58 protein-coding genes and 2 pseudogenes (1 of these 60 running past the window's edge) are annotated in these 57,671 nt (G+C 69.1%); 39 read left to right on the top strand and 21 right to left on the bottom strand.

Going from position 1 to position 57,671, the window contains the following annotated elements; translation table 11 throughout:
* Window positions 1-39 precede the first annotated feature (39 nt).
* The 5 genes from ACIP6N_RS01230 (at window position 40) to ACIP6N_RS01210 (ending at window position 3,921) form a co-directional block, all read left to right on the top strand.
* On the top strand, window positions 40-276 hold the full coding sequence (locus tag ACIP6N_RS01230; RefSeq protein WP_401811858.1) for a hypothetical protein: 237 nt from the start codon (window positions 40-42) through the stop codon (window positions 274-276).
* On the top strand, window positions 273-899 hold the full coding sequence (locus ACIP6N_RS01225; protein WP_401811856.1) for a plasmid mobilization protein: 627 nt from the start codon (window positions 273-275) through the stop codon (window positions 897-899). Before ACIP6N_RS01230 ends, ACIP6N_RS01225 begins: the two co-directional genes overlap by 4 nt.
* Window positions 896-2,617 carry a relaxase/mobilization nuclease domain-containing protein gene (locus tag ACIP6N_RS01220; protein WP_401811854.1) on the top strand — a complete coding sequence of 574 codons (1,722 nt, stop codon included), beginning with the start codon at window positions 896-898 and terminating at the stop codon, window positions 2,615-2,617. Before ACIP6N_RS01225 ends, ACIP6N_RS01220 begins: the two co-directional genes overlap by 4 nt.
* Before the next feature lie 82 nt (window positions 2,618-2,699).
* The gene (locus ACIP6N_RS01215) at window positions 2,700-3,146 is read left to right on the top strand and encodes a hypothetical protein (protein ID WP_401812601.1); all 447 of its coding nucleotides are present in this window, start codon (window positions 2,700-2,702) and stop codon (window positions 3,144-3,146) included.
* Between the two features lie 76 nt (window positions 3,147-3,222).
* Window positions 3,223-3,921, top strand: a complete 699-nt coding sequence (locus tag ACIP6N_RS01210; RefSeq protein ID WP_401811853.1) for a hypothetical protein — start codon at window positions 3,223-3,225, stop codon at window positions 3,919-3,921.
* Window positions 3,922-4,101: 180 nt separating this feature from the next.
* On the opposite strand, the pseudogene ACIP6N_RS01205 reads toward ACIP6N_RS01210, so the two are convergent.
* Window positions 4,102-4,692: pseudogene (locus ACIP6N_RS01205) on the bottom strand (IS5 family transposase); the annotation flags it as partial.
* 498 nt (window positions 4,693-5,190) lie between these two features.
* On the bottom strand, window positions 5,191-9,516 hold the full coding sequence (locus ACIP6N_RS01200; protein ID WP_401811851.1) for an RHS repeat-associated core domain-containing protein: 4,326 nt from the start codon (window positions 9,514-9,516) through the stop codon (window positions 5,191-5,193).
* Between the two features lie 496 nt (window positions 9,517-10,012).
* On the opposite strand from ACIP6N_RS01200, the pseudogene ACIP6N_RS01195 reads away from it, so the two are divergent.
* A pseudogene (locus ACIP6N_RS01195) lies at window positions 10,013-10,459 on the top strand (IS5 family transposase); the annotation flags it as partial.
* Between the two features lie 19 nt (window positions 10,460-10,478).
* On the opposite strand, the gene ACIP6N_RS01190 reads toward ACIP6N_RS01195, so the two are convergent.
* From ACIP6N_RS01190 to ACIP6N_RS01180, 3 genes are all read right to left on the bottom strand, one after another.
* Window positions 10,479-11,300 (bottom strand): DUF317 domain-containing protein, encoded by an 822-nt coding sequence (locus tag ACIP6N_RS01190; protein ID WP_401811850.1) that lies wholly within the window; start codon window positions 11,298-11,300, stop codon window positions 10,479-10,481.
* Window positions 11,301-11,315: 15 nt separating this feature from the next.
* On the bottom strand, window positions 11,316-11,606 hold the full coding sequence (locus ACIP6N_RS01185; protein ID WP_401811849.1) for a hypothetical protein: 291 nt from the start codon (window positions 11,604-11,606) through the stop codon (window positions 11,316-11,318).
* Between the two features lie 105 nt (window positions 11,607-11,711).
* Window positions 11,712-12,068: a DUF317 domain-containing protein gene (locus tag ACIP6N_RS01180; RefSeq protein ID WP_401811847.1), complete on the bottom strand. Its 357-nt coding sequence runs from the start codon at window positions 12,066-12,068 to the stop codon at window positions 11,712-11,714.
* A 283-nt stretch (window positions 12,069-12,351) separates the two neighbouring features.
* On the opposite strand from ACIP6N_RS01180, the gene ACIP6N_RS01175 reads away from it, so the two are divergent.
* Both ACIP6N_RS01175 and ACIP6N_RS01170 read left to right on the top strand, forming a co-directional pair.
* A complete protein-coding gene (locus ACIP6N_RS01175; protein WP_401811845.1) occupies window positions 12,352-13,518 on the top strand; it encodes a hypothetical protein in 1,167 nt (388 codons plus the stop codon).
* Window positions 13,519-13,666: 148 nt separating this feature from the next.
* Window positions 13,667-13,918: a DUF6233 domain-containing protein gene (locus tag ACIP6N_RS01170; protein WP_401811844.1), complete on the top strand. Its 252-nt coding sequence runs from the start codon at window positions 13,667-13,669 to the stop codon at window positions 13,916-13,918.
* Between the two features lie 559 nt (window positions 13,919-14,477).
* On the opposite strand, the gene ACIP6N_RS01165 is transcribed toward ACIP6N_RS01170, so the two are convergent.
* The 16 genes from ACIP6N_RS01165 to ACIP6N_RS01090 form a co-directional block, all read right to left on the bottom strand.
* On the bottom strand, window positions 14,478-15,560 hold the full coding sequence (locus ACIP6N_RS01165; RefSeq protein WP_401811843.1) for a SpaA isopeptide-forming pilin-related protein: 1,083 nt from the start codon (window positions 15,558-15,560) through the stop codon (window positions 14,478-14,480).
* The gene (locus tag ACIP6N_RS01160) at window positions 15,557-16,054 is read right to left on the bottom strand and encodes a hypothetical protein (RefSeq protein WP_401811842.1); all 498 of its coding nucleotides are present in this window, start codon (window positions 16,052-16,054) and stop codon (window positions 15,557-15,559) included. Before ACIP6N_RS01160 ends, ACIP6N_RS01165 begins: the two co-directional genes overlap by 4 nt.
* A 30-nt stretch (window positions 16,055-16,084) precedes the next feature.
* Window positions 16,085-16,957, bottom strand: coding sequence for a DUF317 domain-containing protein (locus tag ACIP6N_RS01155; RefSeq protein WP_401811840.1), 873 nt, complete (start codon window positions 16,955-16,957; stop codon window positions 16,085-16,087).
* A complete protein-coding gene (locus tag ACIP6N_RS01150; RefSeq protein WP_401811839.1) occupies window positions 16,954-18,183 on the bottom strand; it encodes an ATP-grasp domain-containing protein in 1,230 nt (409 codons plus the stop codon). Before ACIP6N_RS01150 ends, ACIP6N_RS01155 begins: the two co-directional genes overlap by 4 nt.
* A gap of 47 nt (window positions 18,184-18,230) precedes the next feature.
* On the bottom strand, window positions 18,231-18,533 hold the full coding sequence (locus ACIP6N_RS01145) for a hypothetical protein (protein ID WP_401811838.1): 303 nt from the start codon (window positions 18,531-18,533) through the stop codon (window positions 18,231-18,233).
* Between the two features lie 33 nt (window positions 18,534-18,566).
* Window positions 18,567-19,802 carry an MFS transporter gene (locus tag ACIP6N_RS01140; RefSeq protein ID WP_401811837.1) on the bottom strand — a complete coding sequence of 412 codons (1,236 nt, stop codon included), beginning with the start codon at window positions 19,800-19,802 and terminating at the stop codon, window positions 18,567-18,569.
* Window positions 19,799-20,317 (bottom strand): hypothetical protein, encoded by a 519-nt coding sequence (locus tag ACIP6N_RS01135; protein WP_401811836.1) that lies wholly within the window; start codon window positions 20,315-20,317, stop codon window positions 19,799-19,801. Before ACIP6N_RS01135 ends, ACIP6N_RS01140 begins: the two co-directional genes overlap by 4 nt.
* Entirely contained in the window at window positions 20,314-21,159 is an 846-nt protein-coding gene (locus tag ACIP6N_RS01130; RefSeq protein ID WP_401811835.1) for a winged helix-turn-helix transcriptional regulator, read from the bottom strand. The genes ACIP6N_RS01135 and ACIP6N_RS01130 overlap by 4 nt, the downstream gene beginning before the upstream one ends.
* A 41-nt stretch (window positions 21,160-21,200) precedes the next feature.
* Window positions 21,201-21,620 carry a hypothetical protein gene (locus ACIP6N_RS01125; RefSeq protein WP_401811834.1) on the bottom strand — a complete coding sequence of 140 codons (420 nt, stop codon included), beginning with the start codon at window positions 21,618-21,620 and terminating at the stop codon, window positions 21,201-21,203.
* A 10-nt stretch (window positions 21,621-21,630) separates the two neighbouring features.
* On the bottom strand, window positions 21,631-22,050 hold the full coding sequence (locus tag ACIP6N_RS01120; RefSeq protein ID WP_401812599.1) for a hypothetical protein: 420 nt from the start codon (window positions 22,048-22,050) through the stop codon (window positions 21,631-21,633).
* A gap of 23 nt (window positions 22,051-22,073) precedes the next feature.
* Window positions 22,074-22,562 (bottom strand): hypothetical protein, encoded by a 489-nt coding sequence (locus ACIP6N_RS01115; RefSeq protein ID WP_401811832.1) that lies wholly within the window; start codon window positions 22,560-22,562, stop codon window positions 22,074-22,076.
* 198 nt (window positions 22,563-22,760) lie between these two features.
* Complete coding sequence (locus ACIP6N_RS01110) at window positions 22,761-23,480, bottom strand: hypothetical protein (RefSeq protein WP_401811830.1); 720 nt, start codon at window positions 23,478-23,480, stop codon at window positions 22,761-22,763.
* A gap of 197 nt (window positions 23,481-23,677) precedes the next feature.
* A complete protein-coding gene (locus ACIP6N_RS01105) occupies window positions 23,678-23,893 on the bottom strand; it encodes a hypothetical protein (RefSeq protein ID WP_401811828.1) in 216 nt (71 codons plus the stop codon).
* 182 nt (window positions 23,894-24,075) lie between these two features.
* Window positions 24,076-24,561: a hypothetical protein gene (locus ACIP6N_RS01100; RefSeq protein ID WP_401811827.1), complete on the bottom strand. Its 486-nt coding sequence runs from the start codon at window positions 24,559-24,561 to the stop codon at window positions 24,076-24,078.
* Complete coding sequence (locus ACIP6N_RS01095; RefSeq protein ID WP_401812598.1) at window positions 24,558-25,118, bottom strand: DUF4913 domain-containing protein; 561 nt, start codon at window positions 25,116-25,118, stop codon at window positions 24,558-24,560. The genes ACIP6N_RS01100 and ACIP6N_RS01095 overlap by 4 nt, the downstream gene beginning before the upstream one ends.
* 250 nt (window positions 25,119-25,368) lie before the next feature.
* Complete coding sequence (locus tag ACIP6N_RS01090) at window positions 25,369-26,124, bottom strand: DNA-methyltransferase (protein ID WP_401811826.1); 756 nt, start codon at window positions 26,122-26,124, stop codon at window positions 25,369-25,371.
* Window positions 26,125-26,638: 514 nt separating this feature from the next.
* Between ACIP6N_RS01090 and ACIP6N_RS01085 the strand changes: the two genes are divergently transcribed.
* From ACIP6N_RS01085 to ACIP6N_RS00935, 31 genes are all read left to right on the top strand, one after another.
* Window positions 26,639-27,766, top strand: a complete 1,128-nt coding sequence (locus tag ACIP6N_RS01085) for a C40 family peptidase (protein WP_401811825.1) — start codon at window positions 26,639-26,641, stop codon at window positions 27,764-27,766.
* A gap of 129 nt (window positions 27,767-27,895) precedes the next feature.
* A complete protein-coding gene (locus ACIP6N_RS01080; RefSeq protein WP_401811823.1) occupies window positions 27,896-28,210 on the top strand; it encodes a DUF6112 family protein in 315 nt (104 codons plus the stop codon).
* Entirely contained in the window at window positions 28,210-28,902 is a 693-nt protein-coding gene (locus ACIP6N_RS01075) for a hypothetical protein (protein WP_401811822.1), read from the top strand. Before ACIP6N_RS01080 ends, ACIP6N_RS01075 begins: the two co-directional genes overlap by 1 nt.
* Window positions 28,903-28,938: 36 nt before the next feature.
* Window positions 28,939-30,309, top strand: a complete 1,371-nt coding sequence (locus ACIP6N_RS01070; protein WP_401811820.1) for an ATP-binding protein — start codon at window positions 28,939-28,941, stop codon at window positions 30,307-30,309.
* A gap of 72 nt (window positions 30,310-30,381) precedes the next feature.
* A complete protein-coding gene (locus ACIP6N_RS01065; protein ID WP_401811818.1) occupies window positions 30,382-31,854 on the top strand; it encodes an SCO6880 family protein in 1,473 nt (490 codons plus the stop codon).
* Window positions 31,855-31,872: 18 nt separating this feature from the next.
* Window positions 31,873-32,367 carry a DUF4259 domain-containing protein gene (locus ACIP6N_RS01060; protein WP_401811817.1) on the top strand — a complete coding sequence of 165 codons (495 nt, stop codon included), beginning with the start codon at window positions 31,873-31,875 and terminating at the stop codon, window positions 32,365-32,367.
* 25 nt (window positions 32,368-32,392) lie between these two features.
* A complete protein-coding gene (locus ACIP6N_RS01055; protein ID WP_401811815.1) occupies window positions 32,393-32,836 on the top strand; it encodes a DUF6238 family protein in 444 nt (147 codons plus the stop codon).
* A 29-nt stretch (window positions 32,837-32,865) separates the two neighbouring features.
* Entirely contained in the window at window positions 32,866-34,377 is a 1,512-nt protein-coding gene (locus ACIP6N_RS01050) for a VirB4 family type IV secretion system protein (protein WP_401812596.1), read from the top strand.
* A 296-nt stretch (window positions 34,378-34,673) separates the two neighbouring features.
* Complete coding sequence (locus tag ACIP6N_RS01045; RefSeq protein ID WP_401811813.1) at window positions 34,674-35,708, top strand: hypothetical protein; 1,035 nt, start codon at window positions 34,674-34,676, stop codon at window positions 35,706-35,708.
* A gap of 26 nt (window positions 35,709-35,734) precedes the next feature.
* Window positions 35,735-36,529, top strand: a complete 795-nt coding sequence (locus ACIP6N_RS01040; RefSeq protein WP_401811812.1) for a hypothetical protein — start codon at window positions 35,735-35,737, stop codon at window positions 36,527-36,529.
* Between the two features lie 320 nt (window positions 36,530-36,849).
* Window positions 36,850-37,626, top strand: a complete 777-nt coding sequence (locus ACIP6N_RS01035; protein ID WP_401811810.1) for a hypothetical protein — start codon at window positions 36,850-36,852, stop codon at window positions 37,624-37,626.
* A gap of 173 nt (window positions 37,627-37,799) precedes the next feature.
* Entirely contained in the window at window positions 37,800-38,021 is a 222-nt protein-coding gene (locus ACIP6N_RS01030) for a hypothetical protein (RefSeq protein ID WP_401812594.1), read from the top strand.
* Between the two features lie 193 nt (window positions 38,022-38,214).
* Window positions 38,215-39,357, top strand: coding sequence for an AAA family ATPase (locus ACIP6N_RS01025; protein WP_401812593.1), 1,143 nt, complete (start codon window positions 38,215-38,217; stop codon window positions 39,355-39,357).
* The gene (locus ACIP6N_RS01020; RefSeq protein WP_401811809.1) at window positions 39,354-41,153 is read left to right on the top strand and encodes a hypothetical protein; all 1,800 of its coding nucleotides are present in this window, start codon (window positions 39,354-39,356) and stop codon (window positions 41,151-41,153) included. Before ACIP6N_RS01025 ends, ACIP6N_RS01020 begins: the two co-directional genes overlap by 4 nt.
* Before the next feature lie 145 nt (window positions 41,154-41,298).
* The gene (locus tag ACIP6N_RS01015; protein WP_401811808.1) at window positions 41,299-41,853 is read left to right on the top strand and encodes a hypothetical protein; all 555 of its coding nucleotides are present in this window, start codon (window positions 41,299-41,301) and stop codon (window positions 41,851-41,853) included.
* A 1,344-nt stretch (window positions 41,854-43,197) separates the two neighbouring features.
* Window positions 43,198-43,635, top strand: a complete 438-nt coding sequence (locus tag ACIP6N_RS01010; protein ID WP_401811807.1) for a hypothetical protein — start codon at window positions 43,198-43,200, stop codon at window positions 43,633-43,635.
* Window positions 43,632-44,417: a hypothetical protein gene (locus ACIP6N_RS01005; RefSeq protein ID WP_401811806.1), complete on the top strand. Its 786-nt coding sequence runs from the start codon at window positions 43,632-43,634 to the stop codon at window positions 44,415-44,417. Before ACIP6N_RS01010 ends, ACIP6N_RS01005 begins: the two co-directional genes overlap by 4 nt.
* Window positions 44,414-45,256: a relaxase/mobilization nuclease gene (locus tag ACIP6N_RS01000; RefSeq protein ID WP_401811804.1), complete on the top strand. Its 843-nt coding sequence runs from the start codon at window positions 44,414-44,416 to the stop codon at window positions 45,254-45,256. Before ACIP6N_RS01005 ends, ACIP6N_RS01000 begins: the two co-directional genes overlap by 4 nt.
* Window positions 45,257-45,268: 12 nt before the next feature.
* A complete protein-coding gene (locus ACIP6N_RS00995) occupies window positions 45,269-45,964 on the top strand; it encodes a hypothetical protein (RefSeq protein ID WP_401811803.1) in 696 nt (231 codons plus the stop codon).
* Window positions 45,965-45,994: 30 nt separating this feature from the next.
* Window positions 45,995-46,741: a hypothetical protein gene (locus tag ACIP6N_RS00990; RefSeq protein WP_401811802.1), complete on the top strand. Its 747-nt coding sequence runs from the start codon at window positions 45,995-45,997 to the stop codon at window positions 46,739-46,741.
* A 239-nt stretch (window positions 46,742-46,980) separates the two neighbouring features.
* On the top strand, window positions 46,981-47,385 hold the full coding sequence (locus tag ACIP6N_RS00985; protein ID WP_401811801.1) for a hypothetical protein: 405 nt from the start codon (window positions 46,981-46,983) through the stop codon (window positions 47,383-47,385).
* A gap of 225 nt (window positions 47,386-47,610) precedes the next feature.
* The gene (locus tag ACIP6N_RS00980; RefSeq protein ID WP_401811800.1) at window positions 47,611-48,414 is read left to right on the top strand and encodes a DUF317 domain-containing protein; all 804 of its coding nucleotides are present in this window, start codon (window positions 47,611-47,613) and stop codon (window positions 48,412-48,414) included.
* Window positions 48,392-48,799, top strand: a complete 408-nt coding sequence (locus ACIP6N_RS00975) for a hypothetical protein (RefSeq protein ID WP_401811798.1) — start codon at window positions 48,392-48,394, stop codon at window positions 48,797-48,799. Before ACIP6N_RS00980 ends, ACIP6N_RS00975 begins: the two co-directional genes overlap by 23 nt.
* The gene (locus ACIP6N_RS00970; RefSeq protein ID WP_401811797.1) at window positions 48,790-49,617 is read left to right on the top strand and encodes a DUF317 domain-containing protein; all 828 of its coding nucleotides are present in this window, start codon (window positions 48,790-48,792) and stop codon (window positions 49,615-49,617) included. Before ACIP6N_RS00975 ends, ACIP6N_RS00970 begins: the two co-directional genes overlap by 10 nt.
* Window positions 49,618-50,344: 727 nt before the next feature.
* Entirely contained in the window at window positions 50,345-50,992 is a 648-nt protein-coding gene (locus ACIP6N_RS00965) for a DUF317 domain-containing protein (RefSeq protein WP_401811795.1), read from the top strand.
* Between the two features lie 30 nt (window positions 50,993-51,022).
* Window positions 51,023-52,813: a type IV secretory system conjugative DNA transfer family protein gene (locus ACIP6N_RS00960; protein WP_401811793.1), complete on the top strand. Its 1,791-nt coding sequence runs from the start codon at window positions 51,023-51,025 to the stop codon at window positions 52,811-52,813.
* Window positions 52,814-53,015: 202 nt separating this feature from the next.
* Window positions 53,016-53,615: a hypothetical protein gene (locus ACIP6N_RS00955; RefSeq protein ID WP_401811792.1), complete on the top strand. Its 600-nt coding sequence runs from the start codon at window positions 53,016-53,018 to the stop codon at window positions 53,613-53,615.
* A 123-nt stretch (window positions 53,616-53,738) separates the two neighbouring features.
* On the top strand, window positions 53,739-54,221 hold the full coding sequence (locus ACIP6N_RS00950; RefSeq protein WP_401811790.1) for a hypothetical protein: 483 nt from the start codon (window positions 53,739-53,741) through the stop codon (window positions 54,219-54,221).
* A gap of 194 nt (window positions 54,222-54,415) precedes the next feature.
* Window positions 54,416-55,306: a hypothetical protein gene (locus tag ACIP6N_RS00945; RefSeq protein WP_401812592.1), complete on the top strand. Its 891-nt coding sequence runs from the start codon at window positions 54,416-54,418 to the stop codon at window positions 55,304-55,306.
* Window positions 55,252-56,574, top strand: coding sequence for a DNA cytosine methyltransferase (locus tag ACIP6N_RS00940; protein ID WP_401811788.1), 1,323 nt, complete (start codon window positions 55,252-55,254; stop codon window positions 56,572-56,574). The genes ACIP6N_RS00945 and ACIP6N_RS00940 overlap by 55 nt, the downstream gene beginning before the upstream one ends.
* Window positions 56,574-57,671 carry the 5' portion of a DnaB-like helicase N-terminal domain-containing protein gene (locus ACIP6N_RS00935; protein ID WP_401811787.1) on the top strand. Its footprint extends 15 nt past the window's final position, so the window shows 1,098 of its 1,113 coding nt (coding positions 1-1,098); it begins with the start codon at window positions 56,574-56,576; the stop codon falls past the right edge of the window. Before ACIP6N_RS00940 ends, ACIP6N_RS00935 begins: the two co-directional genes overlap by 1 nt.

Genomic DNA, 57,671 nt, shown 5'->3' with positions numbered 1-57,671 from the left:
CTCCGCGCCAGGCCACCAACCCGCTCCAGGAGGCACGCCGTGATCCCGCGTCCCACTCGCTCATCCGAGTCCACCACCGCCGAGGCCGACGCATGGGCGGACGTCCTGGTCCGCCGACGGCTTCTCAACGCGGCACTTCGCACCCCGACCGGCCAATGGCTCGTCCAGCACAAGCCCGACGGACCCGTACGCGTCCTCACTGGATCGGCCGATGTCGTCGAACTGGCCGCCACCATCCAGCACCGCATCCGCTCGACGAGGCCCGATTCCCGATGACGAAGCCGCCCCAGAACGACAACACCCCGGAACCTGCCCGTGACATCAACTCGGTCTCGGGGCGAGCAAGTTGGGGCGGAAGCGTAGCTTCCGCCGAACCCGCCCCCGAAGGGGCGGGAGAGGACCTGCACCGGGGGGCGCAGGTCCTGGTGGCTTCGACCGAGGGCGGATCGAAGCCGGGGCAGGAGGAGAAGCCGACCGAGCGCCGCACCCGCCGCGAGCGCCCTGTCCGCGCCCGTCAGCGTCCTCGTCAGCCGCCCGAGAAGAAACGCACGCACCAGCCCAACACGCGTTTCAACGAAGACGAGTTCGCTCTGATCAAGTCCGCCGCCGCCCGGTGCAACCTGTCCGTCGCCGGGTTCCTCGCCCGCTCCGCGCTCGCCGCCGCCCGCGACCTCGACCGCACCAGCGCCGAGATCGCCGACGAACGCGCAGTGATCACAACCCTGTTCGACAGCCGCCGCCGACTCGGCTGGGCCGGCAGCAACCTCAACCAGGCAGTCAAGGCCCTCAACTCCGGCGCAGACGCTCCGCAGCTCGAAGCAGCGGTCGCCGCTGTCCGGCGTGCCGCCGACACCGCGCATGAAGCCGCGGCACAACTGATCGAGCACCGCGGCTCATGATCCCCAGCGTCAACGACTCCGGCTCCCGGACCATCGGTCTCCTCGCCTACCTCTACGGTCCGGGCAAGCACGAGGAACACACCGACCCTCACCTCGTGGCCTCCTTCGACAGCATGTCCCCCGACCCCGGCCGCGACCCGAACGCCACCCTCAAGGACCTCCAACAGCTCCTGGACCAAACCGTGATGGCCCTCGCCGAGCACGCCCGACCGGCCAGGCACGTATGGCACACCTCCGTGCGCGCCGACCCGGGCGACCGGATCCTGTCCGACGAGGAGTGGGCCGGCATCGCCCGCCGTATCGTCGCGGCCACCGGCATCGACCCCGGCGAAGGACAGCCCGGCTGCCGCTGGGCGGCCGTACGGCACGCGGACGACCACATCCACATCGTCGCCACGCTCGTGACCGAGGACGGTCACCGCCCCGACGACTACCGCTCCGGCGCCCGTGCTCAGGCCGAAGCCCGGCTCATCGAGAAGGAACTCGGCCTCCGCCAGGTCGCGCCCGGCGACGGCACCGCTGCCCAGCGGCCCACCAGCGCCGAACGCCACAAGGCAGAGCGCCAGGGCCGCGAGCGCACCGCCCGCGAGGAACTGCGAGAGACGGTAAGGCGCGCGGTGACCGGCGCGACGAGCGACGAGGAGTTCTTCGACCGACTCGCTGCCGCCGGCCTCCTGATCCGCAAGCGCGTCGCGCCCTCCGGAGATCTCCTCGGATACAAGGTCGCTCTGCCCGACGACCTGAACAAGGACGGCGAGCCGGTCTTCTACCCCGGCGCGCGCCTCGCCCCCGACCTCTCGCTGCCCCGCATCCAGGAGCGCTGGTCCGGCGAATCCCAGGACAACTCGGCTGCCCGGCAGGAGGACGCACCGCGTACGGGGCCCGGCACTCCGGCCTCCGCTCGCCGCAGGACGGCATCGGCCGCGTGGCAGGCCGTGCTCATCGTCGAGCACGGCGACGACGCTGTCGCCGCCGCCCACATCGCCGCGGCCGGTGAGGTCCTGGACGCGCTCGCGAAGACGTCCGCCCTCCACACCCGGCGCGAACTGCAGGACGCGGCTACCGCGTTCGAGCGGGCCTCGCGCTCCCACGTCCGCGCTGAGCGCGGCCACGACCGCGCCCTGCGGCAGGCTGCCCGCGCCCTTGTCCACAGCGGTCCCGCGCTCGGCCGAGGCGAAGACGGAGCGACGACCGCGATGGCCATCGACATGCTGTTCTTCCTGATCACCGCCACCATGCACTGGCACGCGAAGAAGGGGCACGCGCAGCAGGCCGCCGCCGCCCATCAGGCCGCCGGACACCTGCGTGCCGCCTACGAGACGGCCGCCGCCCAGCCTCTCGGCGCCCTCTATCAGCGCGGTCGACGCCTCGGCCGAGCAGTGGCCGAGCGGCAGACGAGTGTGCTGCGCGAAGCGTTGCCGCAGCTGGCCGAGCAGATCCTCGCCGAACCGGGTTGGTACGCGCTCGCCGCGACCCTCGCCGACGTCGAAGCCGCAGGCCACGACCCGGCCGTACTTCTGAGCGACGCCACAGCGCGGCGGGAACTCAATACGGCCGAGTCCGTCTCCGACGTCCTCGTGTGGCGGCTGCGCCGGACCGCGGGCCTGCCCGCCGACAACAACGACAGGGTGACCAGCAGCCCCGCATCAGAGCCCTCGGCACGCGAAGTGGGACGGCGGGCACCGGAGCAGCCCGGGCCCCGTCCCCGGCGGCCGTGACTGTGGACTTTGTGAATTGAAGCAGGTCGGAGAGTTAGGGCACGATCATGACGCGCAGGACGAGACGAGGGAGGACGCCGGGGTGTTCGAACGAATACGCCGCCGCTGTGCGGCGGAGCCCAGCGAGACGCAGCGCCGGCATTTCGAGATGTGGGCGCGGCTGGAGGGCCAAGTACCGCCGGAGATCGAGCAGATGCGGGCCGAAGTAAAGCCCGCCGAGCCGGCCGCGCTGGTGGACGACTTCCTCCCAGCAGAGCTGCGCGTCCCGAGCCCTGACCAGGTTGACGGCCGGATGATGCCCTGGCCGTGGCCGATCGTCCTGGACGACGAGATGGTCGCCTGTGCCGAGTGCGGGGCGTACCGGGACTGGCTCGTCCTCTCCACCCGCGACCAGGTCTGGCTGCGCTGCCGGACAGGCCACCAGCAGCACGAGAGGCGCCTCGACACCGCCTGGTACAACCGACACGCCGGCCCCGCGGACGCGACGCACGCGACGTTTGAGGACTGCCTCCGGCACCTCGGCCACTGACCCCATTCCTCCGACCCACCGGGCCCACGGGCCCGTACTGACCACCCGTCGTCCAGCACCAAGGGGTCAGTCCACCATGCGCGTTCGCGTCGCCACCGCCCTCTCACTCACGGCCGTCACCGTCCTCGCCCTGCCCGCCTGCTCTACCGACACCACCGGGACCAAGACCGGCACCGCCTCCTCCGTCCATGCCGGGAAGTCGGCCCGTGCCGACCAGAACGCCGCTCCGCTGCCGTCGGCCGCACTGGAGACGCGTCTGCTCAGCGAGAGCGACCTCGGCAACGGCTACCTGCGCAAGCCGGAGCGTCCCTCCCAGCACGACGACATCGCCGTCGTCGGCTGCCCCGCCCTCAACGCGCTGGGCGGCAACGCGGCGACCGGCGGCTCGCTCGCATTCCCGCGTCAGGCGAAGGCCACCTTCACCTACGCCGGCGGCAGCAAGTCGGAGATCTCCGAGGAGCTCTACAGCGACAGCGCCGGCAAGCTGTCCGACGGCATCGGCCGAATCTTCGACGCCATGACCGGGTGCCCCACTTATCAGGTCGTCGCGGGCGACTCCGCGATCGACGTAACCTCGCAGACGCTGACCGCACGCCACCAGCTCGGCGACGAGCAGTGGAGTCAGCTCCTGACGTTCTCCACCGGTGGACAGAACAGCGTGGTGAAGCAGACCGCGATCCGTGACGGCAGCCTGCTGCTGATCGTCTCCGGCTCCCCCGCCCTCGTCGACCGTCACCTCGACAGGGCCCTCGCCAAGGCGACAGCAGCCAACTGACCCTCTCCCGACATACTGCTGCCCCCGACCGCCACGACGGTCGGGGGCAGCAGCGCGTTGCGCGCACGAGCGTGCGCGGCAGAGAAGCGAGAAGCCCGGCCTCCCCCTTCGGGAAAGACCGGGCTGCGTACGTCGGATCGAAAGGGACCGCTGAACGCTAGGGCGCGTATTGGGTTGTGATCACTGAGTGGTTCGGGTGAGGTCCTTGATCCAGATCATGGAGGCTCGGAGGTGGAGTCCGGCTTGGTAGCTCGGGCGTCTTGTCGTAACGGGTGGCGATGCCGCGCCACGCCTTGAGCTTGTTGATCAGGCGCTCGACCGTGTTCTGTTCCTTGTAGAGGTCGGTGTCGTGGGTGAGGGGACGGCCGCCCCGGCGGCCCTTCTTCTTCCGGTTGGCGGTCTGGTCCTTCTTCTCCGGGATGACGGCCTTGATGTTTCGTCTGCGCGGGTGGGCGCGGTTGCGGCAGGAGGAGTACGCCTTGTCGCCGGCGATGGCGTCGGGCCGGGTGCCGGGCCGGCCGGCCGGGCCGCGGACTCGCGGCTTGTCCAGAACCGGGATGAACTGTGGGCTGTCGGCGGCCTGTCCCGCGGTCAGAGTCAGTACGAGCGGGCGAGGCGGTCGCAGGCGATGTGGACCTTGCTGGTCTGTCCGCCCCGGGAGCGTCCGAGCAGGGCGGCCTTCAGCCGGAGCTCGCGGCGCCGCCGCAGACGTCTTCGCTCGGCGAGGCCTTCGGTGCCCGGCCCGGTTTGTTCTTCTTCCGTGCCCCCTTTGACCGGGCTCTAGGTAGAGGCCGTCCCAGCGGTTTTGCTTTACGCCGGAGTTGTCGACGAGGACGGACGAGGCGCCCTGGTTGTTGGGGACAGTCCAGAAACGAAGAACAAGCCAGCCCGCTCCGCTGGATGAGATCCAGCGGAGCGAAATTGACCACACGGGCAGTATTGCTTGCGTTGGGGTCAGCGCCGCCGGGAAATCACTATTGCGAGGGCTGCGAGGAACACCAAAGCAACCAGCCCCAAAGCCCAGCCGGGGAGACTTGCTGTGGAGGAAGGCATGAGTATCGCGATTTTCATTTTTTCCCTTGCTTGGTGATGACGAACCAAAATCCGCCAAGACTTATGAACAAGCCGATCACCATGGGCAATACCGCGAGGGTCTGCCCTCTTGCGGCATTACTGACAGCCATTATGAGCAGGAGTAGCCCGCAACAGATGGCTACTGATGCACTCACCACTACGACGATTCGTCTCACTTGTCGCGCCCTTCATTCATCAGGGATTGGCGGCGGCCGTGACTCCGCCGGCGAGCGTCCCGGCCACTACTGAACAACCCGTCAAACCGGCTCCGACGGAGACGCCGAGTGTTGCTGGCGCCCCAGCTGCGGCACCGGCGAGGCAAAGGGCTTCTATTCCCGCACCCGTGAGGATGCCCATTTTGGTCGCATTCGCACTCTGCGTGTCTCCTGTCAACGTGTCCTTGAGCAAGCTGGCCGCGTCACCAATGCCGGAGAGGGTCCCGTAACTGAGCAAGCCCTCCGGGTCGATGTGGTTGATGGGGTCGGCGGCGGCGTAGAGGTAGGGGTTGGTTTCTCTTCCGGAGGGATCGGGCTGAGTGAAGCGCCCCAGAGTCTGGTCGTAGTACCGAGCACCCATTTTGTACAGCCCGGAGGGGTCGAGGTACGCGCCGGCGTAGCCGAAGGGTTCGGCGACTGGGGTGGTGGTTTCCGGGCGGGCGTTGCCGGTGGGGCCGTAGTCCCAGCGGTTTTGCTTTACGCCGGTGTTGTCGACGAGGACGGACGGGGCGCCCTGGTTGTTGGTGACGTAGTAGTAGGGGTTGCCGCCGCTTGTCATACCGATCAGAGTTCCCGCCGGATCCCGTACGAATCCCGTGTTTTGCCCGTCTGTGGTCGTGCTGGAGATGCCTTCGGGGCCCTGGTCGATGCGGGTTTCGTCGGCGGTGAGGCGGTTGGAGCTGTCGGTGCCCGCGTAGGTGTAGTGGCTCGTGGTGCCGCCGGTGGTGATCGCGGTGAGCTGGTTGAAGTCGTTGTACGTTTCGCCGGTGCGGGGGAGTTGGCCTGCGGCGGAGAGTTCGTTGCCGTTCTTGTCGTAGGACCAGCCGGTGGTGTTGCCGTTCATGCCGGTGATCTCGTTGGCCGTGTTGTAGGAGTACGTCGTCAGGCCGGAGGTGGCCGAGCAGGCTGACGCGGAGCCGGAGGTGGCGGTGACGTTGCCGGCCTTGTCGTAGCAGTACAGCCAGGACGCGTTGCGGGTGGAGCCCGCGTTCTCCTGCGCGTAGCTCAGGCGGGACTGGCTGTCGTAGGTGTAGGAGATGGTTTTGCCCGCGCCGGGGTCGGTGCGGGTCTGGATCTGGTCCGTGTCGGTACCGTCGGCGAGCTTGTAGGCGTAGTTGTAGGTGACCAGGGTGCCGGTCGGGTTGGTGGCCTTCATCTGGGTGGGTCGGCCGGAGCTGTCCCAGGTCGCGGTCTGCGTGGTGCCGCCGGGGAGCTTGGTGGCGGTGCGGTTGCCGTCGTTGTCGTAGGTGAACGTGGTGCTCGCGCCGGTCGGGTCCTTCAGTGACGTGAGTTCGTTCGCGTCGTCGTAGCCGTAGGTCGTGGTGCCGCTGTGGTCGGTCAATGTCTTCAGGTTGCCGGCCGGGTCGTAGCCCTGGGTGTAGGTGGCGCCGTTGGCGAGTGTGCGGGTGGCCTCGCGGCCCAGCGCGTCGTAGGTGTAGGTGAGGGTGCCGGAGGCGTCGGTCTGGGTGCGCAGGTTGCCGTCGTGGTCGTAGGTGTAGCCGACGGTCAGGTTTCCGCTGCCGCCCGAGGTCGCCACCTTCGTCACCCTGTCATGGGTGTCGTAGGTGTACGTCGTGGTGACGCCACGCCCGTCCGTCACCGTTGCTGGACGGCCGAGGTTGTCGTAGGTGTAGCTCGTGGCGCCCAGCGGTGACGGGGGCGTGGTCTTGGTCAGGTTGCCCTGGGCGTCGTAGCTGTAGGTGGTCTTGTTGTTGTTGGCGTCGGTGGAGGTGCAGCGCTGGCCGTTGAAGCCGCCGCAGTCCGCGACACCGTCGTCCCCCTGGTAGCCGTAGGAAAGTTTCGCTCCGTCGGATACGCCCGTGCTCGTGTCCTGTGACGACATCAGGTTGCCGGACGTGTCGTAGGTGTAGGAGGTCTTCTTGCCCGACGGGTTGGTCAGGCTGGAGGGCAGGCTGGCGCCGGAGTGTGTGCTGTAGGCGCCGAGTGCGGTGGTTGCGCCGGTGGGCAGCTTTGCCGAGGTCAGGTTGTCGCCGGCGTCCCAGCCGAAGGTCGTCGTGTTCTCCGCGCCTGCGCCGAGGGCGTTGACGGCCGTCATCTGGTTGTGGTTCGCGTCGTACGACGCCGACCGGGTGTGGTTGAGAGCGTCGACGACCTTCGTCACCTGGCCGGAGCCGTCCACTGTGTAAACCGTCTTGTGGCCGTTGGGGTCGGTAACCGTGGTGGTGCCGGCCGTGGCCCGGGTGGCCGCTGAATAGGCGTACGTCCACGTGTCCGTGCCGGTCGGCGCGACGCGCTGCATCGAGGTGAGACGGTCCTGGGAGTCGTAGCCGAACTTCGTCACCCGCGCCTCCGGCGTGGTGACCTGACTGATCCGCCCCGATGTGTCGTACGCGTAGACCGTCGTGCCGCCCGTGACGTCGGTGACGGTCATCTTCGCGGTACCCGCAGAGGTGGTTCCCGACGTCGCATACGTCACCGTGCGGCCGGAGTTGTCGGTGGCGGTGTAGTGCTGAGCGTCCGCGCCCCGTGTCAGGGACAGCCAACGCCCCGAGCGACTGTCGGTGGCCTTGAATCCGCCCACCGCACCCGAGGTGAGCGTCTGCGTGACGGTGATCTTGTCGCCGTTGCGGTCGGTGACAGCCGTCAGGTTCCCGGACGCGTTGTAGGTGTCCTTCTTCCCGGACTGGGTGTGGGTGAGGGTGTAGGTGCCGTCGCTGTTCTTGACCAGCTTGGCGTGGTAGCCCGCGGCGTTCTTGTACGTGCCGTCGCTGTTCTGGTTGAAGACCAGGGCTTCGCCACCCGGCCCGTACGCGGTGACCTTGCTGGAGGCGGCCGTGTCCAGAGTGCGGTCGTAGCCGGCGAACCACTGCGAGCCCAGCGAGCCGGTAGGCATCGGGAACGAGGACGCCGAACGCGTCAGCTGCAACGACTGACCGACCGCGTTCAGGTCCAGGTCGGTGGCGTTGAGAACCAGGTCACCCGTGGACATGTTCGCCGAGGCGACCAGCGAGTCGTCCAGGCGGACCGAACCGTACTGCTCCCAAGGGATGTTGCCCTGCTCGTGCGGCGTGGGGGCGTAGTTGATGGTCAGGGTCGGGTCGGTGGACATGCGCTTGAACTGGAGCCGGTCCGTTTCGCTGTGCCCGGCAACCCGCAGAGTCAGGGTGCCGTCCCCGTCCGTGGCGACCGCCGGGGTCACGTCGGTGGTGAATGCCACCGGCCCGTCACAGCCAGCCCCATTCGCCCCGCCGACCTGCGCCGACGCGGTCTGGCTGAACAGTGCGGGCTGCGCGTTCCACGTCGTGGCCGAGCTGATGTGATCGGCGTTTTGCACATCGACCTGGTACTTCGTGCACGCGTTGTTCGACGAGTACACCTCGGACGCGTTCAACGTCGCCGAGTGGATGTCGGTGTGCAGGACGTTCTTGACGTTGAACTGGTAGAAGGCCCGCTCGATCCCGGTCGGCGACGACCAGCCCTGGAAACCCACACCGAGCTGCGCACCCGACTCGTTCCAGTGCGACGTGTTCGGATACGCCTGTTGCACGTACGTGAACGACGGGCTCGACTCCGTCACTGGCTGCCACGACGGATCCACATACACCGGGAAACGCGTCGCCGACGACGCCAGCATCTCCGCATCCGGCGTCAACTGGACCGAACCGTCACTGCCTACCGTCGCCTTGACCGGGGCAGTTGTCGCACCCGAAGCCGGCTGCGAGCCATCTCCCGGAGAATCGGCCGGAGGCGAAGTCCGCTTCGATGCGTTCGCCTTGCCTCGCTGCGCGGAAGCCGTGGGCGTGTCCCACATGACCGGGGCGGGCGCGTGGAAGACCACGGTCCCCGACGCGTCGGTCGCCGACAGGTTGCCCGCTCCATCCGCGGTCAGCGACACCCCGGATGTCCGCGTCGCCAGCGTCAACGTCGCCAGCGCCGGATTCGCCGCCGCCTGGGCCGACTTGATGACCAGGACCTCAGAAAAACCGCCCTGACCGTTCGCCGTCACCACCAGATCAACATCCGGCAGCACATTCGCATACGTCGCTGTCGCACCCGAGACGACCGGTGCGGGCAGACTCGTCGGCCACGACACGGACACCGTGCGGCCGCCTTCGTCCAACAACGCCAGCGGACCCGAACCCCCGCCCGACAAGGCCAGCTTCGACGGCGTCATCTTCGGCGTGTACGAACCGTCCGCCGCCTTGACCAGCGTCGCGTCCACGTCCGCCCACGAACCGTCCGCCCGCTCGACCCGCACCGGCAAGGGCGAGAGCGTCTCCGTGAACGTACCGTCCGGCTCCGCGCTCGTCGTCGACGTCGCCGTCGTCTCCGAAGCGACCGTCACCGCCTTCCCCGTCGCACGCGCCTGCGCCGACGCCCCTACGGCATCCGACGCCGAAACCTGCGACACGGACGCCTTCGTCACCCCCGCAGGCACCACCGGAGCGGACGGCCGCGCGGCCTCGACCGCCGTCGCAGCCGACGCCCCACCCAGCGGTACCAACGCTCCCAACACCACGATCGATGTGACCGCCGCAGTCTGCGGCAACAACCCGAGACGACGTCCGCGTCTCGGCCCACCCCTGTTGTCCGACACTCCGTGCCCCTCACTCAACGTGTCACTCCTGCATCTGTTTGCGCACGAGCCCGGCAACAATCGCAGGAGTCGTGAAGATTCACAGGAGAAAATGAGCGTGAGAAAACACACATGAATGACGCCCCAACTTATGGGCACGCGAGCTTATTTGACTGCCCAACAGCCATACGCTCAACCGTGGCAGTTCGATGCCGAACGACAGATGCCGGCGTCGGACGGGATCGCCGCGCGCTTGAGACCCTGCGACCGCCAGTGCCGACCGCTCGTACTGACTCTGACCGCGGGACAGGCCGCCGACAGCCCACAGTTCATCCCGGTTCTGGACAAGCCGCGAGTCCGCGGCCCGGCCGGCCGGCCCGGCACCCGGCCCGACGCCATCGCCGGCGACAAGGCGTACTCCTCCTGCCGCAACCGCGCCCACCCGCGCAGACGAAACATCAAGGCCGTCATCCCGGAGAAGAAGGACCAGACCGCCAACCGGAAGAAGAAGGGCCGCCGGGGCGGCCGTCCCCTCACCCACGACGCCGAGCTCTACAAGGACCGCAACACCGTCGAGCGCCTGATCAACAGGCTGAAGGCATGGCGCGGCATCGCCACCCGCTACGACAAGACCCCCGAGAGCTACCTCGCCGGACTCCATCTCCGCGCCTCCATGATCTGGATCAAGGACCTCGCCCAGACCATTCATTGATCGCGACTCGATACAGGCCCTAGCTCGCCGGCGCACGCAGGAGTCGCTCCCGGGTGCTCTCGGGCAGCACCCGGCGCAGGACCGGTGCGGTGGAGGTGAGCGCGTGGGCGAAGCACGCGACGAGGTCGTCGGGCACGCTGGGGCCGAAGGACGCGGCCCACAGGCATGGGGCGCCCAGCGCTGGCTCGGCCCACGCCTGCCACCCGCGCGGCCCCGCGTCATCGTCATGGGCCGTCAGGACGCGCAGGTCGGCGTCCTGGATGAGGGGCGGCACGTCGCCGAGGCTGATGTGCGAGGTGAAGGCCGGGTCCATCGCTCCCGCGTGGGGTTGGTCGACGTCGCGGAACCAACCGTGCCTGGTCACCGCGTCGAGGACCAACTCGGGTCCGCCCAGCGGGACACCGGGCTGATCGCGGGCATCGAGCGCGACGAGGAAGTCAGCCAGAACCTCCCCCGGGACGTCGGGGGTGAAGTAGGCAGACCATTGTGCGAGCGGGGTGCTCGTGTCCGCGCGGGCGGAGACCTGCCAGGCGATCGGCAGCTCCGCCAGGTGAAACGGCTCGTCCGCCAGAACCCACTGGGCCCAACGGAGACTGTCAGGGCTGATGTGCAGGACGGTGCTGCGCAGGACTTCGCGGTCCTCCGGCGCCTCGTCCGGCTCGTGCCGTCCGCGGACCATCGTCAGGCTCGCCCAGCCGAGGCCGGCGAGGGTGTCGGCGACAGCGTCGTAGAGGCATCCGTCGTCGCCGGCCAGGTGCCGGGGACCGACCCAGTACGCGGGCTGGGCACCGCGCGGGTCGGACGGATCGATCGGAAAATCGGGGTGCAGGGGCGCCTCCAAAGGTTCGGTGCGGTTCTACTTGCCGCCGGCGGTACGGCGGGGGCGAGGCGGGGGTGCCTGGATCGGAGGGTGCCAGGCCAGCGCGACGGCAACCTCGGGCGGCAGATGACCGAGCTGTGTGTCCGCGTCCCGCCCTTCAGCGAGGTAGACGACAGGGCGGCCCGTCTCGTCCGCCGCTTGGACGACCTGCGCGAGGCGGTGCGCCATCGGGAAGAACGGGTTCATCGCCTGCCGTACCGGAGCGCTTCGATCGCAGGCGGACAACAGGCCGATGAGATCGTCAACGGTCAACTCCGTGTGCGTCACGGACAGCCTCCTTGTATGAGGGAACTCGGTGAGTGGCGAGCTGTGATGCCGCCGGGATTCGGAGAGCGGCCACCGAGGGAGGACTTGCGACTCGAACCTCCGGTGTTACAAGCGACGGGACGTCGCCAACACGCGGGCCACGGCGGCGGCGACGATGTCGGCCGGTGTCTCACGGTCGAAGGATGCCTCGTAACCGCAGACGTTCGCGGTGCCGGTGACAGCGAGCTTCCATCCCTCGCCTTCCGACCCGGGACGGCCGTTGGGGTACCAGCCGAGGTAGAAACGCCCGTCCTTACTCGCGATATGCACGTCCCCGCGATCGTCCACCACGAAGTGGAAATCCTCGGCGGAGAAAAGATCGATCACATCTCTGGACTGGCCAGGGCCGAGCGACCACTCACGCAGTCGCAGAGCCTCAATCGTGGTGGAGAATCCGGGGCGGCTCGCAGAAGCCACAGTCACGGGCATCACCTCTCTGACCTGGGAGTTTTCCGGAAGATTGTCTACGTTGACATGCCCCTGCACACGTTGGCCAGTCTTTCCGCGATCTTTCCTGTCTGCCCCCGGCGAACTGGGAAATGAGGTCGCTTTACGGCCGTCTTCCACACTCCTCGAACACGCCTCTTCACCAGTAAGACAGGAGACTCAGCTGATCTGGCCTCAGCCTCTTCGTTGTCAGTGGAACTGCGTATGCTCCTGCCCTGTCCACATGACATAAGAGATGTTTCGACTTAACGGAGGCAACGTGGCAAAGATCGACCCCATCGCCCGCGCGGCGGAGATGTCCGCGCGCGGCCTGATCCTGAAAGCCCCCTACCCTGGTGCGGACAAACCCTGGCCAGCCATCTGCAAGACCTGCAAAAACCCCACGAGGTCCAGCTACAGCAGCGTCATCACCAAGGGGCAAGGCCCCTGCTTCACGTGCGGGCAACGCAAGAACTCCGCTGCAGCGGCCCTCAAACGTGCCGTGCCAGCCGACGTCGCGGAGGCGAAGATCCGTGAGGCAAACGTTGAACCGTTGGAGGAATTTCCCGGCACGCAGGGCACTTGGCGCTGCCTGTGCCTTATCTGCTTACACGAGATTGACTTGTGGTATTCCAGCGTCGTCTACGCCAGCAACGGAGCCTGCGACTACTGCTCTGGGAGCCGAGAGATACCCCACGCCGACGCCCGGGCAGAACTCGTCGCCCTCGGCCTCGAAGCCCTCGTCCCCTACCCGGGCTCGAACGTAAAGTGGCGCAGCCGCTGCACCGCGTGCAAAAAGATCGTCGACCCAACGTTGTGTAACGCCCGCAAGACGAAATTCCCCTGCCGGTACTGCGCCAAGCGCGCTACAGATCCCGACGTAGCCGTTGAGATCATGAAGGAGGCCGGCCTAAAACCGATCGTCCCCTTTCCCGGTAACGTCAAAGCCGTCTGGCAGGCAGAGCACATCGCCTGCGGCAAGCAGATCGACGCCGTGCTCGACAAGGTTATTCAGCGCCGCCGGGCTTCCTGCATCCACTGTGTCCGGTACGGCTTCAAGCCTGCCCTTCCCGCCTTCTTGTACTTGATGGTCCACATCGCGTTGGGTGCCGCGAAGGTCGGCATCGGCAACGTAAATAGTGGACGGATTCGAGATCACGAGCGCAACGGCTGGAAGCAGGTACTGACCAGACCGTTGCCTGGCTACCACGCCATGCGAGCCGAACAGCACGTCTTGGATCGATGGCTCCTGCTCGACCTTCCTCAGGGGGTCTCCCGCCTCGACATGCCGCAGGGCGGCTGGACAGAAACCGTCGCCCTCTGCGATCGCGTGTTGCCGGAGCTTCGCAAGGACTTCCACGCGGCGATCGATGCCACCATCGAGGTCTGCCTCGATGAGCTGGCCGAAGACTGCGGCAGCGACGAAGATTCCGGCTCCTTGTTCTGACCTGTACCCGGCTTCGCCGCCTGGAGGGAGGAATAGCGCGCTGATCGAGTACTGCCTCTTCACCAGTAGGACGGGGTCGAGGCGGCCGAGTACAAGGTATGGGTGACCGACCGGGAGCTAGCTCATTGAGGGCGTCGACCTGTCTGGCGTGCCGACCCGCCGTCTGCCTGGTTCTTCGCCCCCGCCGGCCCCCGGCTGGGTGGTGCGGCCGGCCCCCGAGCGCCGAGGGCGGACGGTCGTACACGACGCCGCCTGCCGACACGCCGGGTCCGGCGGGAAGGGGCTGGGCACGCTGGAGGCCCTCGATGCATTGATGCGGGCTGGGGCGCATGCCTGCACCGACTGCGACGCCTCGGCCGTCCTCATTTCGGCGCTCGAACTCGGTGAAGGCTACGGGTAACGGCCGAGGCTGGTGGTCTCGGCCGCACGAGGAACGTACGGCGGCCGAACAGGCTTCGACGGCCGCCCGGTGGCTCCGCCCTGGTTGCGGACGAGAGGTCCGGCAGCCGCCCCCCACGGCGGCCCAGATCACGATCCGGTGTGCGTCGGCGGAGGCCAAGCTCCCCGTCGAGATTCCAGTTGGGCGTCGTCCAGGACGACGTCGGCGTAGACCACCAGTGGGCCTGGTGGTCTACGCCGAGGGTGTACAGCGGGTCCTGGGGCGTCCTCGTGTTCCTGACCGGGACGCTGGCCCCGCGCACGGCGATCTTGAGAGCCTCCACGGCTCGGGGCTGGTCGTCGGGCCCACTTCCAGGAGTTCCTGGTGCCCCGGCTGCGCGGCAGTTCCTCGACCGACGGGGGCCGTCGACGAGACCCAGCCCACGTCGATCGGGCTACCGGGCGGAAACCTTCGACGTGCTCCATGCGGCAGGCGTGACTGCAGCCTGCGGCCCCAGGTATACGCGGCAGGCCCCAGGGAGGTTGTCCCGGGGGCCTGCTGGTCGAGGAGTGATTGTGGGCTAGCTTGTCTCGCCGTTTTCGTCCGGCGCGGGCTCGGCCGACGCGCGACGTCGTGCCGCGACGACGGTGGCGATGCCGACGGCGACGAGGAGTCCAGCTCCACCGATGATCCACGGCGTGGCGTCGGCCCCAGTGTGGGCGAGGGAGCCGGCCGGCGTCTTCGGCGTCGCTTCGTCGTCCGGGTCAGCCGCCGGGAGGGTCGAGGAGTCGGGGTCCGGCGTAACGGTGCCCGTCGGGACGGGCTTCGACCCGCTGGAGCTTTCCTCGCTCGGTTTGCCCCCGGGTGCGGAGGGGGTGTCAGTGGGCTTGTCCGTCGGCGTTCCCGACGGATCGGGCTTCGTGGTCGCGGTCTTGACATTGGCGATGGTCACGGTAACCGGGGCGCCGGGGCCGGCGGTGAACACCTTCGACGACTTGTAGAGGTCGTATCCGGTGGGGGCCTTGGTCTGCTTGACCCAGTACTCCGTCGTCCGGCGGGACACCGGCAGTTCGCCGGACGCCGTGCCCTTGGGACCGGTCGTGAGGGTGAGCAGGGTTTTGTCGCCGCTGCCGATGTTCACCGTGGAACCGGGCAGGAGCTTGCCGGTCTTGTCGTCTGTGGCCTTCAAGAGGACCTGTGCGGCCGTGAATGGGTCGGTAATCGTCAGGTGGGCCGTGGCACCGGGAGTGACGATGACGTCCTGGTCGGCGACGACGTCGTGCAGCGGGCTGCCGCTGGCGGTTTCCTTGAGCCGGTACACACCCGGGACGAGGTCGGAGAAGGTCAACTTCCCCTGGACGTCGGTCATCCCGCATCCGACCTCCTGGCCGGCGGTGTCCAGAAGGAGAAACGAAGCTCCTGCGAGCGGGGTACCGCCTGGATCCTTTTTGGTGATGGCGACACTGCCGGTGTCCGGCGCGGGGACCTCGGTGGAAGCTGTGGAGGCGGCGGGCGTCGGCACGGCCGACTGGGCCGTCGCGGTTGGCGCCCAGATAACGGTGCTGGTCACCGCGGCGGCAAGGGCAGCGGATCGGACGGCGCCACGGACGGTACGAGCGTGCACGGGAAGGAGGGCTCCTTGATCAGGGGGTGAGAAGGTCATCGGGTCCGGCCAGGGCCAGGCCCATGGCCTGCGGGGAGCGGGGCAGGAGCCTGGTGAGCGGTACGGCCCGCAGCGCGGCTCGGCGCGGACGCGGTCCAAGCACCGGGAAACCAGACGGCGGTGTACTGCTCGACGGCGGCGCGCAGCCCGGTGGTGACGGCGCCCTCCCACGGCGGCCGGCCGGGGCGGTGGTATTTGCCGAACGTGCCGTACTGCTTGGTGTTCGGCCGCGTGTTGTGGGCTTCGTCGCGGCGGTGGAAGGTGCCATGGTCTACGAAGCTGAGGGCCACCGCGTCGAGCTCGCCCCGGTCCGCGTGGACGACTGCCAGGCGTATGCCGCCGTACGTGTCCGCGTGGATGGTGCCGGTGAACTCGATCCGCAGCCTCAGCTGAGTTCCGGGGACGGGGGTGGCGAAGTACGTGTCGCCCACGACGGTGCGGTCGTGGAAGGGGAGGCACATTTCCGCGAAGAACTCAGCGGCCTGCAGGGACAAGAGGGGTCTCCGGTCGAAGTCGAGCGGGCTTTAGCGGCGCGGGCCGGGCAAGGCCGGTCGGCTGGTGGTGCTCCAGCGCGGGACGCTGGAAGCGGGGAGCGCGGCCGGGCGGCGGGAAGCGACGGCCCGTTGGACATCGAGGGGCGTGGGGGCCGGCGGCTCCGCCGGGAGGATGGGGGTGAGCCGGGCCATGCCCTCGATGTAACTGAACGTTTCCCCTCGCCACCGGGGAAGCGGGGCCGGGTCGGCGACGCACCGGGTGACGGCGGTGAGCAGGGCGACGGGGGTGTCGGTGCTGGCGGTCGCGTACCAGGCGGGCCGTTCGACGGAGTTACCGGCCCACAGCTGCCAGCGGGCGTCGCGAGTGGTCAGCTCGGCGGCCGGATCGAGGTCGCCGGTGGTGAACTCCATTGCGGCGAGCCCGTCCGGTGACTGGACCGCGAAGAGGCCCCAGCGAGGTCGGTCGAACTCCCAGCCCTGCTTGAGAAGCGGCACGACAGCGAGGAAGGGGTCGTGCTCGTCGATCCCGGAGACCGGCCTGGCCAGGTAGACATCCGGCCCCTGTTCGTACGCTGAGGCGAGAGCAGTGGTGAAGGCACGGACGAACTCAGTCGGTGTCGAGTCGTTGAAACAAACGCCCCAGGCCGGCGGACCGAATGGATCGAGATAGCCATTGATGCGCCAGAGCCCGTCGTCCTCGCCTTCGGGGAGGTAGCCCAGACGCACTCGCCGATCGGGGGCATTGACGTAGACGTTGCCGAGGTCGTCATGCTGGAGGTCCCAGCCCAGGCCGAGGAGCGGGGCAAGAGCAGGGTCGCCGGTCCCAGTGCTGCCGGCGAGGTAGCGCGGGGAGACGTAGACGTCCCCGTCGATGTCGTAGCGCGGATCGGGCTGGGCGCTCATCGGTCCGTCCGCGTGGTCACGGTGATCTCGGCGGCGGCCGTGTCGAGGCGCTCGTTGACCTCGGTGGTGTGGCGGCCGGTGACGATGTAGAACCCGGCCCGGGCGGTGAACAGGTCGCCGTCGGGGGGCAGAAGAAGCGGGTCGCCGACCTGCCGGATCCACTGCACTTGCCGCAGCCAGGGGGTGTGGGCAGCGAACGGCTGGTTGATCTGCCGTTCGGTGAGAATGCCAGAGGTGGCCGGGTAGAGCATGCGAATCCCCGCTGCGCCGCGCCGAGTTGGGGTGAGGTCCGGAGCACGGCCGCAGGCGAGGTCGGCGGCGGCCTCCGGCAGATCGATGCCGGTTGCGAGGCGGAGGAGGTGGCCGATCATGTCACCGCCGAGGCGTGCGTTGACCTCGATGAGCCGAGGCCGGCCGTCGACCACGCGCATCTCGACGTGCTGCACGCCGTCGGTGATCCCCAGTGCTTTGATGGCGGCTGCGGCCACCGGGGCGACTTGCGCGAGGAGCGGGTCGTTGGCGTCGACGGTGTGGCCGGTCTCGTCGAAATATGGTGCGGGTCCGAGGCTCTTGCGGGTCACGGCGACGGCGGTGGTCATGCCGCGGTGTGTGACGCACTCGACGGAGAGTTCCGGCCCGTCGAGGTATTCCTCGACCAGGACCGCGGTGTCGTCGCGGCTCCGGCTCGCTCCGGCAGAGGCGAACTCGAAGGCAGCGGGCAGTTCTTCGGGCCGGTCGACACGGATCACGCCGATGCTCGCGGCGAATGCGGTGGGCTTGATGACAGCGGGATAGCCGATGGTCATCGTCGCCAGTCCTGCCTCCAGCAGGGTCCGAGCCGTCATCGAGGCGGCCGACGGGACTCCGTGGCGGGCGAACAACGTCCGGGCGGTGGCCTTGTTGCGGCAGGCCCTCATCACCTCGACGGAGTTCGTGGGCAGACCGAGCGCGCGGGCGAGGCGTGCGGTGGGGACGAGGTACCACTCTTCCCAGGTGATGATGCCGGCGAGTTCGTGACGTGTTGCCAGGGCTCGGCCGGCGGCGAGCAGCTCGGTGTCGTCGTGGAGGTCGGCGACGGCGTGGTCGATGATGTACGGCTTCTCCCACGACGGCTCGGTGTCGGTCAGCAGGACGACGTCGTAGGCGGTGGCAATCTGCTCAAGGCAATAGCCGCGATACGTCTCGGCGCCAGGAGAAACGACGAGCACGAGGGGGCGGGGGGACAAAAAGGAGTTCTCCGAATCGGTGGACGGCAGGACGAGGGGAGGAGCTGTCAGTCGGCGCGTCGACGGCGCAGCTCGAACGCGCCGGCCCACTGGGGGTGTGCGGCGACCAGCTGTCGGGCGTAGAGGGCGGTGAAGTTGTTGTTCAGCCCGGCCACGCCGTAAGGGAGTTGTCGGCGCAGGTCTTCGAAGAGGTTCTTGAGGCCGACGCGCGTGGCGCCGGCGGCGAGCCGACGGGCGGTCATGCGTTCCAGGGCGTGGTAAACGTGCGGGTTCTGGGCGTCGAAGGCGTGGAATTGCTCGGTGATGGTGCGAGCGCGTGCACGGTTCGGCCCCGGACGGGAGGAGGGCATGGGCGAGTTCTCCACGAGGCGGGCAAGCAAGGGTCAGGTGCGCATGGCGGGGTCGGTGCGCAGGCGTGTGAAGGCGAGGGCCAGGCCAAGTCCCTGCAGGACGGCGCACGCCGTGATGATGTGGTCGAGCGCGTCGGGTGGCGTGAGTGCGGTGAGCACTCCGGCAACGGGGAAGGGCAACAAGAGGATGAGGATGGTCGCGGACAGGGTGCTGCCGAACCTGTCCGGCGGGATCAAACGGGAGCGCAGCGTGCGCAGGACGACGGTCATGCCGCCGTCTGCGGCCATCAGGACCGCGACCAGGACCAGGTAGGCAAGGTAGTCGGGTGCCTGGGCGACGGCGAGACAGGCGAGCGAGGCGAGAGCGGCGCAGGCGGCGCCGACCGGCCACAGGCCGAGGCGGTCGATCGTGAATCGGCAGACGGTGACGGCGACGAGCGTGGCTGCCGCTGCTGCAGACCAGACCAGACCGACGGCGGTGGTGGACTGCCCGTAGTGGTTGACGACGATCACCGGGCCCGCGGCCTGGAGGAAGCCGGTCGCGAGGTTGGAGAGAGTCAGTCCGGTGACGAGCCAGCCGAGTGCGGGCAGGGAGCGGATGGTGTGCCAGCCGGAGAGCAGCCCGGCGCTCGTGTTGTCCTTCGGTGCGCGGGCCGCGGTAACTGGCGACGGCGGTGTGCGCAGCGCGAGTGGTGCGGCGAGCAGGGAGAGCACCGTGATCACGGCGAGCATCTGAGGAGGGCCGACGAGCAGCAGCAGACCTGCCACCGCCGGACCCGTCAGGGTTGCGGTCTGGTCGATCCCGAGCAGACCGGCCTGGACGCGGTGCGCCCGCGCTCCTGCCCGGCGGCTGGCGGCGGCCCCCGCGGTCTCGGCCGCGATATAACTGAATTCGGTGAACACACCGGTGCTGGCCGCGAGCACCATCACCGTCGTGCTCGCCGTCGCGCCGGACGGATGGAGGAAGAGAACAACCGCGCCGCCGGCGACGACCAGCGCGCGGCCGAGGGAGGCGAGGAAGAAGACGACCGACGCCCCGCGCCGGTCGACGATCGCTCCCGCCCACCCGAACGCGGCCAACCTGGGTATCCACTCCAGGGCGAACGCCAGGCCCGTCAGCGCTGCGGAGCGGGTGGTGGCCAGGACCAGGAGCGGGATGCCGTAAGTGGACATGGCACACGCGAGGGCATCGACCGTGCGCGGCAGGTAGATGCTGCGCAGCAGTCCCGCAGTGTGAAGGGCGTGCCGGGGCGCGGTGTGTCCGGTCACGCGGCAAGTTCGGGCTCGGCGAGCCGAGCGGTCTGCGGGTACGCGTTCAGCCACTGGCGAAGCAGGTCGCGGGGGCGGGCCAGGTCGGTACCGGCCTGTGCACCGAGCGGGCGGTCGCCTGCCGAGCACCGGGGGTCGTCAACCGTGACGGGGACGAGAGGCTCCGCCAGGAGGCTGAGGGTGCGCTGGACGCGGCGGGTGAAGTCAGCGACCCCGGTCGGGTAGGCGTGGCGCCGGGCCCAACGGGCGGACTCGTCGTAGACGTCGGCCAGTTCTGAGCCGGCCGCGGTCAGTCCCAGCCCGACGCCGGGACGGGCAAGGACGAGACCGAGGGCGCGGGCCGCTTCGGTGCTCTGGCGGAGGTGATGCGTAGAGAGGTCGGCGAGCGTGCGTGCCAGACCCCGCAGCGGTATCGGGCCGTTGTCGTCGATCTCGGTGATCAGGCGGATCAAGGGAGGAGAAGACAACGTGGTGACGGCGTTTCGGAGTTCGGCCGCGGTGAAGGAGGCAGTCATCGGCGCGGTCCTCCCACCGGAAGCGCCGTCATCGGGCGAGCCGGGACCGCGTGGGAGAACAGGTCGCGGTTCTGCCACGTCGGGGGTGAGTTCTGCTCCGCTCGAACCGGCACTGGCACTGCTGTTGGGGTCTGCAGACGCGCTTGGTTGCTGACCCACTGGCTCGGCGCCGCGTCCGGGCGTCCCCAGACCGGGTGCCCGGCGGCCTGCGCAAGGGAGTGTCCGGCAGACCACGCGGAGAGCGCCCCGAAGACCGGCGCCAGACCGTCGCCCGCGTCGGACAGCCGGTAGGGCTGCCCGATGCCGTCGGTATCGACCAGGCCGTCAGCGACGAGCTGCCGCAGCGGCGGGTAAATAGAGGTCCAGTCGCTGCTGGGCATGACGATCCTGGCCAGTGCCCGGCCACTGGCCTCTCCGCGGGACTTCAGAACCCACAGGATGGCGGCGGCGTGCCGGCGGGTGAGCAGGGTGAGGCTGTCCTCGATCTGCTCGATCGCGGGCAGCGGTCGGTCCGCCTTCTCCAGATGTTCCTCGGCCCAGGTGACGATGAGTGGCAGGACCGGCAGCAGCGCCGCCCCTCGGTCGGTGTGGCCGTAGGTGACGTGACGTGGGGTGTGCTCGGTGCGCTGGATGAGGCCGGCATCGCACAGGGCCTGCAGCTTCGGATGGAGCTGGCCGCTCTGCAACCAGGACACGTTGCCCGCTATCTCGCTGTACCGCAGCGGCGGGCCGGAAACGGCCAGCATGATCCGCACGTTCCAGCGCGGAGTGATCATGGCGAGAGCCTCGGTGACCCGGGAGACGTCAGCGTTGGTTTCGGGAGGCAGACCGGTGGTGGCCAAGGGAGGAACTCCTGGGTGGGTGAAGTGGAGGACTGCGGAGATCAGCGGATCCGGGCAGCACTCGCGGCCGCGGCGGGAGGGGCGGCCACGGCGGGGGTGGCCGCCAGGGGATTCGAGGACGGCTGGGGCGTGGGGACGCGTCGGAGGCTTTGCAGAACGGCGGAGACCGCTTTGGCCTGGACGTCGCGGACGGCGACTGCTTCGGCGAGCCGGCGGGCGCAGTCGAGAACGTGCGACGCCTCGGTTCCGCCGATCTGCCGTTCGGAATGGACGAGTTGGGCGAGCCGGTCGCGGTGGAAGACGATGCTCCGCTCGGCGAGGGCGAGGTCGTGGTGCATGCCGAGCAAGGCGGAGAGCATGCCGGGCGGCCGATCTTGCGCGTGAGATTCGAGGTCGGCCAGCGGTGCGGCGTACAGGTCCTCGATGCGTCCGACTATCTCGGTGGACGTGAGGTGGGGCAATCGGGGGCTTTCACGGTCGGCGGGTCGGGGCTCCTCCGGCACCCTTCGGTACCGAGGCGGCGACGGTCGGGAGCAGGACGGCGGCCTTGTGCTGTGTTAGCTGGACAGGCCGGGACTGCTGGCCGGATGGCGGTCCGGTGCGCAGCAGGTCGTCGAGCGCGGCTCGGTAGCCGCTGCGGGCATCGAGTGCGGCATCCAGCCACTGCGCGTCGAATCGCAGCTTCTCTGCGGACAGTTCGCTCATGTCACGGTCGGGCGCCATGGTGTCGTGCACTCGGTCGCGGACGCGGGCGACCTGCTCTTCGGCCAGGGCTAGGAAGGAACGCAATTCAAGAGCGTGAGCCAACGCGGGGGAAGCATCGGGCCCGCTCGCCGCCGCATACAGGTCGGCGACCGGGGCGCCGAAGACCTCGTACAACTGGCCATCCATGGTGCTGGGCTTGAGTCGGACACTCACAGCGCGGCCCTTCCTGTTCGCGGCACCGACGGCGGCGCGGGTGCAACCGCAGGGCGGTTGGCAGCGCTGGTATGCACCGCCGGGCCCTTCCGAGCTCCAGGGCTGAGGCGTGCGAGGCGTTCGGCGGCAAGGTCCTTCTTCCCCGGAGTATCCGGGTCGAGAAGCCACCGCACGACCAGGGCCCGGCCGTCGCGTGTGCCGACGGCCGCGTTGACGCGGTGGGCGAGGCCCATCGTCGGGTCGTCGACTTCGCTGGGCTGTTTTTCCAGCGCGGCGAGGAGTTCGTCCTCCGCACGATCAAGGACCGTCTGGGAGTCGACGAGCAGCCGGTGCCACTTGACGACATCGGTGGCGTCAGGATTCGCGGTCGGTGCGACGGCGACTGCGGCCTTCAACTGGTCGATTTCCATTCCGAAGTGGCTTTCGATCTGTTCGGTGAGCACGCCCACGACATCCGCAGTGCTGTCAGATATGTCGTCGGACAAAGGGAACTCCTTTCCGGAAGGCGACGTCTGGTAATTCGGGTTGCGCGCATGCGGAAGAACCCTCCGCGCAGGCATGGGGATTGCGTGGAAAGGCCGCACGTGCGTGACCCGGCGACTGTTATAAGAGTCCGGAGAATCGCCGGTTTGGCTAACCGGCGATCGTCGGCTATGTTCCGCCGCGCCAGTCGGCTTCGATGCTCAACGCGATCGGCCGGGCGGGTGCAGACCAGGAGCCTTCGGCATGGCAGCCGGACGGGTGAATGACATTGCCGGGCGGACGGGCGGGAGAGGGCCGGCCGTGCCGCCGAGCCGGTCGTCGCACCATTGGAGTGCTTCTTCGACCGTGGCGAAACCTCCCTCACGCAAGGTGTGCGTCCACGCGTCAGTGTCAACTTCCTCGACCACGACGCGGAACGGCGACGGCGCTCGCTCATCCAGGGCACGCAGAGCCACAACGGTGACCCAGTCGTCCGGGTCATCGCTGGTGTAGGAGTACCCGTACGCGTAGTGGTCTCCGTCCCCCATGAGCCGCCGCTCCAGTGCACGGGTGGCCTCGTCGGCCGGCGTAGAGCCCAGCTCGGGGTTGAGGTCGATGGCGTCGGGAGGGCAGCCGCGGTGGATGAGCCAGGACTGTGCCATCGAAGGCAGGGGCAGCATCTTGAAAGCAAAGCTGAACGTCTTTGCCTTCAGGTCGCGTTGCAGCTGAAGCGCGACGATCTGAGGCTCTCCGGGGTGTCCCCAGGTGGCAGATCTGTCGTGCAGAACATAGAAGCTGTTCGCTCTGGAAGGACTGTGATGCTCGGCCAGCGGGGTGAGCTGGTCCTGGTTGATCTTGACCGCGTGCCAGAAGGACTGACCGGTCTGGTGGTCTGCGGCCTCGAAGTCGTCAAGGTGGAGTTCGAGTTCGGGTATGGGCATGGATCTCCTGGTAAGCGGCGAGGGCGAGTGGGAGAAGAGGGCCAGGCACCGGGCCGGAGGGCCGCCGGTGCCGCGGTCGGCCGGTGTCTGCGGCTGCTGGCCAGTGCGGTGCCCCCGGTGTCGGTCAGGCTGACCGACTGCCCCGTCTCCGAAGGATGGTTGGTATCCCTGGCGACGAGGCCGGCGACTTCGAGCCGCTACAGCTGGGCGTACGGAATCCTGGCGCCGGAGGCGGTGGATACGGACATCAGGCCGGTGAGCAGGTTCTCGTGCACCCTGGCGCCGCCCGCGATGGACAGCAGCGCCGCCTGGTCGTCCGGCTGACAGTCGTTCGTGTCCGTCCGGAGTTTCTCGCTGAGCCGTGGCCTCGATCGACTCCAACGCCGCCAACACCCGTCGCGCTGCGCTGTCACGCGCGGTGGCGGCCTCCTCCAGCTGGTCCACGGTGCGGTCGATGCGCTCGAACAGGGCGTTGTCGACCGGGAACTCGCAGCTGGCCAGGCGGCGGAGGAGTGTGCGGTAGAAGATCGCACCGGTCTCCGCAGAGGCCAGCTCGCGGTGCCGGTCGACCAGGTGGGCATGCGGCTCCGTGTGTTCAGCGGGCGTGATGGTGCGCGGGGCTCTGCGCAGGACGGGGAAGGCCCGGCAGCGCGGAGGGCGGCGGACCCGGCCGCGGTACGGTGCCGCGAGTCATGAGCTGCGGGGAACGGGAACGCGCAGCGTGGGTGCGGGCGCTCAGCGGCCGGCGGGTCATTCCCAGGCGGCGGCCGACCTCGTCGTAGACGTCGTTGCCCGCACGCGGCCGGACCGCGACGACATGGATTTCCCGCCGGTGCGTCGACTGTTCAGGCGCTGTGCGGACGCCGTAGACGACGCGCCAGTCCTTCCGGGCATCCACGAACAGCTTGTGGTAGCCCTCCAAGTCGCCCGTGAGCCGAAGCCCGAAGCGCTGCGCGTTCACCACTTCCTGCAGGTAGAGAAGAGTGAGATCGCGGATGTCACCGGGTGCCTGGAGGAGATCGGTCAGCGCACGGGGATCGAAGCTCAAACCGAAGGCCGGCTGCTGCTGCCCCCCGTTCATGACGTCGGCTCGTCCGGTTCAGCGGGCTCGGCAGCCTCCGCCGCGTTCGCCGTCGCCTTCTCCGTACGCTCTGACGGCGGCGGCCCGGGGAGGAGCCGGTGTGCGGGACGCTCCGGGGAGGTCATGCAGGCCGAGAGCGGACCGCCCGGCGCGCGGATCGCCGCAATGGCGTGGGTGAGAAAATCCCGGTGCCACACGAACAGTCCGGACAAGCCCGCCTCGGGGTCCTTGTGTTGCTGGTAGGCCAGCCACAGGGCGTGCAGCCACGCCACGACGTCGTCGTGCTCCTGCCACTGCAGGCACCAGGGCGCCGCCGTGGTGACCTCCGCTCCGTACACCGGGAGAAGGAAGTCGTCGACCCAGTCCGACAGGCCATCGAGCTCGTCCTCGCGCTGCTCCCCGTCCAGTTCCATGATCGGACGGGGCTCCGGCGGCGCAGCCGGAGGCGGTCCGCCGAGCCCCGGCATGCCGAACGCCGCGAACGGTGATCCGCCGGGGGTCGCCGGTGCCGAGGCGAGATGGTCGAGCTGCTGGGCCTGCTGCGCCGACTGCTCCATCAGTCTTCGGACGCTCGCCTCGATTCCCTCCAACTGAGGATCCGGAATACGAACCGGCTCCATTTCCGCGTCGTCCGAGGGTTCTATGGATTCAGGCATGAAAAGTGGAGCCTCCTACGAGCTGCGGAAAAGAGAAAACGGAAGCGGTGATGAGCGGGCCGGCCGATGGAACTACTGGCGAGCCATGGCGGGACGCTGCCCAGCGCTGGGAAACGCGCTAATTTCCGGCACAGGAAACGCTGTGGCGGCGTCAGACGGTGAGGACCATGTCGTCCTGCGTGAGGGTTTCGCGGATCGTCTCGGTGAGGCGATCGGCCGCGATGGAGGCGTACTGCGCGGTCTTCTCCACGCCGATGAAATCGCGGCCCTCCAGCAGGGCGGCGACGCCCGTGGAGCCGGATCCGGCGCAGAAGTCGAGCACCGTGCCGCCTTCGGGGCTGATCTTGACCAACTCGCGCATGACCTCGACGGGCTTCTGCGTGATGTGCTGGCGCTTCGCGCCCGAGGGCTGTGAGGCGCTATAGAGGCCAGGCAGGTAAACGGGGTTTCGGGAGCCGTCGATCGCACCCTTGGACGCCCACACGATGAACTCACAGTTCTGTGTGAACCGGCCCTTCTGGGGCCTGGCCTGCGGCTTGTGCCAGGCCACCACCCCGCGCCACAGCCAGCCGGCCGCCTGGATCGCGTCCGTCGTGACGGGCATCTGACGCCAGTCCGTGAACAGCAGCGCGGTGCCGCCCGTCTTGGTGAGCCGATGGGCCTCGGTCATGATCTGCGTCAGCCAGAACCCGTACGACCTCTGGTCCATGTTCTCGCCGGTGAAATCGGGCAGGGCGTGCTGGGCGTCGGCGGAGGTGTACTTCTGCTTCGCGGAGCGTGTCGTGCGCTCCTTGGCGGTCCTCCCGCCCGAGTTGTACGGCGGGTCGGTAATGACGCTGTCAACGCAGTCGTCCGGCAGGCCGGTGAGGACAGTGAGAGCGTCGCCCTGATGCAGGGAAAAAGGCAAAGAGAAACCCCGATTCGAGTGTGGAAGCGCGAAGGAAACTACCCGTCTCAACGCGTCCTCGTAAGGGGGAATTGGGCATGGAGAAGCCCGGGGCCGCCGATCGAGGAGGGAGAGGGGAGTCCAAAAACTGTAGAGGCGAATTCGCCGACGACCAAGAAGTCCGGTGTTGAAGGATCGGATTCCGACCCCTCACGCCCCGCTTTTTGGTCAACCGCCCATCCGGACCTACTGTTTTTGAACCGCCCGGCGCACACCGCCGCTGGCTACTCCCCACCACGCCTCGCGGAGGCTCCCCCTTCCCCGGCACGCCTCAGGCCCGGTCACGTGGAGCGAGCGGCAACTCGCCTGCGCCGGCTGCCCCTCGACCGCCCACCCACCCCGGCCGCCGCGTCCTTCCACCACGCCACACCACGCGCACGCGGCACGCCGGACACCGCATCCCGAAGGACACGTCCATGACGTCTCGCTATCCGCCCATGCCCGAAATCACTGACGCGCGAACGGTCCGCTCCGGTTGAAGGTTCTCGCCGCCGGCATCGGCGTCGTCTTCCTCTCCCCACTCCTGCTCGCCGGAACATCCATGACGCTGGCCTCCTCCGCCGATGCCGTGCAGAACGCCAGCTCCTTCAGCGGTTGCCTGACCGACATCGACGCCGACGAGATCGCCAAGCAGGTCACCAAGATCCTCGACGGGGCATCCGACAAGGACGTCCACATCAAGGACCTGGACCTGCCTACCGAGCAAGTCCCCAACGCCCAGACGATCATGGCCGTCGGCATCAGCCTCGACGTGCCCAAGAAGGGCCAGATCATCGCGCTCGCCACCGCGATGCAGGAATCACGGCTGCGCAACCTCAACTACGGAGACCGGGACTCGCTCGGCTTGTTCCAACAGCGCCCCTCCCAGGGCTGGGGCACGGCCCAGCAGATCCGCGACCCCGTCTACGCCTCCACGCAGTTCTACAAGCACCTGCTCATGACGGACGGCTGGCAGCACATGACCGTCACCCAGGCCGCCCAGGCTGTCCAGAAATCCGGCGTTCCAGACGCGTACGCACAGTGGGAGGCTCTGGCCACCGCGCTGCAGGTAGCCATCTCCAAGACGTTCCCGAGCACCGGCCAGGACGGCTGGGCGCCAGACGAGGTTGAGGACTCCGCGAACGGCACCACCGGCTGCGTTCCGGCCACGGACGGCTCCGGCTTCGGCCGCATCCCCGAGGGGAGTGTCCCGAAGGGATACAAGATCCCCGAAGATGCCGACCCCAAGGCCCGTAAGGCCCTGGACTGGGCGATGCATCAGCTCGGTACGCAGTACCAGTGGGGCGGTAGTTGCACCGACTCGCACGGCCCCGACCCGATGGGCCGCTGCGACTGCAGCTCGCTGACGCAGCAGGCGTACGCCCACGCCGGCGTCACGCTCACCCGCACCACGTACACGCAGGTCAACGAAGGCAAGGCGGTCTCGCCCAGCCAACTCCAGCCCGGTGACCTGATCTTCAGCCGTGGCACCGCGAGCCGACCCGAGCACGTCGGCATGTACATGGGCGAGGGCCTCGTGATCGAAGCCCCGCGCACATCAAAGCCGGTCCGGATCACTCCGATCAAGGACTGGGACATTCTCGCCGCCCGCCGCGTCCTCTGACGCCGCTCCGGGCGCGCCGCCGCCGCGGCCACTTCCCGCGCCGCGAGCGCCACCTCTCCCCCTCCCTCTTCTCCCCCTTCCCGCCGGCCGCCCGCCTGGCCTGCGCACGCAAGGAGCCCCGCCACCCCTATGCCCCTACCACTCGCAGACCGTGTCATCCAGCTCGCCTACGACCCGGGCATCTCGCCCAAAGGCGGCGGCTTGCCCGGCCTCGATGTCCTGAAGACCGTCGTCAATTCGATCAACTTGTTCGGGATCATCGCCGTCGTCGGTGCTCTCGCCGTCTCACTCGGTGTATGGGCCTGGGGGCACCACAGCGGCGGCCATCAGGCCGAAGCCAACGGCAAGAAGGGCGCCGTCGTCGCCGTGGGCGCCGCGCTCGGTCTCGGCGCCGCGAACGGAATCGTCCAGTTCTTCTCGACCCTCGGGGCGCAGGTCCACTGATGCTGAAACGATTCCCCTCCGTCTCGCTGTCCTCCTACGGCGTCGGCTGGTCAGCCAACAAGCGCATCGCGCTCGTCGCGCTGGTCGTCACTGTGCTGCTCGCCATCGCCGCCATCGTCGCCTGGCTGAGCGGAAGCGGCCAGCAGGACCAGGACCACGCCGCTCCTGCCCCGGCCCCGACGAACAGCCCTTCCTCCTCCGAGGCCGCCCCGAAGCCCGTCGCCGGATCAGGATCCGTGCTCAAGCCTCCGCAGATCGCCGAGCCGGTCGCCTACGCCAAGGCCGCGGCCCAAATGCTGTGGTCCTACGACACCCGCGACACCAGCCGCGACCAGCAACTCGTCGGCATGCGCGCATGGATGACCCAGGAGACCACGTACGCCGACTGGGCCTCGGTCTCCGGCCAGGTACCCGATCCGGTGCTCTGGTCGCGGATGGCCGACCAGGACCAGCACGCCACCGCCAACATCACCGAGGGCCACTTCCCCTCCGCGTTCAAGGCGGCCCTGGCCGACGATCCAACGGCGATCACCCAGGCATACATCTACGTCGTCACCGTCAACGGCAAGCAGCAGATCGCCTGGAAGAAGGGCGGCGGCGGAGCCGAAGAACGCGCCGTGACCCTCGCCGTGCAGTGCCGCCCCAACCACGACTGCTCCCTGGCCGCCATCGCTCCGAGCGTCACGCAGTGACCCGCGCCTGACACAAGAAAGGAAAAGTAACTCCTCTTGGGTTTCTGTGACTTCCCCCTGGCGGACACGCTGTGCACCGTCGGCGACGCGGTCGATTTCGCCTCCGACCCCGGCAAGGCCATCGGCGACTGGCTGGCCAAATCAGCAGGTGAACTGGCGGCGGCCGCAGCCGATTTGGCGGCCAAGGCGGTCAGTGCCACCACCACGGTCGACCTGAACGCGACGTGGTTCCGCGACAACTACGAGATGTTGCTGCCGCTGGGTCTGGTTCTTCTCGTCGCCTCGTTCTGCGCGCAACTCGTCAGGGCCGCCGTCAAACGCGACGGGCAGGCCCTCACACAGGCTTTCACCGGCACGATGGGCGGCGTTCTGTTCGCCTTCTGCGCCATCGCCCTGACCACGGTTGCCATCGAGGTGGTCGACGCCATCTCGGACGGGCTGTTCAAATCCGCGCACCTCACCATCGAGTCGGCCGTGCGCCGCATGGTGAAGATCGACCAGATCGGCGCCCTGTCCGCACTGGGCTGGCTCGTCCCGGTCGTCGCCGCTCTCGGCGCCGCCGTCGGCGCCTTCCTCTTTTGGTGCGTGATGATGGTCCGCAAGGTCGGCATCCTCGTCATGGTCACTTTGGCGATCTTCGCCGGAGCCGGCGGCGGCTGGGAGGCCGCACGCCGCTGGCGCAAGGGCTGGATCGAAGCCACCGCCACCCTCGTGGTCTCCAAGCTCCTGATGACCGTGATCTTCGTACTCGGCATCGCCGCCCTGGGCAGGACCGAGGCCAAGGACGGTATCGACGCACTCGCCGATGTCATGTCCGGCGTCGTGATCATGGTCCTGGTGCTGCTGTGCCCGTACGCGGTCTTTAAATTTGTCCACTGGGCAGCCGACGGCACGGACGGTGAGTCCATCCACCGCGCCGGCGGAGCTGGCGCCCAGCTCGCCAGGCAGCACGCCGAGCGCGCCGGGCGGAAGGCGGCCGCAGCCGTGGCTACCGGAGGAGTGGGCGGCGCCGCAGCCGGAAGCGGCGCGGGAGCCGCTCCGCAGGGGCCGGACTCCATCCCCGGCGGAGGCTTCCCCGGCGACGTCGCCCCCACCTCGTCCGGCGGAGACCAGGACGGTTCCCAGAGCGGAGGCTCGGGCCTCTCGCCCGGCGGTGACGCCGTCAAGTCCGGCCTGGAAAAGGCCGTCCAGCCGCCGCCGACCAGCGTCACCGACGACACCAGCGGCCAGATGGGCGGCAGCCCGGGAGCGAGTGGCCCCGGACAGGGCGCCGCAGCAGGCCAGACCGGCGGATGGCAGTCCGGCCCGCCGACCACGACGCCGCCCCAGGGCGCTCCGCCGTCCGGCACGCAGAACTTCGGCACGAGCGGGTCGGTCTCGCCGCCGCCCTCCCCGACCGGCCTCTGACCACCTGCCCGATTTCTGGGGGCGGGAGGTTTCTCACCTCCCGCCCCCAGCCCCGCACCCCAGGACCACCTCTTGTCCGATCTCGCCATCGCTCCCGTCACGGTGAAGTTCCCGCACAGGAGCCGCCGCGGCATCCTGCTCGGGCTCACCCTTCCCCAACTCGGCCTCGTCTCCTCGGCCCTGGCGTTGTTGCTGGTGACGGTCGTCTCCACCGGGCTGCTCGGCGCCCTCGCTCTGACTCCACTCTGGGCGGCGGTCGCCACCCTGGTCGCGGTCCGCCGACATGGGCGGTCCCTGATCGACTGGGCCCCGATCGTCGCCCGCTACGCACATCGCCGCCGCACCGGGCAGGCCCTGTGGCTCGCCAGGCCCGTCACCCGACCCCGGCAGGATGGCGTCCTCCACCTGCCCGGCACCGCCGCCTCCCTCAGGGTCGTCACCCCCGGCGACTCCGCCAGCCAGGCAGCGGCCGTCCACGACCCGCACCAGCAGACCCTCACCGCAATCGCCCGCGTCTCCGGCAGGGCCTTCGTCCTGCTCGACCCGGCCGCACAGAACCACAACGTGAACGGCTGGGGCCGTGCGCTCGCCGGCACCGCCCGCACGGGGCACGTCGCAACCGTGCAGGTCCTGGAGCGCACCGTTCCCGACTCCGGCGACACCCTCGCCCGGCACTGGTCCCAGCACGGGCACCCGGAAACACAGGTCGCCGGACAGGTCTACTCCGAACTCGTCGCCGCCGCCGGCCCTGCCGCAGCCCCCCACGAGACGTACATCGCGGTCTCCCTCGACCTCAAGGCGGCCCGACGCTTGATATCTCAGGCGGGCGGCGGGCTGCCCGGAGCCTTCACCGTCATGGAACAGACGACCGCCAGCGTCGCCCAGGCTGCCCGGAACGCCGGGCTGATGATCACCGGGTGGTTGAGTGCCCGGGAGATTGCCGCTGTCATCCGCACCGCCTACGACCCCAAGGCGCTCTCCGCCTTGCAGCAGTGGTCCGAGACCGGCCGTGCGGAAGCCGACCCTGCGGCCGCCGGGCCCGTGGTTCAGGTCGAAGAGCACGACCGGGTTGGCACGGACAGCGCGCGGCACGCGACCTACTGGGTGGAGAACTGGCCAAGGACCGAGATGGGTGCCGGGTTCCTGCACGGCCTCATGTTCACGGCCGGTGTCCGTCGCAGTCTCTCCCTTATATACGTGCCCCAGGGTCTTGAGTCCGCGCTGCGCGACGTCCAGCGCCGCAAGGCGGCGATCGTCTCGGATGCCAGCGAGCGCGCCCGGCGCGGCCAGGTCGACAACGAAGAGGACTCCGTCGAGTACGCCGACGTCAAACAGCGTGAACGCCAACTCATCGCCGGGCACGCCGATGTCTCTCTGACCGGGCTGGTCACCGTCACCGCCGAGACCGATGCCCTCCTCGACGCCGCCTGCGCACAGATCGAGACCGCCGCTGTCACCGCCGGCGTCGACCTGCGTCGCCTCATCTTCCAGCAGCCCGATGCCTTCACCGTCGCGGCGCTCCCCCTTGCTCGCACCACCCTGTAACGAAAGAAGGAGACCTTCATGGGTACGTGGGCCACCGGTCCCTTCAGCAACGACCGCGCAGCGGACTACGCCTTGCTCCTCGACCGGACGGCCCCCGAGGCACGCGAGGCCGTCCTCCGCCGCACCCTCTCCCGCCCCGCTGACGCCGTGATCGAAGACTGGGAAGAGACGGTGGCCGCCGCGGCGGTGGTCGCCGCGCAGTGCCGCGGCGGCAAGCCGCTCGACACCGGGTACAGCCCACAGTCGCCCGTGCCTCCGCTCCCCTCGGATCTACGCGAGTTGGCGACTGCGGCCCTCGTTGCCGTCCATGGTTCCCGATCCCTGGCCGAAAGCTGGGTCAGCCAGCTGAGCCTCAACCGTTGGCGCACAAATCTCACACAGTTGTACTCCGTACTGACCACGGCCTCGGCACGGCCGCCCCAGCAGCCTCCGGACGAGAATCCCGCTCTTCGCTCCCTGCAGAAGCCTCCCGGCCCGCCGGGTCCGCCGGCCACAGGCCCTCGCCACCGCTGAACTCACCGCTCCAGCAAGGACCTTCTTGACCTCACACGCTGCGCTCGAAGCGCACCCCTATCTGCGCGCCGCCACCGCTGGCATCCGTCACCACACCCGGAGCCTGTCCACCGAGGACCGGCCCGTCGACCGCGTCCACCTTGACGTGTTGCACGCCCACCTGACCGGGCTGCACCAGCTCCTCGACCAACTCGCCGAAGCCACCCGGCCCCCGCACCCCGCGGCCGGGCGGCATCTGGCCGCCGCACACACCCGGTTGTGGCAGACCACCACCGAGATCCACGCGGCCTTTCACCTCCTGCCGACGGCCTCGACCAGCTCCACCGAGTGTCGCCCCGAGCAGCTCCCCGAGGGACCGCCGGTTCTTACGATCTGCCAGCGCCACCTTGCCGCAGGACACATCGTCCGGCGCAAGACCACTCCCACCGATCTCAAGAGCCCGCCGCACATCACCGCATGCGTGCGATGAGCACCACCCGCCGAAACGAGAGCATCCGATTGAGCCACCGGCTCGCCCGCGGACGTCGCGCCTCCGCGTCCCCGCTGTTCACTCCTCACGGTACCGACCGGACCAGCCGCAAGGCCGCCCGCCGCCAGCTCGCCGAAGCCTCGGCCAAAGCCCGTGCCGAAGCAACCGCCCAGCCGGCGGGTACCGCACGGGCCGAACAGGAGACACCCGCGCCTCTCTACCCGTCCGGCGGACGGCCCGGGCCCAGCTCCGCACGCGGGAATCGCCTGAAGCTCCCCGCCCACCGCATGACGACCGCCGTCGCGGCCGGCGCGTACCCTTTCCTCGCCGAGGGCGGGCTTGGTGCCGACGGCATCTACATCGGCCGCGACGTCCACGCCGAAGCTTCCTTCGTCTTCGACCCGTTCGCCCTGTACGGCAAGATCGAGGGCTTCACCAACCCCAACGTCTTGCTGGCCGGCGTCATCGGACAGGGCAAGTCCGCGCTCGCGAAGGCAATCGCTTTGCGCTCCGTCGCCTTCGGGTATCGGGTCTACGTCCCGTGCGATCCCAAGGGCGAGTGGACCCCCGTGGCGCAGGCGCTGGGGGGCATGTCCGTGGCCCTCGGCCCCGGACTGCCCGGCAGGCTCAACCCGCTGGACGCCGCGCCACGTCCGGCGAGCGTCTCCGAGGCCGACTGGGTCAGCGAGATCCGCAAGAGGCGCCTTCTCCTTCTCGGCTCCCTGGCACGGACCGTCCTCGGCCGGGACCTGATGCCCATGGAGCACACCGCTCTGGACGTCGCCCTCGACTCGGTCGTCACCCGCGCCGCCGACACCGGCCGTACGCCTCTGCTCGGTGATGTCGCCGCCGCTCTCAACAACTACGAGCAGCTCGAAGAGGCCGCCGGGATGATGTCGGGACGGCTCGGAGAGGCGGCCCGCGACCTCGCCCACGCGATGCGCCGACTGGTCCACGGCGACTTGGCCGGCATGTTCGACGCGCCCTCCACCGTGCGCTTCGATCCCAGCGCGCCGATGCTCACGATCGACCTGTCCCGGCTCGGCGGCTCCGGGGACGACAGCGCGCTCGTCCTCGCCATGACCTGCGCCTCCGCCTGGATGGAGTCCGCCCTGACCGACCCACGGGGAGGTCGGCGGTGGATTGTGTACGACGAGGCGTGGCGCCTGATGCGCCACCCCGGCCTCCTGCGACGCATGCAGTCTCAGTGGAAGCTGAGCCGCGGCCTCGGCATCGCCAACCTCATGGTCATCCACCGGCTCAGCGACCTGCTCACCGCCGGCGACGCCGGATCACAGGGCCGCGCCCTCGCCGAGGGCCTCCTCGCCGACTGCTCCACCCGCATCATCTACCGCCAGGAGTCCGACCAACTCCACGCCGCAGCGTCTCTGTTGGGCCTGACCTCGGTGGAGACGGACGCCATATCCCACCTCAACCGCGGCAGAGGATTGTGGAAGGTCGCCAGCCGGTCGTTCATCGTGCAACACCAGCTCCACACAAGCGAATTGTCGCTGTTCGATACAGATGCCCGTATGCACTGAGAACCCCGTGAGTTCACGAACACCGACAGTTCTGATCCCACGAACCCAAGGAGTCCCCTGAAACGCCCCGCCCACTACAGCGACGCCGACTGGGCCGACTACCAGCAGTGCCAAGTCGAGCACGACGACCTCATGGACCAGGTCGCCGATCGAGAGGCCCAGCTGGAAAGCGGCCTGATCGACACGTATGACGAGTACGACTTTGACTTCAGCTCTCCTGTACACCCGGCGCAGCAACCCCGTCCGGGGGCCGGGCCCGCCGTCGTGTCTCGGCGCTGCCTCGCCCAGGCGCGGCCGTGGCCGCTGACGGCAAGAACGCCATGACTGCCTTCCACGACGGCACGCGCCACGCACCTGCCGACGCCGTGCCGATGGCACCGCTCCCCGACCACGGCAATGTGAACTCCACTTGGTGGCAGGCGCTATGGGACCGCCATGCGCACATCACCACGCCGCTGCGCCGGCGCGGGCTGCAGTGCGACATCGAGTTCGGTCTGAGCGCGTACATGGTGTGCGTCGCGCTCCCCGACGACAGCTACCTGATCGTTTCCCCGCCCCAGGAGCCACCTTCCAGCCGTCCGCCGGGGGACCCGGAGGGGTGGACCGTTACCCGCCAACACCCCTGCGACCACGAGCTGTTCGAGTTTATCTACGACTCGGTCCCTTCGGCCGACCCTGGCGCCCCCGAGCGGCCCGAAGTACGCAACGGCGGCAGTGCCTCACACCTGATCGAGGCCATTGATCAGCGGCTCGCCCAACTCGGGCTGCTCCACGTATCTCCTTCGCCTACCGGAAGCCCGCTGGTGTATACAGCCCCGCGGTCCCCCGCACCAGAGCCCCTGGACCTTTTCAACGTTGCCCAGGACGGCACACTGCACGACTCCGACATCATTGCCGCGAGCGAGACCGCAGGCCCGTCCGCTGGCTCCGCCGCCCGCACGGACCGCACCACCACGTACGTCTACGGCGATGCGCTGCTCGCCCTCACCGACCGGCTCAACGGAACCGAGTCGTACGCGGAGACTGCCGCGCTGCTGGGCCAGGTCCTGGAGCCGACCCACGGCCTGCTGGAGCGGCTCGGGGAGTTCTTCGAAGCGGCGGGCGAGAAAGCCAAGGAAGCCGAGCAGGACGAGGGTTTCGACCTGTCGTACGACCTCGCCGACGCGGCTGCCGAGATGCGAAATCTCGGGGAGGTGCTGCACGTGGCCGAGGACCGGATGCGAACTCTCACCGCACCCCCGCAGTCACACCGGCCAGCAGCGTCCCCGACTCACGCGTCACGTCTGCCCGTGCCCGCCCTTGCTCAAGCTCGCCCGCAGCACACACGCTGACACTGCCGGCACACCCACGGGAGCCCATGCCCACGCCACGCACCGACCTGTCCACCTTTGCCAGCGGCCTGGCCGACCGCCTGCCCGGCACCTGGACCAGTACGTACCATCGCCACGCCGCGTACAGGGACCAGTTCCCCACGGCCGGCCAGCTCTGGGATGTCGGCCACGTTCAGCACGTCGTCGGCACGTACGTCCTCCGCCACGACGCCGTCCTTCACGGCCCCAAAAGCCAGCGTCTCTACATCTGCGACCGGCCGCAGTACCCTCGCCAGTTCGTCGTCGCTCCGCTCGAACCTGCCGACGACAACATCAGACCCCACCACTTCGGCGGTGTCGAGGAACCCAACGGCATCGCGGTCCCCAACGGCCCCGTACGCGCCGCGGCCCACGTCATCCGCCGGCTACTTCCCCGCTACGAGCAAGCCCTGCACGAGGTGCGTCACAACGCGGCAGACCAGCCCGACCCCCCGCACCGGCCCGCCCCACCACAGGTCGACCAGGTCCTCACTCTGACCTATTACGCCGACGGAGCCCTCGGGGCGCCGTACGCGAGCGTGCCACCGGACGCCCGCGTGACGCTGTACGCCCACGGCTTTCAGTACCACCCCGATCAGGCAGCTTTCCTCCTGCACTCCGCGTACGGCGAGGGCGGCCGCGCGCTTCGCGTTCAAGCCGTGGCCCAGAAGCTCGCGACCCAGGGCATCGGTGTGAATCTCCGCCGCCACACCGCAGCGGGCGCCACTTCGCCTCCCACCACAACTGCGCGGCCGGCATCCCCCTCGCCCAGTAGCGCTTCCGTGGCCGCCCGCCACCGGTAGACCAACAGGCTTTCGCGACTTCGTCATCCCGTACAGCAAGAGGAGTCTTTATCCCTCCCGCTCGCCGCACCCTGCAACTGATCACCGCCACCCTCTGCATCGCTCTGGCCGCCACCGCCTGCACCAGAGACAGCGACAACCCCGACGCCGCCAGGAAGAAGCGCTCTCCCAGCACCGCTACACCGCCGAAGCCGACTCCGGCCCTCACTCCGGCAGAGGCCCGCGACGCCATCAGCCGCTACTCGAAGACAAACAACCTCGCGAACACCAAGCGGGACCGCGCACTCCTCGACACCATCGAAGGCGGACCGCGGTACGCGATGTCGCTGGCCGACCTCAAGGAGGACGAAGTCCAGCCGAAGGCGGACCGCGAGCCGTACCGACCGTGGTCATATGACCTGGCCGGGACAGACCTCTACATTCCCCGTTTGAAGGACGGGTCACAGCGGTGGTTCGCCGCCGTCACCCGAACCGGCAGCCAGGAGCAGCACGCCCGCATCCTGATCATGGCCGAGAACCCGAAGGCGAAGACGTGGGAGATGGTCTCCACTGTCGATGTCGACGAACCGGAGAAGCTCCCGAACGTCGTGCTCGACAAGGACGGATACGCCACTGCCTTCAACGCGTTCTCCACGCCGGTCACGGAGCTGCGCTCTGCCGTAGGCGACAACTTCGCCACGGGAGGCAAGGAGACGGGAAAGAGCGTCTTCGCCCCGACCGAGACCTCCCGACGGCAGATCAGGGTGCATGACGAAACCGTCCGGAAGTTCGGCCCGCGCGGCACCACCCGATTCGCTGTGGCCGAGACGGAGTTCGCTGATTCCTACGCGCTGAAAACGACCACGGGTGCGCTCGTCATGTTCTCCCACACGCACACCCAGCACGACGTCGTCACCGCCTCGGGACTGCGCATCGTCCCGGAAAAGCAAGACCGCGCCTGGCTTGGCACCAGCCCGAGCCCGGCCTTCACCTACACGTTCACCTGCTCGGATGTCGCTGCCGTCCCCAGCACGCCGGATCCGTCGAGCCTCCTCGGCTACGGCTGCCGCCGCACCGACGCCGAGGCGACCGGTCAGAGCACCGCCGCGGGGCGGTGAGGCCCGCCCTGGAGCATGTCGGCAGTCATTGCCCATCGTTCGTGGTCCAGCCACGCACCGTTGATGTGCTGGAAGCTCCGGGCCCGCCTCGCCTTCGCCCAACACCCCACCGCTTTCCCGCCTCCGCCGATAGGAGATCCGCCGTGCCCGACACACCAGCAGACGAGCCGTTCATGACGATCCGGCACACCATCACCGGCGAGATCACCACCACCGGCTACAACGCCGCCGCCCGGCGGATCCTGCTCCAGGACGGCTTCGAAGAGACGCCAGGCTGCGCCTGCCGAGCGACGGAACCCGGTGCGGAGCGGACGCACGGGCCTGCTCGCCAGCCAGCAAACTGCTCGTCGCCGGCCATCCCCTGCACCTGGACCGAGCCCTCGGTCGGCCGGTGAGCGCCGACGGTACGCCCCGGTTGGCCCGGTCGCCGATGTCGGCACAGTCCGTGATCCCTCCGAGAACGGCCAGCCTCCCCAGCGCATCGCCAACCCCGCCCGCACACAAACCTGTTGAAGGACCCTCGTTGTGACCACACCCGGACCGCCTACCAGTTCAGCGCGCACCAAGGGCGGCGAGCTGCGGGCCAAGGTGGCCCGACTGCTGGCCGACCGGCCGGCAGATGCGCTCACCATCGGGGGCATGGCCAGGCAGCTGGGCCACTCCCACGGCGCCGTCCGTAACGCCGCCCTCACCCTGGTGCGACGCGGCGAGGCCGACCAAGGCGGAAGCGGACAGCCGGAGTTCCGTGCGAATGCGAAGACTGCCGCAGCCGCGCAGACCGCTGTGATCAGCCCACCGGGCACCCACTCTCCCCGCGCTCAGGCGGCCACGGCCCGCACGACCATTCCCGCCGCAGCCACGCCGAAGCAGACCGGCCCGATCCGCCGCGCGGGGGGCCAGCTCTACCACCCCCGGGAGCTGGCCGATCTGCCCGATGTCGAAGCGCTGAACCGTCTACGCGACGCCGACGTGCCGGTGCTGCTCTACGGCCCTCCGGGCACCGGCAAGACGTCGCTGGTGGAGGCGGCGTTCCCGGACCTGCTCACCGTCGCCGGTGACGGCGACACCACGGTCGGCGACTTGATCGGCGAGTACACACAGGCTGACAGCGGAGGTTACGTCTTCCAGTACGGTCCGCTGGTCACCGCGATGACCGAGGGCCGCGCCCTGCTGATCGACGATGCCACCCTGATCTCGCCGAAGGTCCTGGCGGCGCTGTATCCCGCGATGGACGGGCGCAAGCAGATCCAGGTCAAGGCCCACAAGGGCGAGACCATCAAGGCCGAGCCGGGCTTCTACGTGGTGGCGGGCCACAATCCCGGCGTCCACGGCGCGGTGTTGACGGAGGCGCTGTCGTCCCGGTTCAGCGTGCAGATCCAGATCGGCACGGACTACGACCTCGCCAAGGCGCTGAGGATCGACGCCCGGGTCGTCCGGGTCGCCCGGCACCTGGCCCACCAGGTCGAACTCGGCGAGCTGGGCTGGGCCCCGCAGCTACGGGAACTGCTCAGCTACCAGAAGACCGAGGCCGTCCTCGGCACCAAAGCCGCGCTCGCGAACCTCGTCGGCATCGCCCCTGAAGAGGACCGCGACGCCGTGGCCGCCGCCATCATCAAGACTGTCGGCGTCACGAAGATCGCGCCCCTCACCCTCGGCAAGCAGCTTCCCGCCTCGGCCGTCAGGCAGCCCCCGGGCAGCACCGTCTCCGCACACCGGGGCCGCTCGCGATGAGCGCCCACCACCACGTCCAGTCCCCCGCCATCACGCCGGACCTCGACGCCGATCTCGCGCGCTGGGACGACGACGGCGCCCCGCCAGCGCAACCCCGTTCCTCCCCAGCCGCGTGGCTGCGCGTGGGAGCCGAACTCGGCGACCGGCTGGTCGACCTCTCCGGCCGCCAGGACCTCCTCGTCACCTGCCGCCCCGGCACGCGCAGCGGCGCACCGGCCGCCTATTTCCCCACGCTGGGCGAGGTCGAGTTCGACGCCCGGCTGCTCGCCCCGCTCCAGCCCCATGAGGTCAATCCGCGGATCGTGGGCGACGAGGAGCGGTACCCCGCCGCCTGGGGAGTGTTCATCCACGAGGCCGCGCACGCGGCCCACTCCGTCTGGACGGAGCCTGCCGGAGCGGACCCCCGTGTCGTCGAGGCCGCGCTCCTGCTGGAGGAGAGCCGTGTCGAAGGCGCACACCTGATCACGCGGCCCACGGACCGCACGTACCTGCGCACCAGTGCCCGCACCCTGGTCATGCCCGACATCGCCCACCCCACCCTTCAGGGCATCGAGCACGCCGCCGGCGTGGCGGCCCTGATCCTCGGCCGCCGTGACGTCGGCATCCTGGACGCCGGCGAGACCCGGGCCGTCGCCGATCTGTGCGAACGGGTGCTGGGCGCAGACCTGTTGGCCACCCTCACCCGCATCTGGACCGCAGCCCATCAGTGCGCCGACCACGACGCCACGACCATGCTCGCGCACGCTCAAGAATGGTGCGACGCTCTGGACGCCGCGGCCCCCGCCCTGCCCGTGCCGGAGAACCTCACCGATCTGCTGTCCGGCGCCGTGGGGGTCGTCATGGACAGCACGGCCGCCACCGACGCCGCCGACCTCGCGGCACAGGCCGCAGCGACCAACGCCATGGCCGCGCAGTCCAAGGTGAAGGCCAACGACCGCGCCCAGCGGGCCGACCAGCGACGCAAAGCCGCCGCCACCGCCAAGTCGGTCTTCAACACCCGCGGCACCACCGTCAACCCCGACGGCACACCGGCGCCCTACGGCAACCCGGTCACCGGCACCCGCAGGCCCACCGCCGCCGAGCAGAGTGCCGCCGCGCGCCTGAGCCGCGCCCTGCGTGCCGCCGCCTACCGCGAGCGGACCGAGGAGCGGACCACCAGCCCCACCCCGCCCGGCCGCCTCAACATGCGCCAGGCCCTCGCCCGGGACGCCCAGCGCGCCGCCGGGTCGGTCCCCACCGCGGAACCGTTCACCCACACCCGCCGCCGCAGCTCGCCCACCCCACCGCTGCGTGTGGGGATCGCCGTCGACGTCTCCGGCTCCATGCGGGCCGCCTGCAAGCCCGTCGCGTCCGCCGCCTGGATCGTGGCACGCGCAGCAGCCCTGACCGACCCCGACTCCCTCACCGCCACCATCGCCTACGACCACGATCTGACCGCCCTGACCCGGCCCACCCACCGGGCACCCGAGCGCGTGACGGAGTTCAACGCCAACGGCGGCGCCCACAACCTCGGCGACGCCATCGACGCACTCGACCACGGCCTCGAACTCAGCCGCCCCGGCGCCGGCCGCCTCCTCGTGATCGTCACCGACGCCGTCTACACCCCCAGCGAAACCGCTCAAGCCGTCACCCGCGTCAAGCAGCTCACGACCGCCGGCTGCGCCGTGCTCCAGCTCACCCTCACTGCGGAGTCACTCCACTTGCCGGGGACCACCTTGCTGCACCTGACCCAGCCCTCCAGCGCTCCCGCCGCCATCGCCACGGCGGCCACAAACGCCATCCGCAGGACACGCTGAGACAACGCAGAAGGCGGAAGCGTCCCCGAGACCACCGCCAAGCACTCCAGACCACCTCCGTCCGCCGCATGAATCGTGCATCTGATGCACGACCCTCCGCAGCGACGCAGGCCACCACGCCAACCGCTAACGAAAGGCACTCGATATGAAGCCCCAGACCAGCAGCCCGACCTCGAACGTAACGCCCACCAAACGGAATTCCCCGGGGGTCCGTACGCAGTGGACCGTCGAGCACCCTTGTGGCCACTCGATCGTCCATGATCTGTCCGACCGCCCCGCCGACCGCCGAGCCAGCTTCGCGCGCTGGCTCGCGGGGAGGGATTGCACCGACTGCTGGAAGGCGTCGCGCGACGCCGACACGAAGTCGAAGGAAGAGTGGCTCGCCGCCCGTCGCGCCGAGGAGCAGCAGGCCGCCGCCGAGTGGGCCAAAAAGTTCGACATGCCCCCGCTGGAGGGTCCCGAGCGAGCCCTGGAGTGGGGCGAACGGTCCCGCCACCAACTGATGACAGCCGCGCACTCCGCACTCGTCGTCGAAGGCACCTGGGACGAGGCGGACTGGGCGGAACTGGAGGAGAAGGCCCGCACGGTCACACGGGCAGGTTGGTGGATCGACCAGAGGGACGCGGAGGGCTCTGACCTGCCCGAACTCCTCGACGCCGCCACCGAGCAGGACCGCGGGACGGAGAACCCGTTCCGCTAACCCTTAACCGAGGACGGCCTCAAGGCCGTACTGAAATGCTTCATCGTCACGCGAACGGCCGAGGGCGTCCATCGCCCGACCGGCAGCTCCTCGGAGCCGGCCGCAGGCTCAGCTCCGTGCGGGTAAAAGGGCCGAACCTCCAGAAAGGCTGGGCCACTTGGCGGTCCTTAACGGGTACGCATCCCGACACAGATACGCGTATGACACACAGGTGTACCCAATCAGCAATTGCAGCCCCGCCACTCGAATAGCCCACCATTGAAACATCGACATTGCAATCACGGCCAACAAAGTGCAGTGGACTCGAAATGATTGATCCACAGAATTGACGACAGTAAACAATAGACCCATTCGTGGTCGGTCAAAGAATGGTAGCGACAGGAATGTGAATGGTAGACTCTTAAATGTCATTCACAAAGGAGACGGGACCTGCGCCGCCAGCAAGCAACAGCAGGCCCCGTCCGGGTGGAACGTGGATGCGCGGCGGGGGCCCGTCACACACGGGCTCCCGCCATCACATCCTGGTCAGAGCAGCCACGACTTGATCGCGTACGCAAGCCGCACAACGGCCAGGGCGAGTTGCGTCACGACGACCGCAGTCCTGCACCGGTGCCGTAGGCGTGCCCAGAGGCGACGCCTCGACTTCAATCGCATCGCCCCCTGTGGCGATTCTTGACCAGGATCCTTCATGCCTATACTCCCTTCTCTCGACATGGCGCCAAAAAGGCGCAACGCGCCCTCAATCTACCACCCGATGCGCACCCCAACCGGCCGTCCACATAGCAACACGCAAGGGGCGACGCATATAATTTGACTCCCCCCCCTCCAGGGGAACATTAATGAATAGCGCCGACGCCAACACCGAAATAAATACCAGCTTCAAGGGAGCCATGAAGACGCAGGTCAAACGCCATTTACGCCGTATAGCGCGGGGCGATTGATCCTTGCCGAGTGCACACCACCCCATCACCCAGCCTGAAGTGACCCCGCTCACACCCCTTCGGGGCGCTTGCCGTCTGTACCGGGCGGCTTCTCGGCGATGTCCAGCCATGCCGCTGGCTGGCACGTCCTCGTCGAGAGCTTGGTGGCCGCGCCCGACCAGGCAGGGCAGCTGGCAGGGAGGTTCGCTGGACCACCGGCTTGATGGTGGATGCATCATCAAGACTCGGCAGGCTCTGGCCTGCTCGGATTCCTCGACGCCGCCGAGGCGGCTGACTGCGGGGCAGAGAACCGGTTCCGCTTGCGCGCGCGGAACATAGCCGCAGAACGCCGGTTAGCCAAACCGGCGAACCTCCGGACCATTGATCCTCCCACCGCAACCTCGCTCCGCGTGGAAGGACCCGCATGATCCCGCCGCCCTGGACGCCTCCGCCGAACCCGGCCTTCGCACCGACGCACGACCTGCTCACCCCCGCGCGGGACATCACCCACCAGCACTTCCAAGCCGGCGACCAGGTCGTCGTCCTCAAAGGAGTTGTCAGCGGAGAGTTGTGGGGGGATTCGATGCGCGTCGTCGCCCCGTCCTGGCACACCCCGACCGGCGAAGACGGATGGCGGGTGCGGGACGCCACCGGGGGCGCCCAGTCCTACGTCACCGCCCACCCCCGCTACCTCGTTCACCTGTCGCGCCGCTGCCCGGACTGCCTGATCTATCTGCGCGCCATGGAAGATCATCTCCTCCCGAAGTACGCCGGGCACAACACACTGATCGACTGCGGCTGGTACACCACCACGGCCCTCGGCCAGCTCGTGCACATCGCTGATGCCCGGAGCGGCCGGTGAATCTCCCCGTCCGCCGCCCCGGCCGCGCCCTTGCCCTCCTCAAGGCGAAGGGCCTGGCCACTGCACATCCGGCCGCGCCCTCCTGGCCGATCCGCCTGGCAGAAGATCTGCGCGAACTCGACGCCGACTGGCAGGAATCGGCCGAGGTGTGTGCGGACGCCGCCTGGGCCGCACGTTCAGCCGGGCACGGCGTCCTCAGCCTGCTGAGCCCGGAGCAAGTCACCGCCGCTGGCCCTGATCCGGTGACCACCCGCACCTTCCGGCATCTGTACTTGAGCGCCCTCCGGTTCGATTTTCGCTGCCCCTCTCTCCAAGCTTTCGTCGAACAACTCCCGGACACCGCGCTCAGGTCGCTGGACTGCTACAGCCGCGCCCTGTACGCCTTCGCGCTGCTGGGCCAGTCCCGTCCCGAGGGCCTGACCGTCATGGACGAGGTCCTTGCGGAGGGCGGGGAGCACGCCAAGACCCTGCACGTTCTTCTGCACGGGCTGTGGCTCGGCCAGGACCTGGACCAGGGCGCGGAGCGGCTCCTGTCCCTCAGCACCCGACCGGCCCTCAACACCGGTAGAGATCCGATCGTGTTCTTCCGCGTGGCCGGCGCCCTGCGTCGGCTCGGCCGATACGACGAAGGGCTCGCCGCCATCGACCGGGCCCTGGACCTTCTACCGCCTGGTGACATCGCGGTGCACGCCGATCTGGTGCGCGAGCGCTCCCTGATTTCCGCCGCCCGTGACCTCCACCAACGCCCGCCTCTGCGCGCCTTGGGAGGCACGCCGACGTGATCCCCCGCGTCAACGAACGCACGCACGCTCCGCGCGACCCGCTCAGCGAGGCGCTGGGACGCGCGGTTCCCTTCGAGGGCGGTCTGCCCGAACACGCCGTCGTCGCCTACTGGCCGGGGCTGGATTCCTACACCCTGGACGACGAGCAGGCGACGTGGACAGCCACCCAGTGGGCCGAGCACCTCGAAGGCCCGCTTCTGGAGCATCCGTTCACCACCGGCCCCCAAGGCGGCCGACGAGCAATTTTTCACCTCGATGCCCGGCTCCACCCCGACGATCGGGACCTGTCCGCTGCGGAGTGGGCCGAGGCTGCCCACCGCCTCGCGCGCGCCGCCGGCATCGAGACACCGGGCGACAAGAACGGCTGCCATTGGATCGCCGTCCAGGGCAAACCCGGGCGTCTCGACGTGATAGCCAACCTCGTCCGCCTCGATGGCGCTTGGCAGCGCCAGCCAGCCGACCTCCTGCGACGTCTCTCGGACGAGGCCCGTCGCGTCGAAGAGGACCTGCGCCTCACCCCCGTACCGACCGCCTCCCATCAGCAGGTCAGAGCCCCGGGAGTGCCGACCGCGTCGACGCAGTTCGCCACGGTCCTCGCCCAGCTCGCCGACGAACAGGTCGGTCCGCTGGCCTCAGTGCGCGCCGCTCACCGCATCACCCACCAGCCCGGTGCCGCCGGCCCCGACACCGCGCACCGCCTGGAGCTGATCGCCCGACGCCTCTACGGCATCCAGCAGGACCTCCTCACCACCGCCACCCGCCTGAACTCCCCGTCCCACCCGCGCACAGCCCTCTCGGCACCGCCCACAGCCAAGGCAGCCAGGCGCCAACCCCGTTAGGAAAAAGCTTCTTTGCCCCATGCCGACCGCTTCCTGGTCGTGCGCCGCGATCCGCACTCCGAGGAGGTCCTCGCCCGCGGTGGCGATCCGGAGGCACACAGCATCCTCCAGCGAGCCGGTCTCGTACCCGTCGTCCGCGTCCACGAGACCTACCACCGCGCCCCCGCTCACCTCGTTCCCAACGAGGAAACCCGCATCGCCACCGAAGCAGTCGCCCGGCTTCGATCCGCCGGATACCACGTCGACTGTGACGAGGACTTCGACACCGACGCCCGCCCGCTCAGCTACCTGCCGCTGGGCGCCTCTGTCGCCCATCTCGCCGAGCGCATCCGGACGGCCGGCACTACGGACGAGGCGGCCGACGCTCTCACCGAGCTGACCGCTCCCCACGACGGCGTCCTGGCCGCCCTCGGCGAAGTCCTCAGCGTCGCAGGCGAGTTCCACGAGGGCCTCGGCGAAGCGGCCGACCCTCACATCGCCCGCCGACTGCGCTACCTCGCCGACGAAGTCCTGCACATCATCCGCACCGACCTCTCCGACACCCGCGATGCCCTCGCCGACCGGCATGCCCCGCACCCCGGCCGCAGCACGTGCGCCGAAGAGGTCTCCGCCACCGAACGCGAGCGCTCTGCCGTGTGCGCCTGCCCGCCCCCGCCGCGCATGGTCCCGGCCCCGCCGCCCCCCGTGGCCGCCGGTCTGCGCCGCTGACCCCCACTTCGCCCAAGGACACCAAACACCATGTACGACTATGAAACCGAGCGCCTCGCCTCGTTCGCCGACGTGCTCGCCGGTGAACTCCCGGACACCTGGACCAGCTTCTACCACTCGTCCGAGGACAAGGACGACCTCGTTGAACTGTCCAACCGGGTCTGGGACTTGGACCTCGTCGCCGAGTCCCTCAGCGAGCGTCCGCTCCAGCAGGCAGCCGTCCTGAGCCGCCCGGACGGCGCCCAGCTCGTCGTCCTCGACCGGCACGACGAGCGAGACGGATTCCTCATCGCCGCCGTCGCCCCCCGCTCACTTCCCGACGAGGCATACCGTGGAGTGCACGAGCCCAACGGCATCGCCGTGGCGGACGACCCGTTCCTGAGTGCCGAGCAGGTCGCCGGCGACCTGCTCGCCCGCTATGACACAGCGCTCGCCCAGGTCCGGCACAACGTCATGGGCGGCATTCAGCCTTCCCAGCCGGATCGGGTCGTCCTGACCTGGCAGCAGGACGGCAGTGTCGCCGCCGCGCCCGTCGGGGAAACGGCCGGCGCCGTCCTTGTCGCTCACGGCTTCATCCAGGATCCGCAGACCGGTATCTACCGCCTCAGCGCGGACGACACGAGGGCCCAGGCTCGCGCATTGCGCGAGATCGGCCCGCAGCTCGACGCGCTCGGCATCGGCACGGCGCTCCAGCACCCCGCGGCCCGGACCGCCCCCACCGCCGCCATGCCGCCGGCCCCTGCTGCCTCCCGTAACCCGACCACCAGGGCTCGATGAAGGTCAGAGCCTGGGGCGTCTTGCCCCATCGCATGGACGCCGTGGGCGAAGACCCCGAACCGGTCTCCCAGCTCGGGAACACGGCGGACGCGCTGTTGAGCGCCGCCCACCACATCCTTCTCCCCCGCGATCACGCCACCCGCGTACCGGAGCGGTCGACACCCACGACAACGTCGCCGAACCCCGGGACGCAGGTGTCCGCCCCCGCGTCCCGCCGCCGCTGAACTGGAGAACCGACCATGGCCAATCTGGCCGACGAATACGGCACCGATGTCGAGATCTACATCACCCCTCTGAGTAACACCATCCACGCCGACACCCCCACCGGCGCCCCCTCCGAGCTCCACGACCTACTCGACCAGCTCGGTCTGGAACGCCAAGAAGTCCGCACCGCCGGTCCTGTCTACATCTGGCACGTCGTGCCGGACCATCTCGATGCCTACGAACAGAAGCGCCTGGCGACGCGCGCCATCCCCGCCCTCATCCTGGCCGGGTACGAGGTCAACTGCACCCCCGAAGTCTTCGATGCGGCCGCCTACCAGCAGGTCGTGCACGAGATCCGCGCCAGCAAGCCCCAGCCTCTCGTGCAGCATTCGGCACCGGCCGCCTCCTCGCGCCCCGCACCGCCCCGGCGCACCCCGTGACGCCGCCCGTCCCGCACCGTCCGAACCATCGGAGAACCCCGTAGTACCGCGCACACCCCCACCGATCTCCCACAGCCTCAAGCCCCGCCTGGCCACCGCCTTGTTCCGCCGCTATCTGCGCGCCTGCATCGCCACCGGTCCGGACCGTGCCTCCACACTGGCCGGCGCGCGCCCGGGGGCAGCGAAGCCGCTGGTCCCCGCTCCGCTTGTCGTCCGGCGGCGCCGGTGAAGAGGACGCAGTGGCAGGGCTGGGGGCCGGGCGAGCAGGCCCAGCAGCATTACCTCGTCGAACCCCGGGCCCTCGCAGGCGACGGCGACGTCCGGTACGTCTCCGAATTTCTGCGCGCCTCCGGCTGGCGGGACACGTCGAAAAGGGGCGGCCCCCTCTCCATGGAGAGCCAGGACCGCACGGTCCGGATCGTCTACAACCCCTATGTCCCGCCGGGCGGGTGGACGGTCAACGGCGCCGCGAAGGGGCACCAGGACGAGTGGTGGGCGCACCTCGGCTCGCAGACGCCGGTGGAGATCGTGGCCGGTCTCACGGACGCCCTCACCCGACCCCGTTCCGCGCATGCCCCCAACGTATGGGCGCCGTTTCAAGAGCAGCGCTGGCGTACACCGCCCAACGCCGAGCATGTCACCGCGATCAGCCCCGACGGCAGCGCCTGGATGCAATACCACCAGGCCCCCGGCGGCGAGGCGATGTGGTGGTCGGGGGCGAATGACGGCCAAGGCAACGGCTGGGCCGCCCAGTTCACATCCAGCACGCCGATGCATCTCGTTCAAGCCTTCTCGACCGCGCTCGCCAGCCCCGAGCCCGTGATGCGCCCGCTCGGACGCGTCCCGCGGAGCGCACGGATCCGCACTACGTCCGTCTCGGTGCTGCCCTCCCAACTCGGCGCTTGGCAGCAGGCCCGGATCACCGCCGCCCGCGCTGCCGTCTGGTCCCGGAACAGCGCCCGAACTGGTCGGCCCCACGCCGCAGCCCGACCCCACTTCCCTGTCGATGGCACCCGAACCCGCCGCTGACCCCGACGTCCACCACGCGAGAAACCCGATGCCCGTACTCACCCCGGACACCGTCCGCGCAGCGACCGAGACCGCGTCCCGCCTCACTGACTTCCTGCGCGACACCCCCGACCCCGAAGAGGCGCTCGCCCTCGTCGAGACCCTGCTCGACCAAGACGGGGCCTCCCCGTCCAGCTCGCCAACACGCTGCGGCGCACTCGCCCGCAGTGTGCAGTACCACCCGGACACCCCGCACACCGCGGAGGTCGACCTCTTGATCACCGAACTGCGTACCACTGCGCGAGAACAGGCTGACCAGCACACCGTCCACTACGCCCTGGACGGTGTGCGTCCCCTGTTCGAGGAGAACTCTTCGACCAAGCCGGGGGGCTGCTGGTGTCGCTGAGCGAACGGCAGCTCGCCTCCTTCGCCGACAAGCACGCGTGGCAGATCCCTTTCGACACCAGCCCGCGTCACCTCGCCGGCCACGGAGACGCGCGCCACGTTACTCACGGCCTGGCCGCCGCCGGGTGGGAACGTACATCCGACGCGCTGAGTGCCGAGATCGTTCTGCGCAGCCCTGATCACCGGCACCGCCTCCAGTTCGACCCGCAGTCCGCCACCTCTGCCTGGTGGCGGCTGTGGTCCGCGACCACCGATACCGAGCCGAGCTGGTACGCCGAATTCGGCGAACTCGTGCCCGCCGAGGTTCTCGGCCACCTCACCGACGCCTTGATCGCACCGCCACCCACCGCGCGGCCCAGTCCATTCGAGGTACTGGAGTCGGCGGGATGGCTGCTGGACAAAGCGACCGCGGCTCATTCCGCCGACGGCATGTGTCATGTGGAACAGCGCCCCGCCCGGGACGACGACCGCGTGTCGTCCTGGCTCATCGAGACCCGCCAGCCGGGCTACGGCACACCGAGGGGCCCCCGGATCTGGCACGCGTGGTTCGACAGCAGTACCCCCGAACACCTCGTCGGGGCCTTCATCACCGCACTTGCCAACCCCGCTCCGCTCCAGCGCGCCATGTTCGACCGCACCGCCCACCACAGTGTCGTGCAGAAGCTCAGCCCCCTCACCCCCGAGCAGGTCGTCGAGGCACACACCACTCGGCTCGCCACCATCCGTTCGCAGGTCCGTGCCGCCCGCCGCCAGCAACGGCCCAAGCCCGCCGCGGCCCCGGCGAAGACCGGCATCGTCCCTCCGGCCGCTCGCCGCTGATCCCGAGAGGATCCCTCACCATCTCCCTCGATAAAGCCACTCATCTCACGTTCCTGCAGAACGTCGACGGCTTCGTCCACGACAGCAAGACGATCCTCGACGCCTGGGACGCGTACTCCGACGAGCACACGGGCCTCGACGGCTGGCCACTCGACGACCACGCCTACGGGCTCCGCCAGAGCCAGCGCGACGCCGACACCGCTGCGGCATTCGACAACATCCGCGAAAGCGCCCACCACCTGCTGGCCACAGGCGAGACCCAGCTCGCGAGCCTGCCAGCGAAGGCTGTACAGATCCGCTGGGCATACCAACTCGGCGTTCTGCACACCGCACTCAATCACCTCGACAACCTGCACGAGCAATGGCTGCGCACGCGCGACGCCCTACCCGCCGACGCCCAGCCCGGCACCCCGGCTTTCGACGACGCTCTCGCCGGGCACCACGCCGAATCCTGGAGCTATCTCGACGACTGGGCTACCCACGCCCGTGTCCTCCGTGACATCAATTCAGCAGCACAGCACGAGTCTTCGCCGTCGGCTCCGCCACCCACCGCCATCCCCACGCCCGGCCGGACCAATTCCGTACGGAGATGACCGTGCCCGCTGCACCCGAGACGGTAGAGGTCGAGTTCATCGCGCCGCGTCACCTGGCCGCCGGCGGTGACGCCGCCTGGGCCACCGTTCCCCTTCACCGCGCCTGCGGCTAGAGCTACGCCGACGACCCCCTGATGCCGCGTGTCGTCCTCTCCAGCCCCGACCGGAAGGCCCGCCTGCGGCTGGAGCCGGACCCCGACGGACAGTGGTGGACCCTCTATCACGCTCCGGAGCCGGACCGGCTCGCCTGGTACGCGAGCTTCGGCGCCCGCACGCCTGTCGAACTCATCGCCGCCTTCACCGACGCGCTGACTGACCCGGCCCTGCCGGCGGACGCGTCCTCCGATCCGTTCGCGCCGCTCCAACAGATCGGTTGGGCGCCCGCCTTCGCAGACAACGGCCGCGTGTCGCCCGACGGCACCGCGTACGTCCAGCGGCTGGGCAGTGCGGAAGAACCGGGCACCTGGTTCGTCACCGCCGCACTCGGCCAGGACCGGCCGGTGTGGCAGGCCCGCTTCGGCACGCATACTCCCGCCCGCCTCGTTGCGGCGTTCACCGCTGCGCTCGCCGATCCGCAGCCCGTGCCGCGCTTCGACAGCGGGCGCAGTCTCGCGACCCTCGACCCGAACGTCGTCACGCGTACGGCTACGGACGTCCTCGCCGTGTACGTCGCCGGGGCGCTGGAAGAACGCGTCCACTCCCTCGCTGCCCGACACACCGCCCCGTCGTCGAGCCCAACCCCCTCGCGGCAGCCGCAGACCAAGAACAGCCGCAGCCGCTGACCCCCGTCCCCGCCCAGAAGCACGTAGCCCTTGCCACCCTCCTCGAACAGCTCCACCGACGGGTACGACATCGTCCTGCGCCTCCTCCTGGGAGTGCTCGCGGTCGTCCTGCCCCTGTCCCAACTCGCCTGGCTGTCCGGCAACATCACCTCCTCCCTCACCGGAGCCAGCTGGGCCCCCTACCAGCCGACCACCGCCCTGCTCCACCCCGAACGGTTGTGGCCCGAGGCCGGAAAAGCGTCCCTGCTGATCGGCACCAGAATCGTTCCCGTTCTCCTCCTCTTGGCCCTCGGGGCAGTGGCGGGCGTCCTGTGGGCCCGGTACAAGAACCGCAGCGGCAGCCGGAAGAAGAAGATCACCGACATGGCGAAGGCTCGGGACATCGAGCCGCTGATGGCCAAAGCGATCGCCGAAAAGGCTCGTTCACTGCGCCCGAGCCTGAAAGACGCCAAGCGCATCGACGCGAAGGACACCGGCATCCTGCTCGGTAACCTCCAAGGCAGCCGCGCTGAGGTGCGCATGGGGTTCGAGGATGTCGCTGTCGCGATCATGGCCCCCCGGTCGGGCAAGACCACATCGCTCGCCATCCCCTCCGTTCTCGCCGCGCCCGGCCCGGTCCTCCTGACCTCGAACAAGGCCGCCGGCGACGCCTTCACCACCGCCTACGACGCCCGGGCGGAGGTGGGGCAGGTGTGGACCATGGACCCGCAGCAAATCGCCCACGCTGCCCGCGAGATGTGGTGGAACCCCCTCGCCAGCGCGACGACCCTGGACGGCGCGAATCGGCTGGCCGGGCATTTCCTCGCCGCGAGCGTCGACGCAAGCCAACAGGGCGACTTCTGGTCCAAAGCCGGCAGCAACATCCTCAGCCAGCTGCTCCTGGCCGCGGCGCTCGACGAGCGCCCGATCACCGACATCATGCAGTGGCTCGCCTTCCCGGCCGACCGCGCTCCGCTCGACATCCTGCGCGACCACGGCTTCGCCGCCGTCGCCGCCCAGCTCAAGGGGACCGTGGAAGGGCCGCCCGAGACCCGAGACGGCATCTACGAGACCGCGAGACAGTACGCCGCGGCCCTGCTCAACTCCGAGATCGCGGCGTGGGTGACGCCACATAAGGACATCCCCGAATTCCGGCCGACGCAGTTCGTCACCTCCACCGACACGCTGTTCCTGCTCAGCAAGGACGGCGGCGGCGGAGCCTCCGCGTTGATCGCGGCCTGCGCCGACTCGGTGATGCGCGCCGCGACCGCCCAGGCCGAGCGCGCCGGCGGACGTCTCGACCCGCCGATGCTGGCAATCCTCGACGAGGCGGCCAACGTCTGCAAAATCTCGGACCTTCCGGACCTGTACTCCCACCTCGGTAGCCGCGGCATCATCCCGATCACCATCCTCCAGAGCTACCGACAGGGCCAGAAGGTGTGGGGCGACGCCGGAATGGACGCCATGTGGTCCGCCTCGACGGTGAAGGTGATCGGCAGCGGCATCGATGACCCGGACTTCGCGGACAAGCTCAGCCGTCTGATCGGCGACCACGACGTGGAGACCACGTCCACCTCGCACTCGGAGTCAGGGAAGTCGACCTCTGTCTCGATGCGGCAGGAGCGGATCCTGCCCGCCGACGCCATCCGCGCCCTCCCCAAGGGCACCGCCTTGTGCTTCGCCACCGGTATGCGCGCCGCGATGCTCGACCTTCGCCCGTGGTACCTGGAGCCCGGAGCAGAGGAACTGTCCGCCGCGTCCGCCCGCGCGTCAAAAGCGATCACCGCCCGCGCCATCGCGAAGCACGGCCCGACGCAGGCCGACTTCGGAACGGCCGCATGAGTAAGCCGCACCTGCAACCTGCTGGCCGTCCGCTCCGGCGCCACCCGCAGTCCCGTCCCCGGTGGCGGCACCGGAATAACCACTTCACACCGTGCCCGCTGACCACTACCAGGGATCCGGACGTAACCGGGTGCCAACCCCAGCGATGCGGACGCGCCGCAGGATCCCGCTCCCCGAAACCCCCTGGACAACCGTGTCTTTTGTGACCATCCCCGATGTATTCATCGGGTCCACCGACGACGGGCACACCTTCGTCGTCCTCAACCGCCGCATCCGCGCTGCCGACCAACTGCTGACCGAGGCCGGGTTCCTCGCCCGCGAGCACCTCGGCCGCACGGTCTACCTGCTCCCACCGGGCACTGCCCAAGACGCGCACGAGCGCGCCGAGACTGTGATGGACGGGCTCCTGGCCCACACCTACGACCTTGTCGACCTCTCCTGGACGACGCGCTGGAGCCCCGACACTCCCGTACCCGCAGCCGACCCGGACCTCGGCTTCCAGTTCGCCGACGGCACCGTGACCGCGACAGCCGGGACCGACGCCGCCCGCTCGATCCTGGAACAGCACCACTTCGCCCTCGCGGCAGACGGCTCCTCCTACCGTCCGCCGCCCGGGCTGGACCAGAACGGCCTGCTCCGCGCTGTCACGGCCGCCGAGACGCATGCCTACACCCACGGCCTCAGTGTCCGCTTCGACCTCGGCATCCCGACGCCCGCGGACATCCCCTCCGCACCCCACCGGCGGTCAACTGCCGTCGCCAGCAAGCCTCCCGCTCCTGCGGCTCGCCGTCACACCCGCTGATCCTCGCTGCCCGTCGGCCTCTGCTTCCCTTGGAGTTTCCACACGTCCTCCGACACCCCTACGGCGCATGACCTCGCCCGCGCCCTCGCCGACCAGATCCGCCCTGGCGCCGCGCCGCGTGACGTGATCGTCAGTTTCAGCGTCCGCCGCCAGGCGGCAGCCAAGTACAACCACTACAACCGGGGCGGACCCGTGACGGGCGTGGCCCAGGCGCTGCACGCCGGCCTCTACGGCCTGCCGGCGGACGACGACCCGCTGCCCACCGCCCTCGACGCGCTCCTGCAGGCCACGCACACCGCGAACGCCCCTGAGCAGAAGGCCGCGATCCTGCGGCAAGTCGCCGACCAGCTGCGCAATGCCGCCGAGATCATCCAGCGCTATCAGGAGCGGGCTCAGTGGGACCGGTTCCCCGACGATATCGCTGAACAGCTCCGCGACGCCTATGACCAGGTCCAGCAGGTCGCCACGAACCTCGACCTCGTCGCACCCGCCTTCAGCAGCCGTTCCAGTACGGACGCGCCGACTGGCTCGCGACCGCGCCCCGCTCAAAGCCGAAGCGCCACCACACCCGCGAGCCCGGCTCCACCGGCCGCACACCACCGCTGACCTCACACCTTCCGCACCACCCCGGCCACGCCGATCCCCTCCACGACCAACCCGGCTGCGCGCTCGGCCTGTTCGTCCCCGCCTGCCCGCACACGGCAACCGGCAACGCCGCGACACAACAGCCTCATTGAGGGCGCACCCCCGCCTCCCCAGGACAGACCATTTCAGATCAGCCCCAATTCCGCGCCCTTTCCCTGGGCGCAGGAGTCCAGTCCAGCACCCTCCTCGCCCTTTCAGCCGAGGGAATCCTTCCGACGGTCGACTACGCGATCTTCGCCGACACCGGATGGGAACCCGAAGCTGTTTACGCCCATCTAGACCGTCTGGAACAGGAGATCGCCAAGCCCGCCGGCATTCCTGTTCTCCGTGTCTCGTCCGGCAACATTCGCAGCGACGCCCTGAACCCGGACCACCGGTTCGCATCCATGCCCCTCCACATCCTGAACAAGGACGGGCGGCCTGGAATGACCCGCAGGCAGTGCACCGGCGAATACAAGATAAAGCCAATAAAGAAGAAGATCCGTGAGCTACTGGGACACCCTTATCCTTCGCGTGTACCCAAGGGAGTGTTCGTCGAGCAGTGGGTGGGGATCTCCACCGATGAGTTCCATCGCGCCAAAGACGCCGATGTGAAATACATGCGTAATCGACATCCGCTTCTTGATCTGGACTGGAGCAGGACGGATTGCGTCCGTTACCTGACCTCTCTCGGACTGGCGGATACGCCGAAATCAAGTTGCCTCGGATGCCCTTTCCATGACAACGCACAGTGGAGGTATATCAGGGACACTTCACCGTCCGAGTGGGCGGACGTTGTCGAATTCGACGCGGCTATCCGGTTGGGAAATGCCCGCGCCAACGCATCCGGCAGCCGACTGCTCGGTGAGGCATTCTTGCACCGTTCCCGTGTCCCACTGAGCCAGGCGCCGATCGACCATGTCACCGCCGCCGAACGGGCCGCCCTCAACATCGAGGCCGACGAAGCCGACGAGCTGGAGAACGGTGTCGTGGACGGCTGCTCGCCCTGGGCATGCCGCGGAGATACGGACGCGCTGACGCAGGACCACTTCGGGCTGGCCACCTGATACTCGATCTCTTCGCGGGACCGGGCGGCTGGAGCAGGGCCCTTGGGGTACTCGGCGTACAGGACATCGGTCTGGAATGGGATGCATGGGCCTGCAAGACCCGTTCTGCCGCTGGGCAGTTGACCATCCGGACCGACGTGTCGATGTATCCGACGTGGCCCTGGGTCGGCCGGACACGCGGGCTGATCGCGAGCCCTCCGTGCCAGGCGTGGAGCATGGCCGGCAAACGCCTGGGCCTGGTGGACCAGCCCCTGGTCCACCAGGCAGTCGAGGACCTCGCCGCCGGACGCGACACCCGCGAACGTCTCCTCGCCTCCTGCCGCGACGAGCGCTCCCTGCTCGCCGCAGAGCCGATGCGCTACCTCCACGCCCTCAACACCGTCGGCGAGCCCGAGTGGGTCGTCATGGAGGAGGTGCCGGACGTTTTGCCGCTGTGGAAGCAGTACGCAGCCGTGCTCCGTCGTTGGGGATTCTCCGTGTGGACGGGCGTCCTGAACGCCGCCGACTACGGAGTACCCCAGACAAGGAGGCGGGCGATCCTGCTCGCCTCGCGGGTCCGCACGGCCCAGCCCCCCGCACCGACGCATGCCCAAGTCGCCGAGCCCGAGACGCTGTTCGGTCCCGGCCGCGCAGGCTGGGTCAGCATGGCCGAGGCCCTGGGGTGGGGTGCCACCGACCGGCCCGTTCCCACCGTCTGCGCCGGCGGCGGGCCCGGCGGCGGCCCCGAACCGTTTCCCTCCGGTTCCCGCAAGGCCCTGTCCGACGCCCGTGAGCGAGGCACTTGGACGCCGCGGCCGGACAGGGTCGCCCCGCAGTCCCGCCGCGAAGAAGCGGCAAGGGAGGCCCGGCAGCGAGCCCGCGAGGAGCGTGCCGGAACTGCTCCGGCACCCACGTTCTCCCCGGAGGCGTACCGCTGGTCCTGGTCTCTGCGGAGCAACAACCAGGCCAACGCCACGGTCCGCGCGCTGTCCGAGCCGGCAGGGACGCTGTTCTTCGGGCACCGCGCCAATGAGTGCACCTGGATCGCCGAACCCGCCGCCGCACAACGTGAGGACGGGGTGTTGGCGCCTGTCCCGGAGCCGATCCGGATCACCGCCCGAGAGGCCGGCATCCTGCAGACCTTCCCGGCGGACTACCCCTGGGCCGGCAACAAGGGCCAAGCCTTCAGCCAGATCGGCAACGCCGTACCCCCGTTGCTCGCGGCCCACCTGCTCGCCCCGCATCTGAGCGTCCCCCTCAATCCCGACGACTTCACCCTGGCAGCTTGATGCCCCGCACCCCCGAGCCCGACCTCGCCTCCATCCCGACGCCGCAACCGGTGTTCCACGTCGAGCAGGCCCTCCTCGGCGCGCTCCTGCTCGAACCGCAGCGCCTCGCCGACGTGACCGGGATCGGCCCCGACGCGTTCTCCACCGCCGCTCACGCGGCCCTGTTCGGCGCGATCCGCTCCCTGCCGGCCCCCGACCCGGTCGAGCACACGAAGAACACGAAGTGGCTCGACGCCGTACTCACCACCGCCCGCGAGCAAGCGCGCGGACTGTCCGCCTCCTACCTGCACAGCCTGATCCAGGTCTGCCCGCGACCCCAACACGCGCCCGTGTACGCCCGGATGATCGAGGCAGAGCACTCCCGGCGCCGTCTGGCCACCGCCGCTCAGCGCCTCACACACACCGCCCGGGACACCTCACTACCGCAGCGCGTGGCCGCCACCCTCCATGAAGCCGATGCCCTCACCACCGTGGTGGACGACATCGCCGCACGCTTCCCTCCCCACGCTGGATCCCTGCCCCGTACCGCCGTTCCTCCGCCGACCGCGCCCCACGACGAGGAAGCGACCGAGGAGGAGCAACTGCTGCTCGCCACCGCGACCGCGTACTCCAGCGGTGTCGAGCAGATGCGGTGGCTGACGCCCGACGACTTCACCCACCCCCTGCACGCCGGGCTCTGGCAGTGCCTGACCACCCTGACCCGGCGCCGGACGCCCGTCGACCCCGTGACCGTCCTGTGGGAAGCGCAGCAACAAAGCCTTCTCGGCACCGGGACCGAGCCGAGAGAACTGCTTGCTCTCCTCGCCGGACCAGTCGGTTCCCCGGAGCACTGGGGTGAGCGCGTTCTGGAGCGTGCCGTCCTCGGTACCGCTCACCACGTCGGCCGGCGCATCGAGGCGTTCGCCAACGACCCCGCCACCACGCCGTACCAGCTCGTCATCGGCAGCCGCCGCGCGCTCGCCGACCTGTCGGCCGTGCGTACCCGATGGCAGCACGCCACCTCCTTCTCACCCGCGCCGGCGAACCGGCCCGGGCTCGCCAGGGCTACGGGCGTGCCCCGGGCCGGCCCGCCGCGGGCCACGGCCCCCTCCGCCGTG

It is taken from the genome of Streptomyces sp. NPDC088725, assembly GCF_044751305.1.
Classification (GTDB): domain Bacteria; phylum Actinomycetota; class Actinomycetes; order Streptomycetales; family Streptomycetaceae; genus Streptomyces.
This window is presented reverse-complemented; position numbering and strand designations above follow the sequence as displayed.

Bases quoted from the DNA above. Each gene is read 5' to 3' on its own strand.
- ACIP6N_RS00975 (WP_401811798.1), top strand. From the start codon at position 48,392: ATGGCACCCGAACCCGCCGCTGACCCCGACGTCCACCACGCGAGAAAC.
- ACIP6N_RS00990 (WP_401811802.1), top strand. From the start codon at position 45,995: ATGTACGACTATGAAACCGAGCGCCTCGCCTCGTTCGCCGACGTGCTC.
- ACIP6N_RS01210 (WP_401811853.1), top strand. From the start codon at position 3,223: ATGCGCGTTCGCGTCGCCACCGCCCTCTCACTCACGGCCGTCACCGTC.
- ACIP6N_RS00985 (WP_401811801.1), top strand. From the start codon at position 46,981: ATGGCCAATCTGGCCGACGAATACGGCACCGATGTCGAGATCTACATC.
- ACIP6N_RS00940 (WP_401811788.1), top strand. From the start codon at position 55,252: ATGCCGCGGAGATACGGACGCGCTGACGCAGGACCACTTCGGGCTGGC.
- ACIP6N_RS01015 (WP_401811808.1), top strand. From the start codon at position 41,299: ATGAAGCCCCAGACCAGCAGCCCGACCTCGAACGTAACGCCCACCAAA.
- ACIP6N_RS01165 (WP_401811843.1), bottom strand. From the start codon at position 15,560: ATGACCTTCTCACCCCCTGATCAAGGAGCCCTCCTTCCCGTGCACGCT.
- ACIP6N_RS01220 (WP_401811854.1), top strand. From the start codon at position 896: ATGATCCCCAGCGTCAACGACTCCGGCTCCCGGACCATCGGTCTCCTC.
- ACIP6N_RS01020 (WP_401811809.1), top strand. From the start codon at position 39,354: ATGAGCGCCCACCACCACGTCCAGTCCCCCGCCATCACGCCGGACCTC.
- ACIP6N_RS01035 (WP_401811810.1), top strand. From the start codon at position 36,850: ATGTCGCTGGCCGACCTCAAGGAGGACGAAGTCCAGCCGAAGGCGGAC.
- ACIP6N_RS01040 (WP_401811812.1), top strand. From the start codon at position 35,735: ATGCCCACGCCACGCACCGACCTGTCCACCTTTGCCAGCGGCCTGGCC.
- ACIP6N_RS01060 (WP_401811817.1), top strand. From the start codon at position 31,873: ATGGGTACGTGGGCCACCGGTCCCTTCAGCAACGACCGCGCAGCGGAC.
- ACIP6N_RS01155 (WP_401811840.1), bottom strand. From the start codon at position 16,957: ATGAGCGCCCAGCCCGATCCGCGCTACGACATCGACGGGGACGTCTAC.
- ACIP6N_RS01080 (WP_401811823.1), top strand. From the start codon at position 27,896: ATGCCCCTACCACTCGCAGACCGTGTCATCCAGCTCGCCTACGACCCG.
- ACIP6N_RS01075 (WP_401811822.1), top strand. From the start codon at position 28,210: ATGCTGAAACGATTCCCCTCCGTCTCGCTGTCCTCCTACGGCGTCGGC.
- ACIP6N_RS01110 (WP_401811830.1), bottom strand. From the start codon at position 23,480: ATGCCCATACCCGAACTCGAACTCCACCTTGACGACTTCGAGGCCGCA.
- ACIP6N_RS01095 (WP_401812598.1), bottom strand. From the start codon at position 25,118: ATGGAGCAGTCGGCGCAGCAGGCCCAGCAGCTCGACCATCTCGCCTCG.
- ACIP6N_RS00965 (WP_401811795.1), top strand. From the start codon at position 50,345: ATGCCGCGTGTCGTCCTCTCCAGCCCCGACCGGAAGGCCCGCCTGCGG.
- ACIP6N_RS01145 (WP_401811838.1), bottom strand. From the start codon at position 18,533: ATGCCCTCCTCCCGTCCGGGGCCGAACCGTGCACGCGCTCGCACCATC.
- ACIP6N_RS01120 (WP_401812599.1), bottom strand. From the start codon at position 22,050: ATGGATGGCCAGTTGTACGAGGTCTTCGGCGCCCCGGTCGCCGACCTG.
- ACIP6N_RS01100 (WP_401811827.1), bottom strand. From the start codon at position 24,561: ATGAACGGGGGGCAGCAGCAGCCGGCCTTCGGTTTGAGCTTCGATCCC.
- ACIP6N_RS01030 (WP_401812594.1), top strand. From the start codon at position 37,800: ATGACGATCCGGCACACCATCACCGGCGAGATCACCACCACCGGCTAC.
- ACIP6N_RS01225 (WP_401811856.1), top strand. From the start codon at position 273: ATGACGAAGCCGCCCCAGAACGACAACACCCCGGAACCTGCCCGTGAC.
- ACIP6N_RS01135 (WP_401811836.1), bottom strand. From the start codon at position 20,317: ATGACTGCCTCCTTCACCGCGGCCGAACTCCGAAACGCCGTCACCACG.
- ACIP6N_RS01010 (WP_401811807.1), top strand. From the start codon at position 43,198: ATGATCCCGCCGCCCTGGACGCCTCCGCCGAACCCGGCCTTCGCACCG.